General features: G+C 56.1%; 54 protein-coding genes and 1 other annotated feature (1 of these 55 cut by a window edge). Of the genes, 19 read left to right on the forward strand and 35 right to left on the reverse strand.

The window, feature by feature from the left end:
• Positions 1-115: 115 nt before the first annotated feature.
• The 3 genes from AAE045_RS19535 to rihC all read right to left on the reverse strand — a co-directional run bounded on the left by AAE045_RS19535 (position 116) and on the right by rihC (position 2,472).
• Positions 116-898, reverse strand: coding sequence for a glucose-6-phosphate isomerase family protein (locus AAE045_RS19535; protein ID WP_455549129.1), 783 nt, complete (start codon positions 896-898; stop codon positions 116-118).
• Positions 891-1,454, reverse strand: a complete 564-nt coding sequence (locus tag AAE045_RS19540) for a glucose-6-phosphate isomerase family protein (RefSeq protein ID WP_455549130.1) — start codon at positions 1,452-1,454, stop codon at positions 891-893. Before AAE045_RS19540 ends, AAE045_RS19535 begins: the two co-directional genes overlap by 8 nt.
• 100 nt (positions 1,455-1,554) lie before the next feature.
• Positions 1,555-2,472 carry a ribonucleoside hydrolase RihC gene (gene rihC / locus AAE045_RS19545; RefSeq protein WP_455549131.1) on the reverse strand — a complete coding sequence of 306 codons (918 nt, stop codon included), beginning with the start codon at positions 2,470-2,472 and terminating at the stop codon, positions 1,555-1,557.
• A gap of 95 nt (positions 2,473-2,567) precedes the next feature.
• Between rihC and AAE045_RS19550 the strand changes: the two genes are divergently transcribed.
• From AAE045_RS19550 to AAE045_RS19590, 9 genes are all read left to right on the forward strand, one after another.
• Positions 2,568-3,299, forward strand: a complete 732-nt coding sequence (locus tag AAE045_RS19550; protein ID WP_455549132.1) for a FadR/GntR family transcriptional regulator — start codon at positions 2,568-2,570, stop codon at positions 3,297-3,299.
• Between the two features lie 98 nt (positions 3,300-3,397).
• The gene (locus AAE045_RS19555) at positions 3,398-4,300 is read left to right on the forward strand and encodes a 2-dehydro-3-deoxygalactonokinase (protein ID WP_455549133.1); all 903 of its coding nucleotides are present in this window, start codon (positions 3,398-3,400) and stop codon (positions 4,298-4,300) included.
• Entirely contained in the window at positions 4,297-4,944 is a 648-nt protein-coding gene (locus tag AAE045_RS19560) for a 2-dehydro-3-deoxy-6-phosphogalactonate aldolase (protein ID WP_455549134.1), read from the forward strand. The genes AAE045_RS19555 and AAE045_RS19560 overlap by 4 nt, the downstream gene beginning before the upstream one ends.
• 4 nt (positions 4,945-4,948) lie before the next feature.
• Positions 4,949-5,818: an SMP-30/gluconolactonase/LRE family protein gene (locus AAE045_RS19565; protein ID WP_455549135.1), complete on the forward strand. Its 870-nt coding sequence runs from the start codon at positions 4,949-4,951 to the stop codon at positions 5,816-5,818.
• A 26-nt stretch (positions 5,819-5,844) separates the two neighbouring features.
• Positions 5,845-7,269: a sugar porter family MFS transporter gene (locus tag AAE045_RS19570; RefSeq protein WP_455549136.1), complete on the forward strand. Its 1,425-nt coding sequence runs from the start codon at positions 5,845-5,847 to the stop codon at positions 7,267-7,269.
• Between the two features lie 54 nt (positions 7,270-7,323).
• Entirely contained in the window at positions 7,324-8,724 is a 1,401-nt protein-coding gene (locus tag AAE045_RS19575; RefSeq protein ID WP_455549137.1) for an MFS transporter, read from the forward strand.
• 17 nt (positions 8,725-8,741) lie between these two features.
• Positions 8,742-10,448 (forward strand): dihydroxy-acid dehydratase, encoded by a 1,707-nt coding sequence (gene ilvD / locus AAE045_RS19580; protein WP_455549138.1) that lies wholly within the window; start codon positions 8,742-8,744, stop codon positions 10,446-10,448.
• Positions 10,448-11,353, forward strand: a complete 906-nt coding sequence (locus tag AAE045_RS19585) for a dihydrodipicolinate synthase family protein (RefSeq protein ID WP_455549139.1) — start codon at positions 10,448-10,450, stop codon at positions 11,351-11,353. Before ilvD ends, AAE045_RS19585 begins: the two co-directional genes overlap by 1 nt.
• A gap of 39 nt (positions 11,354-11,392) precedes the next feature.
• Positions 11,393-12,175 carry an SDR family NAD(P)-dependent oxidoreductase gene (locus AAE045_RS19590; protein WP_455549140.1) on the forward strand — a complete coding sequence of 261 codons (783 nt, stop codon included), beginning with the start codon at positions 11,393-11,395 and terminating at the stop codon, positions 12,173-12,175.
• Between the two features lie 76 nt (positions 12,176-12,251).
• Here the strand turns inward: AAE045_RS19590 and ispH are convergent, their stop codons facing one another.
• The 5 genes from ispH to ribF form a co-directional block, all read right to left on the reverse strand.
• On the reverse strand, positions 12,252-13,199 hold the full coding sequence (gene ispH / locus AAE045_RS19595; protein ID WP_455426864.1) for a 4-hydroxy-3-methylbut-2-enyl diphosphate reductase: 948 nt from the start codon (positions 13,197-13,199) through the stop codon (positions 12,252-12,254).
• Positions 13,180-13,650 (reverse strand): FKBP-type peptidyl-prolyl cis-trans isomerase, encoded by a 471-nt coding sequence (fkpB, locus tag AAE045_RS19600; protein WP_455549141.1) that lies wholly within the window; start codon positions 13,648-13,650, stop codon positions 13,180-13,182. Before fkpB ends, ispH begins: the two co-directional genes overlap by 20 nt.
• Before the next feature lie 74 nt (positions 13,651-13,724).
• Positions 13,725-14,225: a signal peptidase II gene (gene lspA, locus AAE045_RS19605; RefSeq protein ID WP_455426863.1), complete on the reverse strand. Its 501-nt coding sequence runs from the start codon at positions 14,223-14,225 to the stop codon at positions 13,725-13,727.
• Positions 14,225-17,041, reverse strand: a complete 2,817-nt coding sequence (ileS, locus tag AAE045_RS19610) for an isoleucine--tRNA ligase (RefSeq protein ID WP_455549142.1) — start codon at positions 17,039-17,041, stop codon at positions 14,225-14,227. The genes lspA and ileS overlap by 1 nt, the downstream gene beginning before the upstream one ends.
• Before the next feature lie 28 nt (positions 17,042-17,069).
• Positions 17,070-18,002 (reverse strand): bifunctional riboflavin kinase/FAD synthetase, encoded by a 933-nt coding sequence (ribF, locus tag AAE045_RS19615; RefSeq protein WP_455549143.1) that lies wholly within the window; start codon positions 18,000-18,002, stop codon positions 17,070-17,072.
• Positions 18,003-18,328: 326 nt separating this feature from the next.
• Between ribF and rpsT the strand changes: the two genes are divergently transcribed.
• Complete coding sequence (gene rpsT / locus AAE045_RS19620; RefSeq protein ID WP_202301296.1) at positions 18,329-18,592, forward strand: 30S ribosomal protein S20; 264 nt, start codon at positions 18,329-18,331, stop codon at positions 18,590-18,592.
• Positions 18,593-18,659: 67 nt separating this feature from the next.
• On the opposite strand, the gene nhaR is transcribed toward rpsT, so the two are convergent.
• From nhaR to AAE045_RS19635, 3 genes are all read right to left on the reverse strand, one after another.
• Positions 18,660-19,547 carry a transcriptional activator NhaR gene (gene nhaR / locus AAE045_RS19625; RefSeq protein WP_455549144.1) on the reverse strand — a complete coding sequence of 296 codons (888 nt, stop codon included), beginning with the start codon at positions 19,545-19,547 and terminating at the stop codon, positions 18,660-18,662.
• A 71-nt stretch (positions 19,548-19,618) separates the two neighbouring features.
• Positions 19,619-20,788, reverse strand: a complete 1,170-nt coding sequence (gene nhaA / locus AAE045_RS19630) for a Na+/H+ antiporter NhaA (RefSeq protein ID WP_455549145.1) — start codon at positions 20,786-20,788, stop codon at positions 19,619-19,621.
• A gap of 236 nt (positions 20,789-21,024) precedes the next feature.
• Complete coding sequence (locus AAE045_RS19635; RefSeq protein WP_455549146.1) at positions 21,025-23,097, reverse strand: glycosyl hydrolase family 18 protein; 2,073 nt, start codon at positions 23,095-23,097, stop codon at positions 21,025-21,027.
• A gap of 410 nt (positions 23,098-23,507) precedes the next feature.
• Between AAE045_RS19635 and AAE045_RS19640 the strand changes: the two genes are divergently transcribed.
• Both AAE045_RS19640 and AAE045_RS19645 read left to right on the forward strand, forming a co-directional pair.
• Complete coding sequence (locus AAE045_RS19640; protein ID WP_455549147.1) at positions 23,508-23,954, forward strand: winged helix-turn-helix domain-containing protein; 447 nt, start codon at positions 23,508-23,510, stop codon at positions 23,952-23,954.
• A gap of 21 nt (positions 23,955-23,975) precedes the next feature.
• Complete coding sequence (locus AAE045_RS19645; RefSeq protein WP_455549148.1) at positions 23,976-24,518, forward strand: glycoside hydrolase family 108 protein; 543 nt, start codon at positions 23,976-23,978, stop codon at positions 24,516-24,518.
• A 50-nt stretch (positions 24,519-24,568) separates the two neighbouring features.
• On the opposite strand, the gene AAE045_RS19650 is transcribed toward AAE045_RS19645, so the two are convergent.
• The 5 genes from AAE045_RS19650 to AAE045_RS19670 all read right to left on the reverse strand — a co-directional run bounded on the left by AAE045_RS19650 (position 24,569) and on the right by AAE045_RS19670 (position 29,596).
• Positions 24,569-24,892 carry a phage holin family protein gene (locus AAE045_RS19650; protein ID WP_455549149.1) on the reverse strand — a complete coding sequence of 108 codons (324 nt, stop codon included), beginning with the start codon at positions 24,890-24,892 and terminating at the stop codon, positions 24,569-24,571.
• Between the two features lie 153 nt (positions 24,893-25,045).
• Entirely contained in the window at positions 25,046-25,993 is a 948-nt protein-coding gene (locus AAE045_RS19655) for a LysR family transcriptional regulator (RefSeq protein ID WP_455549150.1), read from the reverse strand.
• 295 nt (positions 25,994-26,288) lie between these two features.
• The gene (gene dnaJ, locus AAE045_RS19660) at positions 26,289-27,422 is read right to left on the reverse strand and encodes a molecular chaperone DnaJ (protein ID WP_455549151.1); all 1,134 of its coding nucleotides are present in this window, start codon (positions 27,420-27,422) and stop codon (positions 26,289-26,291) included.
• 83 nt (positions 27,423-27,505) lie between these two features.
• Complete coding sequence (dnaK, locus tag AAE045_RS19665; RefSeq protein WP_455549152.1) at positions 27,506-29,422, reverse strand: molecular chaperone DnaK; 1,917 nt, start codon at positions 29,420-29,422, stop codon at positions 27,506-27,508.
• Complete coding sequence (locus AAE045_RS19670; protein ID WP_455549153.1) at positions 29,423-29,596, reverse strand: hypothetical protein; 174 nt, start codon at positions 29,594-29,596, stop codon at positions 29,423-29,425.
• Positions 29,597-29,722: 126 nt separating this feature from the next.
• Here AAE045_RS19670 and satP point away from each other — a divergent pair, with 126 nt between their 5' ends.
• Complete coding sequence (gene satP, locus AAE045_RS19675) at positions 29,723-30,289, forward strand: acetate uptake transporter (RefSeq protein ID WP_455549154.1); 567 nt, start codon at positions 29,723-29,725, stop codon at positions 30,287-30,289.
• Positions 30,290-30,340: 51 nt separating this feature from the next.
• Here the strand turns inward: satP and AAE045_RS19680 are convergent, their stop codons facing one another.
• The 3 genes from AAE045_RS19680 to tal all read right to left on the reverse strand — a co-directional run bounded on the left by AAE045_RS19680 (position 30,341) and on the right by tal (position 33,432).
• Positions 30,341-31,654, reverse strand: a complete 1,314-nt coding sequence (locus AAE045_RS19680) for an MFS transporter (protein ID WP_455549155.1) — start codon at positions 31,652-31,654, stop codon at positions 30,341-30,343.
• A gap of 126 nt (positions 31,655-31,780) precedes the next feature.
• Entirely contained in the window at positions 31,781-32,368 is a 588-nt protein-coding gene (mog, locus tag AAE045_RS19685; protein ID WP_455549156.1) for a molybdopterin adenylyltransferase, read from the reverse strand.
• Between the two features lie 110 nt (positions 32,369-32,478).
• Complete coding sequence (tal, locus tag AAE045_RS19690) at positions 32,479-33,432, reverse strand: transaldolase (protein WP_455549157.1); 954 nt, start codon at positions 33,430-33,432, stop codon at positions 32,479-32,481.
• Positions 33,433-33,648: 216 nt separating this feature from the next.
• On the opposite strand from tal, the gene AAE045_RS19695 reads away from it, so the two are divergent.
• Together AAE045_RS19695 and yaaA are read left to right on the forward strand one after the other, a co-directional pair.
• Complete coding sequence (locus tag AAE045_RS19695) at positions 33,649-35,094, forward strand: alanine/glycine:cation symporter family protein (protein WP_455549158.1); 1,446 nt, start codon at positions 33,649-33,651, stop codon at positions 35,092-35,094.
• Positions 35,095-35,163: 69 nt separating this feature from the next.
• Entirely contained in the window at positions 35,164-35,937 is a 774-nt protein-coding gene (gene yaaA / locus AAE045_RS19700; RefSeq protein ID WP_455549159.1) for a peroxide stress protein YaaA, read from the forward strand.
• 148 nt (positions 35,938-36,085) lie between these two features.
• Here the strand turns inward: yaaA and AAE045_RS19705 are convergent, their stop codons facing one another.
• The 7 genes from AAE045_RS19705 to yjjY all read right to left on the reverse strand — a co-directional run bounded on the left by AAE045_RS19705 (position 36,086) and on the right by yjjY (position 42,884).
• On the reverse strand, positions 36,086-36,388 hold the full coding sequence (locus AAE045_RS19705) for a DUF2502 domain-containing protein (RefSeq protein ID WP_455549160.1): 303 nt from the start codon (positions 36,386-36,388) through the stop codon (positions 36,086-36,088).
• A 239-nt stretch (positions 36,389-36,627) separates the two neighbouring features.
• Positions 36,628-37,914, reverse strand: coding sequence for a threonine synthase (gene thrC / locus AAE045_RS19710; RefSeq protein WP_455549161.1), 1,287 nt, complete (start codon positions 37,912-37,914; stop codon positions 36,628-36,630).
• A gap of 3 nt (positions 37,915-37,917) precedes the next feature.
• Entirely contained in the window at positions 37,918-38,847 is a 930-nt protein-coding gene (gene thrB, locus AAE045_RS19715; protein ID WP_455549162.1) for a homoserine kinase, read from the reverse strand.
• 1 nt (position 38,848) lies between these two features.
• Positions 38,849-41,311: a bifunctional aspartate kinase/homoserine dehydrogenase I gene (gene thrA, locus AAE045_RS19720; protein ID WP_455549163.1), complete on the reverse strand. Its 2,463-nt coding sequence runs from the start codon at positions 41,309-41,311 to the stop codon at positions 38,849-38,851.
• Between the two features lie 26 nt (positions 41,312-41,337).
• Positions 41,338-41,454, reverse strand: a sequence feature (Thr leader region).
• A complete protein-coding gene (gene thrL / locus AAE045_RS19725; RefSeq protein ID WP_072009468.1) occupies positions 41,393-41,461 on the reverse strand; it encodes a thr operon leader peptide in 69 nt (22 codons plus the stop codon). (Overlaps the previous feature by 62 nt.)
• Positions 41,462-41,640: 179 nt before the next feature.
• Positions 41,641-42,345 carry a tRNA/rRNA methyltransferase gene (locus AAE045_RS19730; protein ID WP_455549164.1) on the reverse strand — a complete coding sequence of 235 codons (705 nt, stop codon included), beginning with the start codon at positions 42,343-42,345 and terminating at the stop codon, positions 41,641-41,643.
• A gap of 398 nt (positions 42,346-42,743) precedes the next feature.
• Positions 42,744-42,884 carry a YjjY family protein gene (gene yjjY, locus AAE045_RS19735; RefSeq protein WP_085938930.1) on the reverse strand — a complete coding sequence of 47 codons (141 nt, stop codon included), beginning with the start codon at positions 42,882-42,884 and terminating at the stop codon, positions 42,744-42,746.
• A 91-nt stretch (positions 42,885-42,975) separates the two neighbouring features.
• Here yjjY and arcA point away from each other — a divergent pair, with 91 nt between their 5' ends.
• Positions 42,976-43,692, forward strand: a complete 717-nt coding sequence (gene arcA, locus AAE045_RS19740) for a two-component system response regulator ArcA (protein ID WP_034459438.1) — start codon at positions 42,976-42,978, stop codon at positions 43,690-43,692.
• Positions 43,693-43,763: 71 nt separating this feature from the next.
• On the opposite strand, the gene creD is transcribed toward arcA, so the two are convergent.
• The 4 genes from creD to creA form a co-directional block, all read right to left on the reverse strand.
• Entirely contained in the window at positions 43,764-45,122 is a 1,359-nt protein-coding gene (gene creD, locus AAE045_RS19745; RefSeq protein WP_455549165.1) for a cell envelope integrity protein CreD, read from the reverse strand.
• A gap of 88 nt (positions 45,123-45,210) precedes the next feature.
• The gene (gene creC / locus AAE045_RS19750) at positions 45,211-46,629 is read right to left on the reverse strand and encodes a two-component system sensor histidine kinase CreC (RefSeq protein ID WP_455549166.1); all 1,419 of its coding nucleotides are present in this window, start codon (positions 46,627-46,629) and stop codon (positions 45,211-45,213) included.
• Positions 46,629-47,324 (reverse strand): two-component system response regulator CreB, encoded by a 696-nt coding sequence (creB, locus tag AAE045_RS19755; protein ID WP_455549167.1) that lies wholly within the window; start codon positions 47,322-47,324, stop codon positions 46,629-46,631. Before creB ends, creC begins: the two co-directional genes overlap by 1 nt.
• Before the next feature lie 3 nt (positions 47,325-47,327).
• Positions 47,328-47,798, reverse strand: coding sequence for a protein CreA (gene creA, locus AAE045_RS19760; RefSeq protein ID WP_455549168.1), 471 nt, complete (start codon positions 47,796-47,798; stop codon positions 47,328-47,330).
• Positions 47,799-48,004: 206 nt separating this feature from the next.
• Between creA and robA the strand changes: the two genes are divergently transcribed.
• Positions 48,005-48,874 (forward strand): MDR efflux pump AcrAB transcriptional activator RobA, encoded by an 870-nt coding sequence (gene robA, locus AAE045_RS19765; protein WP_455549169.1) that lies wholly within the window; start codon positions 48,005-48,007, stop codon positions 48,872-48,874.
• On the opposite strand, the gene gpmB is transcribed toward robA, so the two are convergent.
• Positions 48,871-49,518, reverse strand: a complete 648-nt coding sequence (gene gpmB / locus AAE045_RS19770; protein WP_455549170.1) for a 2,3-diphosphoglycerate-dependent phosphoglycerate mutase GpmB — start codon at positions 49,516-49,518, stop codon at positions 48,871-48,873. The two genes, robA and gpmB, sit on opposite strands and share 4 nt — an antisense overlap.
• A 53-nt stretch (positions 49,519-49,571) precedes the next feature.
• Between gpmB and yjjX the strand changes: the two genes are divergently transcribed.
• The gene (yjjX, locus tag AAE045_RS19775) at positions 49,572-50,090 is read left to right on the forward strand and encodes an inosine/xanthosine triphosphatase (protein ID WP_455549230.1); all 519 of its coding nucleotides are present in this window, start codon (positions 49,572-49,574) and stop codon (positions 50,088-50,090) included.
• Here yjjX and trpR read toward each other — a convergent pair.
• Together trpR and sltY are read right to left on the reverse strand one after the other, a co-directional pair.
• Complete coding sequence (gene trpR, locus AAE045_RS19780) at positions 50,078-50,404, reverse strand: trp operon repressor (RefSeq protein WP_455426837.1); 327 nt, start codon at positions 50,402-50,404, stop codon at positions 50,078-50,080. The genes yjjX and trpR overlap by 13 nt on opposite strands.
• Positions 50,405-50,459: 55 nt before the next feature.
• Positions 50,460-52,394: a murein transglycosylase gene (gene sltY, locus AAE045_RS19785; protein ID WP_455549171.1), complete on the reverse strand. Its 1,935-nt coding sequence runs from the start codon at positions 52,392-52,394 to the stop codon at positions 50,460-50,462.
• Positions 52,395-52,624: 230 nt separating this feature from the next.
• Between sltY and ettA the strand changes: the two genes are divergently transcribed.
• Positions 52,625-54,292 (forward strand): energy-dependent translational throttle protein EttA, encoded by a 1,668-nt coding sequence (ettA, locus tag AAE045_RS19790; protein WP_455549172.1) that lies wholly within the window; start codon positions 52,625-52,627, stop codon positions 54,290-54,292.
• Positions 54,293-54,339: 47 nt separating this feature from the next.
• Here the strand turns inward: ettA and nadR are convergent, their stop codons facing one another.
• Positions 54,340-55,572: a multifunctional transcriptional regulator/nicotinamide-nucleotide adenylyltransferase/ribosylnicotinamide kinase NadR gene (gene nadR / locus AAE045_RS19795; RefSeq protein ID WP_455549173.1), complete on the reverse strand. Its 1,233-nt coding sequence runs from the start codon at positions 55,570-55,572 to the stop codon at positions 54,340-54,342.
• A 35-nt stretch (positions 55,573-55,607) separates the two neighbouring features.
• Positions 55,608-56,752: the 3' portion of a DNA repair protein RadA gene (gene radA / locus AAE045_RS19800; RefSeq protein ID WP_455549174.1), read on the reverse strand. 238 nt of this gene lie beyond the right edge of the window; the window shows 1,145 of its 1,383 coding nt (coding positions 239-1,383); its start codon lies beyond the right edge, outside the window; the stop codon is at positions 55,608-55,610.

Raw genomic sequence — 56,752 nt, forward strand, 5'->3', positions numbered from 1 at the left:
TATAACTGTTACCCATGTGGCCGGTCTAAAGTGTTACCCATGTGCCCGGTTTGTACCCTGGCGCTTATCCACCCTACCCTTTTAGATCGGGATAGCACAGCGTCATCCGACACAATCAAGGATGAAAATTCATCCACTTCTGCGCGGCCATTCCCGGCTTCGAGATAAACTGGAAGCGGGCCGGGTCCTCAATAAACTGCTGATAAAGCGGCTCGTCGGTGATGCCGAACTCGCTGTAAATCCTCGGTGACGTCACCTGTAGCCGCCCCGGCATATAGTTCCGGTTATGCTGCCAGGCGATGTGCTCATCCTGTAGCAACGGGTACCAGGCCAGCCCTTTATAGGCCCTCACCGCTTCGTATTCAAAGCCGTACTCCCTGTCGCACCAGGCGCCAAACGTCAGCGGTTCATCCGGCGACGCTGAGATGGTGGCGTGCGCCCAGCCCGGCGGAACCAGCACCTTCTCCCCCGGACCTGCGCAGACGGCGAAGCAGCGGCCCGGATCGTCCGCCACGAACTCCTGCATGTAGATAATCGCTTTGCCCTGCCAGATCTCATACAGCTCCGGCGGCGACCAGCCGCTGTGCCCGCTGATGCGGTGGATATGCCCCTGGCTGCGAATCGGCTCGTCCCCCAGCCGCCCGCTGGCGTAGGTCACGACGCCGAACAGCAGCATCCGCTTCTTTAATTCCTCGCGATCCTTCAGGCGGGCCACGTCCATCACAATCGCGTACACATCCTCGGGGCCGTCACATGTCGGATCCCGTAAAGAAGCGCGGATCTGATCCAGCGTGCGGATCTCCGGCACCGGGCCGATCACCTCTTCGCCGTAGCTGAAGCCCATCGGCGAGTGGTGGATCGCCATATCCAGACCAAAACTGCGCGCTGACTCAGCCATTTTGCACATCCTTCGCCTGGATTTTTCCTTCATGCCCGGTCACGCGCAGCGCGAAGCCACCGGCCAGCGAACGATAATCGTGCCCGGCGACCGTCGGCCAGACGGCAAGTGCGGAGAGAATTTCAGTACCGGTATTGATGAGACGGTGTGCGGTATTTCCGGGAATGATGTGTACGGATCCGGGAGAGACCTGCTCCAGCCTCGCCTCGCCCTGCTCGTTTTGCAGCAGAAGCAGGCCGCTGCCGCGAATGCCGAAATAGACCTCACCCTGTTCGCGCCGCTGATGGAAATGTCCGCGAGTCATATAGAACTCATCGCCTACCAGGCCAGGATGCAGGTGCGTCATACCGACGTACAGCTCACCTTCGCCCTGCGGCGAGTCCAGCATTTCAACTTCATAAACCGGCGTATCGGCGGGAATCGCCTGCCAGGCGGTAAGATCGTGGAAGACGCCGCTTAGATCGCCGCAGCGGGTAACTTTTTTAATAACGTTACCGCCCGAAAACTGGCCAGTAAGAAACGCCACGTCCGGCGGCATGCTGATAGATGTACTCATTTATTTTCTCCGGCCCAAGGAGAACTGCGTAGCCAGTATAGCCGGTTAATCGATTAACCGAAGCCCTTAAGCCGGAGAAAGTCGAGCCACCTCGCATTATTTAAGGTGCCAGCGCCAGCACCTCTGCCACCCAAGCCTGGAATCCCGCAACGTCCAGCCCTAACGCAACCCGGGCGTTGGGCTCACGTGCATACCGCCCCTCAAGATCCACAACCGTGGTGCCCGCCGTGTACTCGCCGTGCGTTTCAACCGCCACAAAGCAGTTCTGCACGCGGAACAATTCTGGTTTTACCAGGAACGCAATCGCGCAGAGATCGTGCATGCGCAGGCCGGTCGCCATGCTGCCGCTACGGTAGTGGCTAAACAGCGCGTGGAGCATCCTGCCGGTTTTATTCAGGCCGGGAAGCTGCTGCAAATATTCAGGGCTAAGCAGCGCCGTATTGGTTACGTCCAGCCCGCACATCACGATATCCAGCCCGCTTTCAAATACCCGCGCGGCGGCTTCGGGATCGATGGCGATATTAAATTCCGCGTTCGGCGTGAAGTTACCGCGCCCGGCGGATCCGCCCATCATCACCAGGCGTGAGATCTTGTCTTTGCAGTCCGGGTACTGCGTCAGCAGCAGAGCGATATTGGTCAGCGGCCCGATAGTGACCAGCGTGACGGGCTCATCGCTGGCCTGCAGGCGCTGATAAATAGCTTCAAAAGCAGGCTCAGCCAGCGGCCTGCGCGCGTGCTCCACGAAGGCGTATCCTTCCATACCCGATTCACCGTGAACGTAAGCGGCATCCCGTAGTTTACGCACCAGCGGCGTTGCCGCCCCTTTTGCCACCGGGGTGTCGCTCTGCCAGAACTCCATTAGCGCCAATGCGTTACGCGTGGTTTTCTCTACCGAAACGTTACCCGCAACGGTAGTCATCAGCTTTAAATCGAGCTGCGGGGCAAACAGCGCCGCGGCAATGGCAACGGCGTCGTCAATACCGGGGTCGGTATCCAGGATGATGGGCATTCTTTCCATAAGTCGCTCTCTCTTTTAAGCTTATTAGGCACATACGCCGCTCTTAGCTTACTATGTAGCTCGTTTCTGTATTTAGTCCTGGCCGGGAAATTACGATGAAAGTCACGCAGGCAAGTATTTCTGAATCCGTTACGCAGCACCTTGCGCGCCGCATCATGCATGGCGATCTCGCGCCGGGGCTTTCGCTGCCGGGCGAAAACGAGCTGGCTCAGGAATATGACGTTTCCCGGACGTCGGTGCGCAACGCCCTGCAGGTGCTGGCGGCAAAGGGCCTGATCTCCATTCAGGCGAAAAAGCGCAGCACGGTTAACGGCCGGGAACAGTGGAGCCTGCTGGATATAGACGTGCTGGGCTGGCTCTCCGAGGGCGAAGTCGATCTGCAGGTAGTCGAACAGCTGATGGTCACCCGTCTGATCTTCGAGCCTAACGTCGCCACGCTTGCGGCGCTCAACGCCAACGGCCACGACCTTGCCGCAATGGAAGATGCGCTGCATCTGATGCGCCAGGGCCAGCTTGAAGCGGAGCGCGAGCTGTTTGAAAAAGGCGATTTGGCTTTCCACCAGGCTTTACTGCGCGCCACGCATAATCCTTTCCTGCTCGCCCTCGGCAACGCCCTGTCTGCCGCAATGGAGCTCTCCTTCCGGCAAACGATAGAAAAAGACGTGCGCCAGACGAAAACCGCCATCGATGAACACGTCCGTCTGTTCGACGCCATCCGCCTCAGGCAGGCAGATCAGGCCCGCCAGCAGATGCGCAGCATCGTGCTTAACGCCGCGAAGAAGCGCATCTGGCACGATCGCCCGGAAATGTTCGACCACATCATCTGATCCCCTTCTGACGTAATTTCGATCGTCCTCACAGATCCTGGGTGTTTTTTGCTCTAGCATTCTTGTATTACAAGATTGCTAGGTTTGTATTACTTGATATGAGCAGATACTGGATCGCTATCGACTGGGGCACCACCAACTTTCGCGCATTTTTAATGCAGGACGAGGTTCAGGTTGCCCACATAAATCAGGCCTGCGGGCTGCTGTCCGTAAGGCTGGGGGAGTTTGCCGCCACGCTGCAAAATCTTATTCAACCGTGGCTTGAGGAGCATCCTGCCGTGCCGATCGTGCTGGCGGGGATGGTTGGCTCGCAGCAAGGCTGGTTTGAAATTGCCTACGCCCCGCTTCCCGCCACGGCGCGCAGCCTTATTGAGGGAACGCGAAGAATCGCCACCTCATGGGGCAGCCCGGCGTGGATAGTGCCCGGTGTCAGCGGCACCAGCCAGTTTGGCCAGCCAGACGTGATGCGCGGCGAAGAAGTGCAGCTTTTAGGCCTGAGCGTTTTGCACCCGGCGGAGCAGCACTTTGCGCTGTTGCCGGGTACGCACAGCAAGCACGCGCAGATGATCAACGGTGAGATAACCGCCTTCTCCACCTTTATGAGCGGCGAGCTGTTCGCCCTGCTCAGCAAGCATTCAATCCTCGGACGCGCCCTGCCGCAGCAGCAGGAAGATGAAAATGCCTTTTTGCTCGGCGTCTCGACAGCCCTGCACGGCGCGCCCTTCAGCCATTTAATTTTCTCTGCCCGCACCCGCCGCCTTGCCGGCGAGATAGCGGACGCGCACGTCCACAGCTACCTTTCCGGCCTGGTTATCGGCTACGAGCTGCTGGCTTTACCCGGCGCGCAGCGTGCCTGGCTGGTTGGCAGCCCTTCGCTCACCGCCCGCTATCAGCTGGCGGCAGACCAAATCGGGTTAGATTTTGTCCCCGTTAACGGGGATGACTGCTTTATTCGCGGCCTCTGCCACCTCTATTCCCTTCTTCAGGAAAACGCATCATGAACCCGACATCGTTTCTTCAGCGCTGGCAGCAGGAGCCTCTGCCGCTGGTGGCTATTTTGCGCGGCATCACGCCAGACATGGCCGCAGAGGCGGCGGAAACGCTGCTCGAGTGCGGCTTCCGCTATCTTGAAGTGCCGCTCAATAGCCCGTCCCCCTACGAATCAATCAGCCTGATGCGCGAAGCCGCAGGCGATCGTGGCTACGTGGGAGCGGGAACCGTGCTGAGCGTTGAGCAGGTGGATCGGGTTGCCGAATGCGGCGGGCAGCTGATCATCTCCCCGAATTGTGATCCCGACGTGATCGCCCATTCAGTGAGGCGCGCAATGGTCAGCCTGCCGGGCGTGATGACGCCGAGCGAGGCCTTCAGCGCAATCAGCGCCGGGGCCAGCGGGCTGAAGCTCTTCCCGGCGGAGCAGATCACCCCGGCAATCACTAAAGCCTTCCGCGCGGTGATCCCGGCAGAAGTCGCTCTCCTGCCGGTAGGCGGCATCCAGCCCGATGCGGCCCAGATGCGCAGCTACATTCAGGCCGGTGCCAACGGCTTTGGCCTTGGCGGCGGGCTGTACCAGGCGGGCATGAGCATCGACACGCTGCGGGGCCGGGCGCTGGCATACCAGCAGGCCTGGCGCGAGTGCGCGGAGTAATATGATGGCTGACTGGAACAGTGCTGATATTCAGCCAGTAAACGACTACCGCGCGCAGCTAGGTGAAACGCCCGTCTGGTGCGCACGCAGCCAGTCATTGCTGTGGGTCGATATTTTGCAGCAGCGCCTGCTGCGCTTCTGGCCCGAACAAAATGGCCGCACTGAAATCCACGCCATGCCGCCTTTTACCAGCGCGGTGCTGCTGACTAATAAAGAAGAGGTTTTTCTTTCCGTCAGCCAGAGCGGTATCGCGCTGTATGACTACGCCCACCAGCGCTTTGAGCCGCTGTGTGATTATCCGACGGATGCGGCAGACACCCGGCCAAACGAGGCGGCCATCGCCCCCGACGGCGCGCTCTGGTTCAGCACGATGGATCCTGCCGCTAGCCAGGCCATCGGGAGCTGGTATCGCTTTGCCTGGGGTGATATAGCCCCGCGTCGCCTGCTGGCTGGCCAGCTCGTTCCAAATACGCTTCAGTGGCACGACGGCCACGTCTGGTTTGCGGACTCCCTACGGCACAGTTTTTACTGCGCGCCTGCGGCCGATACTGCGCTTTCCTGCCTTACGGCTCACCCTGTTGACGGCATCCCGGACGGCTCCGCGCTGACGACTTCAGGCCAGCTAATCAACGCCCGCTGGGGCCAGTCCCGGCTGGTGCGCTGCCGGCTTTCAGGCCCGCATATGCGCGAGCTGGACGCTTTGCCCTTACCGGTTCGCCAGCCCAGCAGCTGCACCTTCGGCGGGCCGGATCTCTCCACCCTTTTTATCACTTCCGCACGCGACGGGCTTGTACAGCCCGGCGCAACGGACGGCGCTCTGCTTTGCACGGCGACCAGGCTTACCGGCCAGCCTGCCGGTCAATTCGTTTACTAAAATTATAAAACTATCAAGGTGTTATTATGAACACGGCTACCCACCCTACAAAAACGAACCGGCAGACGTACCTCGTCTGCTTCCTCGCGGCCCTGGCCGGACTGCTGTTCGGTCTGGATATGGGCGTCATCGCGGGCGCGCTGCCTTTTCTCGCCCATGAATTCAATCTCAGCAGCCACCATCAGGAGATCGTGGTCAGCATCATGATGTTCGGGGCCGCTCTTGGCGCATTATGCAGCGGCCCAATGTCCTCCTCGCTTGGCCGCAGGAAGAGCCTGCTGCTGGGGGCGGCGCTGTTTGTCATCGGCTCCGTCGGCTGCGCCCTTGCCCATAATATGGAAATTCTTTCGGTTTCCCGCTTTATCCTCGGCCTGGCGGTGGGCGTGGCCTCGTTTACCGCGCCGCTTTATCTGTCTGAAATCGCCCCGGAGCGCATTCGCGGCAGCATGATCTCCCTGTACCAGCTGATGATCACCATCGGTATTCTGGCGGCGTTCCTCTCCGACACGGCGCTGAGCTCCGGCGGCCACTGGCGCTGGATGCTCGGGGTGATCACCTTCCCGGCCATCATTCTGTTCGTCGGCGTGCTGACGCTGCCGGAAAGCCCGCGCTGGCTGGCAATGAAAGATCGCCATGAGCTTGCCGGTAAAGTGCTCAGGCTTCTGCGTAATTCAGATAGAGAGGCCCAGCAGGAGCTGGATCAGATCCGCGAAAGCGTGATGATGAAGCAGCGCGGCTGGCAGCTGTTCCGCAAAAATACCCACTTCCGCCGCTCAACTTACCTGGGCGTGCTGCTGCAGTTCATGCAGCAGTTCACCGGCATGACGGTGATCATGTACTACGCGCCGAAGATCTTCGAAATCGCGGGCTTCTCTACCACTAAAGAGCAGATGTGGGGAACGGTGATTGCCGGGCTGACCAACGTGCTGGCGACCTTTATCGCCATTGGCCTGGTGGATAAATGGGGGCGCAAGCCGATCCTTAAGCTTGGTTTCTCCGTCATGGCGGTTTGCATGGGGATCCTTGGCTACATGTTCTACAGCGGCATCACCAACCCGACGGAGCAGTACTCCGCCGTTATCGTGCTGCTGATCTTTATCGTCGGCTTCGCAATGAGCGCAGGCCCGCTGATCTGGGTGCTCTGCTCGGAGATCCAGCCGCTGGCCGGGCGCGACTTTGGCGTCACCTGCTCCACCATGGCGAACTGGATCGCCAACATGATCATCGGCGCGACCTTCCTGACGCTCATCGACACCATCGGCAGCCCGAATACTTTCTGGCTGTACGGCGTGCTGAACGTGGTCTGCATCGTGCTGACCATCCTCTTCGTCCCCGAAACCAAGAACATTTCACTGGAGCACATTGAACGCAACCTGATGCGCGGCGAGCCCCTGCGCCACATCGGGCGGCAGCTAAGCACCAATAGCCCGATCGCCGCCACGGCGAAATAACTAATAAGCCCGGGCCGCCGAGGCTCGGGCAATTTACACCTCTGGAGAAAGACTATGAACGAGACGCTGGACAGCAAATCATCGGCCAAAGCCGCTGAGTCGCGGGTTTACAGTAAGATCACGCGACGCCTGATTCCCTTTTTAATCCTCTGCTACTTCTTCGCCTACCTGGATCGCGTTAACGTCGGCTTCGCCAAGCTGCACATGCAGGATGCGCTGAGCTTCAGCGACACGGTCTACGGGCTGGGGGCCGGGATTTTCTTTATCGGCTACTTTCTGTTTGAGATGCCGAGCAACCTGCTGATGCAGCGCTTCGGCCCCCGCTTCTGGATAGCCAGAATTATGGCAACCTGGGCGGTGCTCTCCGCAGGCATGATGTTTGTCACCACGCCAACGCAGTTCTACGTCGTGCGCTTCCTGCTGGGCGTGGCGGAAGCGGGCTTCTTCCCCGGCATCGTGTTTTATCTCACGCTGTGGTTCCCGTCATGGCGTTCGGCCCGCACGCTCGGGCTGTTTATCCTCGTCACCCCGCTTTCCACCATCATCGGCAGCCCGCTTTCGGGCCTGATCCTCAAGCTGTTTGAGGACGTCGGCGGCCTGCATAACTGGCAGTGGCTGTTCCTGGTGGAAGCCGTTCCGTCGTTCCTGCTGGCCTTCGTGGTGCTGCGCTACCTGGATAACGACGTGAAATCCGCCAGATGGCTGAGCGACGCAGAAAAGCAGATTGTCTTTGACGACCTGCGCAAAGATGCCGTCAACCGCGAACGGGCCAACCGGGGCAAGGTGGACAGCAGCCTGAAGGGCATGCTCGCTAACGGCTACGTCTGGCTGCTGGCGCTGGTGTTCTTCAGCTTTAACATCGGCTACTACGGCATCAACTTCTGGCTGCCGTCGATTATCAAAAGCTCCGGCGTGAACGACGATTTCTACATCGGCCTGCTCGCCGCCCTGCCCTACATCTTTGGCGCGGCCTTTATGGTGTGGAACAGTCGCCACTCCGACCTGAAGCAGGAGCGCCGCTGGCATATCGCCATTCCGGCCCTGATTGGCTGCGTTGGCCTTGCATTAAGCGCTTATTGCAGCGGCTCCACCTTCTGGATGATGGCGTGGATCTGCGTGGCAATGTCCGGCACCCTGGCGCTGATCCCTACTTATATCAGCCTGCCCGGCGCCCTGCTTTCCGGCACGGCCGCCGCCGCCGGGATCGCCTTCGTCAATTCCGTGGGTAACCTGGCGGGCTTCTTTGGCCCAACTGTGCTGGGCTGGCTGAAAGATACCACCGGGCGCACCGACCTCGGCCTGTACATTCTGGCAGGCTTCCTGCTGCTCTGCGCCCCGCTGATTCTGGCCCTGCCGGCCCGTCTCGCTAACCCGAAAAAAGTTATCGCTGTCCCTGAACAGAACACCGCGCAGCCTGACGCTGCACACCCTGACAATGCGGCTCTTCGCCGCTAAGAAAAGAGACTGAAATTATGAGTGGATGTGGAGGATGTGCCAGCTGTGGCACGCATTTCAACCCAATCCTTGAAGGTGACGACGGCGCGCTGAAACGTGCGCTGTACAAATCAATGGGCCACAGCGACGAGCAGCTTCGCCGCCCGGTGATTGCCGTGGTGAACAGCTACACCAACGCGACGGCGGGACACGCCAATCTTAACGAGCTGACGGCCAAAGTGCTGGAGGGTATTGAAGAGGCGGGCGGCGTCGGCATGGTCTTTGGCACCATTGCCCCGTGCGATGGCATCGCCGAAGGCCACTTAGGTATGCGCTATATTCTCGCCGCTCGCGAGGTGATTACCGCCTCCATTGAAGTGATGATGCGCGCCCACCGTTTCGACGGCATGGTGCTGCTTGGCTCCTGCGACAAAATCGTTCCGGCGATGCTGATGGCCGCCGCGCGGCTGGATATCCCGGCGATTATGGTCAACGGTGGGCCAATGTATCCCGCTGAATACAAAGGTAAACACTGGGACGGCAATATCGTCACCGAGGCCATCGGCTGGAAAAAACGCGGCGAAATCACCGAAGAAGAGTTCGCGCACATCGAGAACATTGCCGAGCCGGGGCCGGGCTCCTGCACCATGTACGGCACCGCGAACACCATGTGCTGCATCGGTGAAGTGCTGGGCATGAGCCTGCCGGGCAGCAGCACCCTGCCCGCCGTCTCGCAGGAGCGTCGCGAATGCGCCGTGGAAACGGGCCGTCAGGCCGTCAGGCTGGTGCTGGACGGGGTTAACGCTCGCCAGATTATCACGCCGGAATCTATCCGCAACGCGATGGTTTATCTGCTGGCGACCGGCGGCTCCACGAACGCGATCCTACATTTGCAGGCCATTTACTATGAGGCCGAGCTGGGCCATTTGCCGCTCTCCGCGTTTGATGAGCTCAGCCATCATGTGCCGCTGGTTGCCTCACTTTATCCGGCCTCCGAGCACGATATGATCGACTTCTGGGAGGCGGGCGGCGTGCGGGCCGTGGAGTATGAAATCAGCAGGCTGATGAATCTGGATGCGCTGACGGTCGCGGGCAAAACCAAGCGCGAGCTGCTCGCCCAAACGCAGCGAAGCTGCCGCCCGGAAGTCATCCATACGCTTGCTATCCCGGTACGTAACGAAGCGGGCGTAGCCGTACTTCACGGCAATTTATCTCCGCTCGGCTGCGTGGTGAAACCTGCCGCCGTGCCGGAGAATCTAATGGTGTTCCGTGGCCCGGCCGTTGTCTTTAACAGCGAGCAGGAGTCCGTGGACGCGATAATGTCCGGTCAGATCCAGCCGGGCAGCGTGCTGGTGCTGCGCTACGAGGGGCCAAAAGGCGGGCCGGGAATGCCGGAGATGTATAAGCCGATGAAATCACTCGAGGGGATGGGCCTGTCCGATACCTGCGCGCTGATCACCGACGGGCGTTTCTCCGGCTCTAACCGCGGCCTGTTCGTCGGGCATATCTCGCCGGAAGCGGTGGACGGCGGCGAGCTGGGCCTCGTGGAAGACGGCGATGAAATATCCATAGATATCCCAACGCGTTTGCTGACCCTGCACGTCAGCGAAGCCGAGCTGGCGGCCCGGCGCGAAAACTGGAAGCCGGTAAACAAAGAGGTTCCGCGCGGCTTCCTGCGGTTATATCGCCGCTGGGCGCTACCTGCTGCGCAAGGTGCAGTACTGGCGGACAGGGAGGAAGACTGATGCAAAAGCACTATGCGGCGCAGGATATCATCGGCGTTAACCCGATAACCGCCATGCCGTTTACCGCCAGCGGTGAAATCGATGAGGCGAGCCTGATTCGCCTGCTGGAACATCTGGCGGACAGCGGCGCGCAGGGCACCACCCTGTTTGGCATCGCCAGCGAATTCCCCAAGCTGGACGACCACGAGCGCGATCGGCTGGCGCAGATTTTTGTCACTACGCTTGCGGGCAGCCCGCTTTACCGTGCGATGTCCGTCACCGATCACAGTACGGAGCTGGCGGTAAAGCGCGCTCGCCGGTATGCCAGCCTTGGGGCGGATGCTCTGATGCTGCTACCGCCTTTCTTCCTGCAACCTGGCCCGCAGGCAATTCAGGAGCATATTTTTGCGGTGCTCGAAGCGGTGGATATTCCGGTAATGGTGCAGTATGCACCGGGAGAAACCGGCCTGGCTATTACTCCGGAGCAGCTGGCAGCGGTCGCCGCCCGCTATCCCCATGCCGTTTTCAAAATCGAATGTAACCCGCCGGTAGACTACACCCGCGAGTTTCTGGCTAAGGCACCGCAGGCCAGCGTGCTTAACGGCTATGCCGGGCTGTATATGCTGCAAATGCTCGAAGCGGGCGGCAAGGGCGTGATGCCGGGCTGCTCGTTTACCGAGGTCTACGTGCGGATTTATCGCCACTGGCTTCAGGGGGAGCAGCAGCAGGCCGAAGTGCTTCACACCGCGCTGCTGCCGTACATCCAGCGCTGGATGAGCCACTGCGAATACATCATCCAGGCAGAGAAAACGATTCTGATGCGGCGCGGGATCATTGCCAGCGACTACTGCCGCAGGCCGGGCTGGGCGCTTACCGCCGAAGACAGCCTGTTTATCGATAAATTTATCGCCGACTTCCAACTATAATTTTAAGGCTGCGGCCTGCCCGCAGCCACCGAGGTTTCCATGACAAATCAAAACACAGCCCGAGTGGTTATCGTCACCGGCACCAGCCAGGGAATCGGCCACGCTATCGCACAAACCTATCTTAACAACGGCGATATCGTGATCGGCTGCGCCTTTTCACCCCTCAATAAAGCGCCGCTGGCCCAGAAAATGCTGGCCGAAAACCCGGAGCGCTACTTTTACTATTCGGTGGACGTCACCAGTACAGAAGCCATTAAGCAGTTCGTCAATGAGGTCGAGATCCTGTTTGGCCGCATAGACGTTGTTGTCTCCAACGCCGGGAAGAACGTCTTTAAGGGGATCGACTGCGAGGAGAGCGACTGGGCGCACAACTTTGATTTGAACCTGCGCTCCCACTGGTATCTGGCTAAATGCGCCCGCCCGGCGCTGCAAAAAAGCAAAGGCGTGATCGTTATCATCACGTCCAACCATGCGTTTTCCACCATGCCGGGCTGCGCGCCTTACAATATCAGCAAACGCGCGCTGCTCTCGCTGGTGCAAAGCCTGACTATTGAATGGGGTCCCGAGATCCGCACCGTGGGGATCGCCCCCGGCTTCATTGACACCGACGGCAACCAGACGTGGTTTGACTCCCACGCCGACGGCAAAGCCGCACGCGAGAAAACCATTAAAAAACACCCCGTAGGCCGGATTGGCCGCCCGGAAGAAGTCGGCGATCTTTGTTTGTTTTTAACCAGCGACAGGGCCGGGTTCATAGCGGGAACGACGATTGTGATGGACGGCGGGCGCAGCGCGATAATGCAGGACGAGGACGACGCTTAGCAAAATGGGGAGCCGAAGCTCCCCATTTAAAACTGGCAAAAAAGGTGGATGACGCTATCGCTTATCCCCCTTACGCCTACACTTCTTTGGCATCGATACGCAGCTCGCGCGGCACTTCAAACACGATGTTTTCTTCGCGTCCTGTCAGCTCGCGGGTTTCGCTGCCGCCCAGTTCACGCAGGCGGGCTAACACGTTCTGCACCAGCACATCCGGGGCGGACGCACCGGCGGTAACGCCAACGCATTTCGCGCCGGTCACCCACTCTTCCTGAATGTCCGTCGCGTCGTCAATCAGATACGCCGCTTTCCCCATGCGCTGGGCAAGCTCCGCCAGGCGGTTGGAGTTAGAAGAGTTCTTCGAGCCGACCACCAGCACCACGTCCGCCTCGTCCGCCAGCGCGCGCACGGCTTCCTGACGGTTAGTGGTGGCGTAGCAGATATCGTCTTTGCGCGGCCCGATGATCTGCGGGAAACGGTTACGCAGCGCGTCAATCACTTCCGAAGTGTCATCGACCGACAGCGTGGTCTGGGTCATAAACGACAGCTTGCCTTCGTTTTTGACGTTCAGCCTGCTGACGTCCTCCGGCGACTCCACCAGGTACATGCCCCCTTTCGGGTTGCTGTACTGGCCCATGGTGCCCTCCACTTCCGGGTGGCCGGCGTGGCCAATCAGAATGGACTCTTCACCACGGCGGCTGGCGCGCGCCACTTCCATGTGCACTTTGGTGACCAGCGGGCAGGTCGCATCGAATACCGTTAAATCACGGCCTTTGGCTTCGTTGCGCACCGCCTGGGAAACGCCGTGCGCCGAGAAGATCAGGATCGCGCCGTCCGGCACTTCGCTGATTTGCTCGATGAAAATCGCCCCGCGCTCGCGCAGGCTGTCCACCACGTAGCGGTTATGCACCACTTCATGACGAACGTAAATTGGCGCGCCGTAGATAGCCAGCGCGTTTTCCACAATGCTGATAGCGCGGTCGACCCCGGCACAGAAGCCGCGTGGGTTAGCCAACAGGATCTGCATTCAACGCCTCCAGTACCGGGTTAACTTCCAGCACTTCGATATCAAAATGAATGGTTTGCCCGGCGAGAGGATGGTTAAAGTCCACGGTGATGGAATCCCCGTTGACTTCGCGCACCACGCCCGGCATCTCGCTGCCATCCATTGCGGTAAAGAGCATAATCGCACCCGGCTCCGGCTCCCCCGCGTCGACGAATTCACGACGGGAGAAATACTGGATCATGTCCGGGCTTGGAATACCAAACGCGGATTCCGGGGCCAGCGAAAACGCCTTTTTGTCGCCAGCCTTCAGGCCGACAAGCTGGTCTTCCATACCCGGCGACAGGGTTTCATCGCCAAGGGTGAAGAGCGCCGGTTTGCCGTTGTTACGGGTGGACTCGGCGGTGGAACCATCTTCGAGTTTCAGCGTGAAATGCACCAAAACGCGGCTGTTAGCTTGTACAGATTCAGACATGCAGTAGAGCCTATTATTGTGGCGGGGGCGCTAACGCCTGCCCGCCCTACAAATCGAACGGCACGCGGGCCGGATTATGCCGCTTTCTTCTTCCCGTCAGAGACGAAGAACCCTTCCAGCACAATCAGCGCCGCGCCGATACAGATTGCCGTATCGGCCAGGTTGAAGGTGGCAAAGTGCCAGTCGCCGACGTAGAAGTCGATCATGTCGACCACGAAGCCGTGCCAGAGCCTGTCGAACAGGTTGCCGAGCGCGCCGCCGATGATCAAAGCATAGGCGATATTGTTCAGCTTCTGGGTGGCTTTCGCGCGGTACATCAGCACCGCCAGCACCACGGAGATACCCACCGCAATGCCCGCGAAGAACCAGCGCTGCCAGCCGCCTTTATCCGCCAGGAAACTAAACGCCGCGCCGTAGTTACGGGCGTAGTGCAGGTTCAGCGACGGGAACAGCGAGACGGTGTCCCCCAGCATGAAATGCTGGAGGATCAGGTACTTGCTGCCCAGATCGATGATTAACACCACGACCACCAGCCACAGCCAGCGCAGGCCGGTAGAAAGAATCGGTTTACTCATCAGGCGAACTTACGCTTTTCGCCGTCACCGGCTACGTTGCTGACACAGCGGCCGCAAATTTCTGCGTGTTCCGCTACCTGACCGACGTCGGTGGTGTAATGCCAGCAGCGCGGGCACTTCTCACCGTCGGCTTTACGCAAGGCGACTTTCAGGCCTTTAAGGATTTCGCTCGGCTGAGCGTCTTCCATTGCCTGCGCATAATCGGCAACTTGCGCACCGGAGGTCAACAGGACAAATCGCAATTCATCGCCCAGGGCGTTGAGCTTCGCTGCCAGATCGCTGTCCGCGTACAGGGTGACTGCCGCTTCCAGAGACCCACCAACGCGCTTGTCGGCGCGAGCCTGCTCAATGACCTTGTTCACTTCGCCACGTACGGTCAGCAGAGTATCCCAGTAGTCGTTGTTCATCTCTTCGGCGTTATCCAGGCCAAACAGACCTTCGTACCACTCGCCGGTGAAGACGTACTGCTCGCGTTTACCCGGCAGGAAGCCCCAGATTTCGTCGGCTGTGAAGGACATGATCGGCGCCATCCAGCGAACCAGCGCTTCTGCAATGTGATACAGAGCGGTCTGGCAGCTGCGGCGCGCCACGCTGTCCGGCTTCGCGGTGTACTGACGGTCTTTGATGATGTCGAGATAGAACGAGCCCATTTCAACGGAGCAGAAGCGCATCAGACGCTGCACCACTTCGTGGAAATCGTAGTTTTCGTAGGAGGCCAGGATATCCGCCTGTGCTTCCTGCGCGCAGCCTACCGCCCAGCGGTCCAGCTTCACCATCTCTTCTGGTTTCACCATGTCGGTTTCCGGATTGAAGCCGTTCAGGTTAGCCAGCAGGAAGCGTGCGGTGTTACGGATGCGACGATATGCATCAGCAGCACGCTTGAGGATTTCGTCGGAAACCGCCATTTCGCCGGTGTAGTCGGTAGACGCCACCCACAGGCGCAGGATATCCGCGCCCAGCTTGTTCATCACGTCCTGCGGAGAAACGGTGTTGCCGATGGATTTGGACATCTTGCGGCCCTGACCATCTACGGTGAAGCCGTGGGTCAGTACCTGGCGGTAAGGCGCTTTGCCTTTCATCGCCGTGGAGATCATCAGGGAAGACATGAACCAGCCGCGGTGCTGATCCGACCCTTCCAGATACATATCCGCCGCGTGGCCGTTGAACTCAGGGCGCACGTCCACAACGGATGAGTTCGTTGAGCCGGAGTCGAACCACACGTCCAGGGTGTCCGGCACTTTGCTGTAGTTGTCTGCGTCGTCACCCATGATGTCGCGCGGATCTAAATCCCACCACGCCTGGATGCCGTCTTGTTCTACGCGCTTCGCAACTTCTTCCATCAGTTCCAGCGTGCGCGGGTGGAGCTCTTCCGTCTCTTTATGCACGAACAGGGACATCGGCACGCCCCAGGTGCGCTGACGGGAGATGCACCAGTCAGGACGGTTAGCAACCATGGATTCAATGCGCGCCTGGCCCCAGTCCGGGATCCACTGCACGCCTTTAATCTCTTTCAGGGACTGCTCGCGCAGGCCTTTCTGATCCATGCTGATAAACCACTGCGGCGTGGCGCGGAAGATGATCGGGGTTTTATGACGCCAGCAGTGCGGGTAGCTGTGCAGCAGTTTTTCAACGTGCAGCAGAGCGCCTTTATCGCGCAGGATGTTGACGATCAGATCGTTGGCTTTAAAGACCTGCACGCCGTCCAGACCTTCATAGGTACCAGGCAGGTAGCAGCCGTCCGGGCCAACCGGGTTAGCGATTTCCAGACCGTATTTCTGGCTGATCACGTAGTCGTCAGGACCGTGGCCACCGGCGGTATGCACCGCACCGGTACCTGCATCCAGGGTAACGTGGTCGCCCAGAATCACCGGCACATCGAAAGCCAGGAACGGATGCTTAAAGCGCATCAGCTCAAGCTCTGCGCCTTTCGCTTCGCCCAGCACTGTCCAGTCGCTGATTGCCGCGCTTTTCATTACGCTTTCAAGCAGATCTTTAGCCACGATCAGCGCCTGGCCATCAACCTGCACCAGCACGTATTCGAATTCAGCGTTCAGGGACACCGCACGGTTAGACGGCAGCGTCCACGGGGTGGTTGTCCAGATAACCAGAGAAACCGGGCCGGTCACCGCAGCCGCACCAAACTTCGCTTTTACCGCGTCGCCATCGACGGCCTGGAAACTAACAAAGATGGAAGGAGACGTTTTGTCGTAGTACTCGACTTCCGCTTCAGCCAGCGCTGAACGGCAGTCGACGCACCAGTGCACCGGCTTAGCCCCTTTATGCAGATGGCCGTTACCGATGATTTTGCCGAGCGCACGGATGATGTTCGCTTCGGTGTTGAAATCCATGGTCAGGTACGGACGTGACCAGTCTCCCAGCACGCCTAAGCGGATGAAGTCTTCGCGCTGGCCGTCAACCTGCTCTGCCGCGTACTTACGGCACGCCGCACGGAATTCCGCCGCGGACACTTTTTCGCCCGGCTTGCCGATCAGCTGTTCTACTTTCAGCTCGATTGGCAGACCGTGGCAGTCCCAGCCCGGCACATACGGCGAGTCAAAACCGGAAAGCCCTTTGGACTTAACGATAATGTCTTTCAGAATCTTGTTTACGGAGTGACCAATATGAATGCTGCCGTTCGCGTAAGGAGGGCCATCGTGCAAAATAAAGGACTTCTTGCCTTTTTTTGCAGTACGGATGATGCCGTACAGGTCATCATCGTTCCAGCGCGCCAGCATGCCCGGTTCGCGTTTAGCGAGATCGCCACGCATCGGGAACCCTGTTTCCGGCAAGTTCAGGGTAGATTTAAAGTCACTCATTAGATTCTCGGTTCCGTAGTTAGCTTGCTCAGGTATTAGAGCCAAAAAATTCGCGGGCGGTTACTACATCGTTAGCGATCTGCGCTTTCAGTTCATCGAGCGAAGCGAAGCGCTGTTCATTGCGTATTTTTTTACGCAGCACCACATCTATATGGTGTCCATACAGGTCCATTGCAACATCCAGCAAATGGACTTCTAACTGCTGGCGCATCCCCGCCACCGTAGGGCGGGTGCCGATATTGGCAACGCCAGGAAGCAGCCTGTCGCCGAGGCCCGCCACTTCTACCGCATATACCCCTTTTACCGGGGAGACCTGACGACGCAGCGGTATATTCGCCGTCGGAAAACCTATGGTGCGGCCCAGCTCGTCGCCGTGGACAACGCGTCCGGAGATGATAAACGGATGCCCGAGCAGACTTTTTGCAAGCTCGAGGTTGTCATCCGCCAGCGCCTGGCGAACCGCCGTGCTGCTAATGCGCACGCCACCTTCGCAGAAAGTCTGCGTGCTGATGACGTTAAAGCCGTATTCCAGGCCAGCCTTCTGTAATAACAAGAAATCCCCTTGGCGACCAGCACCAAAGCGGAAATCATCCCCGACGGCGAGAAACTTCACCCCGAGGCGGTTAACCAGCAGATCGCTGACAAAGTTTTGCGCCGTGAGTGCGGCAAAGCGGCGGTCGAACCGCACGCAAAGCACGTAGTCCACGCCGCACTCCGCCAGGTAGCGCAATTTTTCACGCAGACGGGTTAAGCGTGCGGGCGCCTGGCCTGCGGCAAAAAGCTCCAGCGGCTGAGGCTCGAAAATCATCACCATGACCGGAAGGTTGCGCGCACGCCCCTCCTCACACAGCCCTTGTAGCAGAGACTTGTGGCCTCGATGCACGCCATCAAAATTACCAATGGTGAGGACACACCCGTGGTGATTCTGGCGTAAATTATGTATGCCGCGTATCAGCTTCATGGCTGGCTCAAAACAGTGGAAATCGGCGGATTATATCAACTACCGCGATGAACGTTAACCAGCGATTGTCCGTTTGACATAAAGCTTTAAGGTTTTCATTACGCTGGGGGACGCTTTTGCGTCGCTTAGCCGTTATTGATGGATTTTTGTTAGCTAAAGGCTGTATTCGCAGGCCCGATGCTGGTAGAATCCGCGCCATCACAACGTAAGAGGTGTCGTAAAGTTAACGGCGCTTATTTGCACAAATCCATTGACAAAAGAAGGCTAACCGGGCATATTCCTCGGCCTTTGAATTGTCCACATAGATCATATTTGGGAGTTGGACCTTGGCTAATATCAAATCAGCTAAGAAACGTGCTGTACAGTCTGAAAAGGCTCGTAAGCACAACGCAAGCCGTCGCTCTATGATGCGTACTTTCATCAAGAAAGTATACGCAGCGATTGAAACTGGCGACAAAGCTGCTGCACAGAAAGCATTTAACGAAATGCAACCACTCGTGGATCGTCAGGCTAGCAAAGGTCTGATCCACAAAAACAAAGCTGCGCGTCATAAGGCTAACCTTACTGCGCAAATCAACAAACTGGCTTAATCGCCTTTCTGTTGTCAGCTTAAAAAAAACCGGCTCACGCCGGTTTTTTTATGCCTGAAATCCGGCGCTATTTAAACAGCGCCGAGTAATCTCTTTTGCAGACTCGCTGCACCGCCGGGTGCTGGATCATGCGCTCTGCGAAAATCGCGTGGTACTCCTCCATCACGTTCTCAATGCGCCCAATCTCAACGATATTGTCGTCTTTATAGATATCCTGCCCGTACAGCGTCGGGGCAACGAATATCGCATTGTGCGCCGCGCCAAACGCCTTCATCAGCGCCGCATCGTCAAACTCGCCCAGTATCTCGACCTTCAGCCCCTGGGTGTTAATCCAGTTGAGGATTTTGCGCCCCAGCATCGAGCGACGGCCGGGGATTAACAGGCGTCTTGTTTCAAGGCAGGCCGGGAACGGCAGCTCCGGCAAGGGCTCCTGAGTCCAGAAGCTGATGCCGCACTCGCCAATTTTGACGGAGAACAGCCCTTCCTGCTGCGTGGAGTCAATCGGGCAGTCCGAGATAATCATATCCAGCTTATGCTGGCTGAGCTGTTCGAGCAGCATTTCGTGCGTGGATTCAAAACAGCGCAGATGAATCTGTTCGTCTTCAACGACGGCGGCATCCAGCACGCCGCTAACTAATCGTTTAGACAATGCATCGGCAATACCGACGTCGAAGAGCAGGCTGGATTCTTTGCGGTAGTTGACGATATCCAGCATCTCCTGGCTTAGCGTAAACATACGGTCCGCGTAGCGAAAGACCAGCTGGCCCAGCTCCGAGGGCTCAAGGCCCCGGCCTTTGCGTTTGAACAGCTTGCCGTCCAGACGCTCTTCCAGCGCTTTGATTTGCCCTGTGATAGTCTGCGGCGTCAGGTACAGCGCTTCCGCTGCCCCCACCACCGAGCCCTCTTTGCAGACGTGCCAGAAGTAGTAGAGATGGTTGTAATTGATGTGCGACACGGCGCTTTCACTCCCTGAGAGATTGTCCTTTCGCTGGCAGCAGGGGCCGCCAGCGGTGAAATTGAATCTGGTTACGCCGCCGGTGAAAACCGGCTTCTCAGCATAGTGTATCCGACCACGGCGGAAAGCAACGAGCCGATGAGGATGCCGAGCTTCGCCCAGGTGATGAGCTCCGGGTCGACGCTGCTGAAGGCCAGGGACGCAATAAAGATCGACATGGTAAAGCCGATGCCGCACAGCACGCCCACGGCAAGAATATCCTTGAAGGTCGTTCCCTCCGGCAGGCTGGCAAGCTTAAGCTTCAGGGCCAGCCAGCAGAACAGGCTAATCCCCAGCGGCTTACCGATAAACAGACCGGCAATAATCCCCATCGGCAGCAGCGACGTCAGCCCTTCCAGCGTCACCCCCTGTAAAGAGACGCCCGCGTTGGCAAAGGCAAACAGCGGCAGGATCAGGAACGCGACCCACGGATGCAGGATGTGCTCCAGCTCTCTTGCCGGGGAGTGCCCGTCCTTCTCTTTAAGCGGGATCAGGAAGCCGATAATCACTCCGGCAAGCGTTGCGTGTACGCCGGACTTGAGCACGGCGGTCCACAGCACCACGCCTACCAGGATATAAATCCCCGTGCGGCGCACGTTGAAAAGATTCAGCAAGGCCATAACCGCAATTGCCCCCGCCGCTACCGCCAGCGACAGCAACGAAAGATCGTTGGTATAAAACAGCGCAATGATGACGATGGCGCCCAGGTCATCAATAATAGCCAGTGCCATCAGGAACACTTTGAGCGCGACGGGCACCCGGTTGCCGAGCAGCGCAAGAATACCCAGCGCGAAGGCAATATCCGTTGCCGCCGGGATTGCCCAGCCTTCACGGGTCACCGGATCCTGAAAGTTGAAGATCAGATAGATGGCGGCTGGGATCACCATGCCGCCCAGCGCGGCGATCATTGGGAAAGCAGCCTGGCGGCGGCTGGCCAGAGACCCTTCCACCATTTCCCGCTTCACCTCCAGGCCAATCATCAGAAAGAAGATGGCCATCAGGGCATCGTTCACCCACAGCAGCATGTTTTTATTAATGTCCAGCGCGCCTACGCGCACCTCGACGGGCGTGGCAAGAAACGCCTGGTACAGGCTGCTGGTGGCATCCATGTTCGCCAGAAGCATCGCTAAAGAAGCGGCGATAATCAGCAGGATGCCGCCAGCGGCGTCATTCCCGAAAAAGTTTTGCAGTGATTTGGTCATGTTTCCCTCCCTTATTCCGGCAGCCAGTCAAATGAGCCACCAATGGGCGCGAGGATAACAGCTTAAACACATCGATAAAAGCAGGTTATTTAAGCTTTAAACATCGTAAATAACGAGCAATAAAAGGATGAAAAAGCCACAACATCCCCGGCCCGGCCTGCTTAACTATAGGCAACGAAACGTAAAAAGCCCCGGGGAATCGGGGCTGATATTTTGCTGCAGAAGCGGAGTGCTTGTTATGCCTTCGCGATGCTCCACGGTTTTTCTGACCCACCGCAGTTCAGGTCCGGCTGATCGCCCTGCGTCCAGTAGTTGGCGGTATAGTTGCGGCCTTTCCAGCTCACCGTTTCGAATACGCCCCAGGTCTGACCATAAATAGTCTCTGCATTCCACTGGGGATAGCCTGAGTCATCGGGTACCGGATCCGGCGTTGGATCGGGTTCTGGAGTTGGGTCTGGATCCGGCGTTGGGTCCGGCGTTGGGTCAACGTCGGGAGTCAACGCAGGCACAACGGTCAGCTCATAACGCTGCTGGGTCGAAGGTTCGCCCTGGCTGTCGCGAACAAAAAGCGTGAACTGGTAGACGGTTTCTTCAGTCACCACCGGTACGCTGAACTCGAGGATCGCAGCAGTTTTATCCGCGACGGTAATAGCCACAGGTACGCCCCAGCTGTAGGTCAGCGCGTCGTGATCTTCATCGCTTGAGCCTTTACCTGAAAGCTGAACGGTAGAGCCTCCAACAATGTTCATCGCGATTTTGGCGACTGGCGCATGGTTAACGACAGGTACCGGTACGTCGTCGTCATCGTCATCACCGCCGGTAATATTGATGCCTTCAAAATAGAACGGCTGCATATCAACAACTTCATCCACAATTTCACAGCCCAGGCCTTCGCGGGCCGCGTTGACCAGCACGCCGTTATCCTGATCGATAGTCCAGGTAAACAGGCCGCCGAGGTTACGGCTGGCAGCATAGGCCCCCTTCGCCTTCACGGAACGTGGCGTATCCAGTGACAGGTACAGTTTGGTTTGCGGATTGAACAGATAGTCGGCATCCGCCACTTCATCGGTGTAGACGTTGAAGCCGTTGCGACCGCGCTGATTTTCAAGATCCAGGTAGTTATAAATGGTGTCGTACCATTCGGTGCAGCCGGACTCAAAGGTACCGGTAGTGGTGCCGGTGCCTGCCGAATAGCTGCCTTTCAGCGGAGAGAAGCATTCGATTTCAGCGTTGCGGGCATTACGTGAATAGGCGGCATAACCGATATTAATACGGTCAGCAGGGAAGCCTTCGGCAATCAGATAATCCACGACGGAATCGATGCCCCAGCCATCCTTAACCAGCGCTTTCAGGTTAGTATGGTGAGTCAAAGTTTCGGCCCACGGCGTACCAAAGAAGTCATAGGTCATAACGTTGATGCCGTATAAACCAGCTTCAAGTAACGCCTTCACGTTTGAATAGCCGAGAATTTCCACGACCGCCGAACTGGCAATCGAAATTTTCACATCGCTACGGTTAATTGCCGCCAGCTCTTTCTTCAGCTCTTTAATCAGCAGCGCGTAGTTAGCGCCGTCTTCCGGGCCGAACGGGTTATTGTTGCCCGCATTATTTGGGTACTCCCAGTCGATATCCACTTCGCTGAACATTGGGAACTGTTTGAAGAGTTTAGCGACGCCCTTAACAAAGGTTGAACGGCTGGCGGCGCTGGCGGACATATTGTGGAAACCATTACTCATGGTCCAGCCGCCGATACTAATCGATAAGGCCAGGTCGTGGCCCTGATTCTTCGCGGCTTGCTGCAGGTTACGCAGGCCGCCGATCAGGCCTTTTGACTGGGCCTGGGTGACGGTTGCCGGATTAATGTCTACCCAGCCCGCGTCAACGTTACAGTTAGTGCTGGACTGGAAATCGCCCCACGGGTCGAGGAAAGTCGGCTCGTTGGTGACTTTATTTGTCTGAGAGGCGGCATTTGTAATCGTATATTGTTTTTCGCCTTTATCGCCTACGATGCCAAGGAAGCCGACAATGATTTTGTCATAGGCGGTCGGGGAAACATTGGCAAGATTAAAACCGCGACCGCGTCCGGCAGGAAGATCGTTATTTTGTAAACGGCCATCATACTGAGACCAGTCGGTAAAGTAGCCGAAAACCTTTGGCTTTCCTGCGGTATTATATTTGTTGTAAACGTAATTCTGTACGCGGGCAGAAGTATAGCTGTATTTTTCCACTTCCAGCGCCGGGTTGAATCCATCCGCAGCATTACTTATTTCAGTGTAGCAGTCGCCTTTAATCAGTTTGCTCGCTGTCATTATATTTATCCTTTATTTTTTTAGTGTGCAGCAGAGTGCCGCAAGATGCATGCTGGCCATAACCTGGCATTCAGACAAATCATCACTACTCACTTCCCCTCATTTATCTTGCTGATGACAAAGGAAATAAATTAAAAAAAGATAAATGCCTTTTTCACAACCATCATTACGACTTAAACACTCCCAGAGGTGTGATGCGACGAATACAAGACGGATCAAATTAAGCTTGCTTTAATTAGCAATTAAACAGCATTTTATTTGCTATGGTTTTTGCTAACTATATCACTAAAAAGAGATGCCCACCCGCCCTAACTAAAAGTAGGTATAGATTATTCTTACCCTCATTATTAATATCCTCGCACTCGACAAAAACAATATCCACCCGCTCTACTAATAGTTAGGTGTATCTAATGAAAAGATATCTAATCAATCATAATTGTATCTATAACGAAGATAAAAACGAGCTTAAAACGGCAGACAACTCATGTATCGTAAAAATGACGTCGATGCGCTGCCGCTGTCTTAGCTATATTATTTCACACGCTGAAAATGGGATTATAGAAAAAGAGGAGCTGGCTACAGAGCTTTGGGGAAACAGGGGGCAATTTGTCAGTGATGCTAATCTGACGCAAATTCTTTATTTAATTCGCCGCGATTTAAAATCGCTTGGCATCACCGATCTTTTCGTCACGGTTCCCCGCCAGGGTATTAAAGTCAACGATAACATCAGTATTGACCCTATCGCCGAAGATAAAAAACCCCTTCTGAATATAACGCGCTGGCAGGTGATGTTTGTTGTCATGCTGGCCATGACGCTGCTGTCACTGTGCAGCGTCATAGAAATCACCTTATTTTAATATGTTAATGGAGAATCAAAAATGAATAATCCTGTGATAGACGGCATCTTTATGAAAGAAGGCGGCTACGTAAACAATCCGGCAGATAAAGGCGGCGCCACAAACTGGGGTATTACCGAGGCCGTAGCGCGCGCCCACGGTTTCAAGGGTGATATGCAAGACCTCACCCGTGACGAAGCCTATAGCATTATGGAAGAGGACTACTGGATTAAGACTGGTTTAGATAAGCTGGCGCAGATCTCCATCCCCGTAGCATTTAAGCTTTGCGATACGGCGGTGAATATTGGCCCCGATTACCCTGGGCGCTGGCTGCAACAGTGGCTTAACTTATTTAATCAGCGGCAAAAACGCTACCCGGATATCACCGTTGATGGTGTGATGGGCGAGCAAACACGCTCCTCATTGCAGCAGTATTTATCCTGGCGAGGTACGGAAGGGGAAGAGGTATTGCTCAAGGCGCTCAACTGTAGCCAGGGAAGCTACTACTTCACCATCACCGAGAAACGTGAGGCAAATGAAGAATTTATTTATGGCTGGATAAAAGAAAGAATTGCTCTTGATTAATGTCAGGCTCATCATCTAATCGGGATACAGCGTATCCCGTAGATGTTTTATCACACCAGCTTCTCCAGTATTTTCTTAAGCCGCTCGCCCAGCACGTTGAGAATCGGGACCGCAAACACGCCGCCCAATCCGGCCACCATGATAATCATGTACATGCTCATATGGTTTTCGAAGCCAATGGCACTGAGTATGAAACCGGTAAAGCATGAAATAACAATATTCTTTAAACATTGCTCCAGGCTTCGTTTCGTATTCTGCGTTTTAATCAAAAAGCTGACGATGCCTCCCCAACCACCAATGATAATGACCGTTGACAGCACTTCCAGCTCAAGCAGCATGACCTTAGTGCCTTCCACATTAGAAGAAACGTTCATAATATTCCCCAATCAATTATGCGGACCTGTTCCGCTACGGATAAAATACGCGGCAGAAAATGATTGGGGTAATCAATAACAATCAAAGGTTTCTAATATATAAATCACTGAACAAAGCGCGTTCCCTCATGCTGTTGATATCGCTACGATCCCTTACTTACGGAAGGAGGAAAGCGTCTGGATCATACTGACGAATTCTTTAATGTAGCCTCTGCGGGTGCTTTGCCGATACCACGAAGCGTACACTGGCACCGTTTTAAAGGCTAATTCGGGAGGCAGATCAATCAAAGAAATACCGGCGTTATATTTTGATTGATAATACCTTGCAAGCTTCACCGGCAGGACGGCGATCATTGAAGTGTTCTCAACGGCGCTTACCACCGCCCGCATCGAATCTGAACGATAGCTAATCTTTCTGACCCCCGAAAACGGAAAATCAGAATGTATAAAATCAACTTCGTCGCTGAAATTAGAAGTAAAAACGTGGGTGTGATACACAGCGTGGGCGTTGGAGTAAAAATTGTACAGGCTCAGGCAGTTGAGTTCAGCCAGGGGATTTTTTTTGCTGCATATTGCGGTAAATTTCGAATATTTATCAATTTTGATGGTTTCGATATCAATATCATCCATTGAGGTATTGCTCATAGCCAAATCGATGTCCCCGAGGATAAGAAAATCTTTTATTTTTTCAACCGGGTAAGTTCTTCCCTGATAGTGGCTGATAATGAATCGTTCAAACGCCTCCATACCGTGCATCTGGGATATATAATATTCCTGGCTGACCTCCCCGCCCATCACCGTTATCTCGTGAGCGGATTTCTCCTGCACAGGAACGTCCATCGTTGACTGGATACTGGCAATAACGTGGGAAAATATTCGGTGAATCTCTTTCGCTTTGGCAGTAGGCGTCAGCCCCTGATAGGTCCTGATAAAAAGCTCTTCTTTGTAGATTGCCTGCAGTCGCTGCATGGCAAAGGTTACTGCGGCGGGGGTGATTTTCAGGCGCTGTGAAGCGCGTTTTGCATTCCCCGCAGAAATTACTGCATCAAAGATTTTGATCAAATTTAAATCAAATTCTTTTAAGTCGTTCCTGTTATTCACCGTCACTTCACCTCGATAATGAGAGTAAGTGATAAAAGTAGATATTTATGCCAACAAAAGACAATCATCTTTCAACAAATCAGAATGTTAATGATAAAAGATGAAATAATTTTGGCTATCTGGAAAGCCATTTATCTTTTATTTAATGACGTAAGATAAATCTTAAGCCGATAATATTATTAATGTTTTAAGAAGCCATGATGGGGCGTTGTACAATTTTAAATCGCAGACATAAAAAAACCTGAAGCACGTATTAAGCGTGCTTCAGGTTTTGAAACGCTGCCGATCCGAAGGATCAGCTCGTTAAATCATCAAAGAACTTTTTCACGCCGTCGAAAAAGGTTTTGGAACGCGGGCTGTTTTTCTCACCGCTCGGGCCACCAAAACTCTCGTCCAGATCGCGCAACAGCTGTTTCTGCTTTTCATTCAGGCTAACCGGTGTTTCGACAACCACACGGCACAGCAGGTCACCCTGCGCTCCACCGCGTACGGATTTCACACCTTTGCCACGCATTCTGAACAGCTTACCGGTCTGGGTTTCACCCGGCACTTTCAGCTTCACGCGGCCATCAAGGGTCGGCACTTCAATTTCGCCGCCCAGCGCTGCCATCGCAAAATTGATCGGCACTTCGCAGTAAAGGTTGTTGCCTTCACGCTCGAAGATTGGGTGCTGCTTAACCTGCACCTGAACGTACAGATCGCCTGCTGGCGCGCCGTGCTCACCTGCTTCACCTTCACCGGTCAGACGGATTCGATCTCCAGTATCCACGCCAGCCGGGATTTTCACCGACAGGGTTTTGGTTTTCTCTACGCGGCCATGGCCATGACAGGTGTTGCACGGATCTTTGATAATTGAACCGCGACCCTGACAGTGCGGACAGCTCTGCTGCACGGTAAAGAAGCCCTGGCGCATCTGCACCTGGCCCGCGCCGTGGCAGGTTGGACAGGTTTGCGGCTTCGAACCGGATTTTGCGCCGCTGCCGTGGCAAACGTCACACTCTTCCAGCGTCGGGATACGGATCTCTTTGGTTACGCCACGGACGGCTTCTTCCAGAGAAAGGTCCATGTTGTAGCGCAGATCGGCACCGCGTGAAGCACGCTGACGACGACCGCCGCCAAAGATATCGCCAAATACGTCACCAAAAATGTCGCTGAAGTCAGCGCCGCCGCCGCCAAAGCCACCGCCGCCACCCATACCGCCCTGCTCGAACGCGGCGTGACCGTACTGGTCATAAGCGGCACGTTTTTGCTCGTCGGTGAGGATTTCGTAGGCTTCTTTGATCTCTTTAAACTTACCTTCGGCCTCTTTGTCACCCTGGTTACGGTCCGGGTGGAATTTCATCGCCAGGCGCTTGTAAGCTTTTTTGATTTCACGCTCGTCTGCGGATTTCGCGACGCCTAAAACCTCGTAATAGTCTTTCTTCGCCATGTTTTATTCTGCCCCTAACATGCGGACACGGGCGTGGAGAAAACTCCTACGCCCGTGCCAGTTATAAACCGCTCAAAGGGCGATTATTTTTTGTCTTTAACTTCTTCGAACTCGGCGTCAACCACGTCGTCTTCTTTACCAGCGTTGGTTGCATCAGCCGCGTTCCCCGCCTGCTGCTCAGCGTGCTGCGCCTGAGCCAGCTCCATCAGCTTCTGGGAAACCTGAGCCAGCTCCTGCATCTTCGCTTCGATGTCTGCTTTGTCTTCGCCTTTCAGAGAACCTTCCAGCGCGCTCAGAGCAGCTTCGATCGCAGTTTTGTCGTCAGCCGGCAGCTTGTCGCCTGCTTCTTCAACCTGCTTGCGAGTGCTGTGCACCAGGTGATCTGCCTGGTTGCGGGTCTGAACCAGCTCTTCGAACTTACGGTCAGCGTCGGCGTTAGCTTCTGCTTCGCGAACCATTTTCTGGATCTCTTCTTCGTTCAGACCAGAAGAGGCCTTGATGGTGATCTTCTGCTCTTTACCGCTGTTTTTGTCCTTCGCGGAAACGTGCAGGATACCATCAGCATCGATATCGAAGGTGACTTCGATCTGCGGCATGCCGCGCGGTGCCGGGCTGATCCCATCCAGGTTAAACTGGCCCAGATCTTTGTTATCCGCAGCACGTTTACGTTCACCCTGCAGCACATGGATGGTTACCGCAGACTGGTTGTCTTCAGCGGTAGAGAACACCTGGCTGTGCTTGGTCGGGATAGTGGTGTTTTTGTTGATAAGCGCAGTCATCACGCCGCCCATGGTTTCGATACCCAGAGACAGTGGGGTAACGTCCAGCAGCAGTACGTCTTTCACTTCGCCTGTCAGAACACCGCCCTGAACGGCTGCGCCAACGGCAACGGCTTCGTCCGGGTTAACGTCTTTACGTGGCTCTTTACCAAAGAACTCAGCAACTTTTTTCTGCACCATTGGCATACGGGTCTGACCGCCAACCAGCAGCACGTCCTGGATGTCGGATACGGACAGGCCAGCATCCTGCAGCGCAACTTTCAGCGGCTCGATAGAACGGTTCACCAGGTCTTCGACCAGGGATTCCAGTTTTGCACGAGTCACTTTGATGTTCATGTGTTTAGGACCAGTCGCGTCTGCTGTGATGTACGGCAGGTTCACGTCGGTCTGCTGCGCAGAAGAGAGTTCGATCTTCGCTTTTTCAGCGGCTTCTTTCAGACGCTGCATCGCCAGCGGATCGTTACGCAGATCGATACCCTGATCTTTCTTGAACTCTTCTACCAGGTAGTTGATCAGACGGCTGTCGAAGTCTTCACCACCCAGGTGGGTGTCACCGTTGGTCGCCAGCACTTCAAAGGTCTTCTCACCATCAACTTCGTCGATTTCGATAATAGAGATATCGAAAGTACCACCACCCAGGTCGTAAACCGCGATAGTGCGGTTGCCAACTTCTTTATCCAGACCGTAGGCCAGCGCCGCTGCGGTTGGTTCGTTGATGATACGTTTGACTTCCAGACCTGCGATACGACCGGCGTCTTTGGTTGCCTGACGCTGAGCATCGTTGAAGTAAGCAGGTACGGTGATAACCGCTTCAGTTACCGGTTCACCCAGGTAATCTTCAGCCGTTTTCTTCATTTTCTTCAGCACTTCAGCAGAGATCTGCGGCGGTGCCATTTTCTGGCCTTTCACGTCAATCCATGCGTCGCCGTTGTCAGCGCCGATGATTTTGTACGGCATGATAGCTTCATCGCGCTGCACTTCTTCGTCCTGGAAACGACGGCCAATCAGGCGCTTGATCGCGAACAGGGTGTTCTGCGGGTTAGTCACTGCCTGACGCTTAGCCGGCTGACCAACCAGAGTTTCGCCATCCTGGGTATAAGCAATAATGGAAGGTGTGGTGCGGTCGCCCTCGGCGTTCTCCAGCACACGTGCAGTGGTACCATCCATAACTGCTACACAAGAGTTGGTTGTACCCAGGTCGATACCAATAATTTTACCCATCTAAACGTCTCCACTTAAAATTTGTTCGTCATGTGGTTGTGAACCTGTTATGCGGGCAAACAAGAGTGTTTCAACTGCCCAAACGTGTTTTTTTACAGGTCCGCCAACTGCGGTTGCATACAAGATGGGGTCGGCTGGCTCGCCATCAAGGGGCAACGCAAAAAAAATTTTCATCTTCACACCTGTTTAGATCATGGACTCCGCCCCTGCACCCCATTATGATGCCGCGCCCCGCTGCCCTTTCACGGCAATCGGGTCATTTATTAATAAACTTATTCAGACGAATTTTTCAGAGGAACTATGGGCAACACTAAGTTGGCTAATCCAGCTCCCCTGGGCTTAATGGGCTTCGGCATGACCACCATTTTGCTCAACTTGACCAACAGCGGGCTATTTGGTTTTGATATCACGATCCTGAGCATGGGGATCTTCTACGGTGGCATCGCGCAAATCTTTGCTGGCCTGCTTGAGTACAAAAAAGGCAATACCTTTGGCCTGACCGCATTCACCTCTTACGGTGCATTCTGGTTATCTCTGGTTGCTATCTTCCTGATGCCTAAAATGGGCCTTGGCGATGCGGCGAACGCGCATTTCCTGGGTGCTTATCTGGGCCTGTGGGGCGTATTCACACTGTTCATGTTCTTCGGCACGCTGAAGGGTTCACGCATGCAGCAGTTTATTTTCGGCAGCCTGACCGTGCTGTTTGCCCTGCTGTCTATCGGCCACTTTGCCGATAGCGAGAGCATCATCCACGCAGCGGGCTGGGTTGGCCTGGTTTGTGGCGCAAGCGCCATTTACACCGCGATGGGCGAAGTGATCAACGAGCAGTTTGGCCGCACCGTGCTGCCGCTGGGCGAAAAGCACTGATTCCAGCCACCTGAAAGAAACAAAAATGCGGAGCCTGGCTCCGCATTTTTTTTATGAATGTTGCAGCGGTCTTTCCACCACCCCATCCTCATGATTCAAATCTCTTCGCAGCCAGATACCTAACGCCAGCCCAACCAGCGCCAGCGCCAGCACGTACCAGGCCGGAGCCATCGGAGAGACGCCCATGAGCATGGTGACGAGGATTGGCGTCAGCCCGCCAAAAATCGCGTAGGAGACGTTGTAGGAAAATGAGATACCGGTAAAACGGACCTCCGCCGGGAATGCCCGCACCATCACAAACGGCACCGCGCCGACGACGCCCACGCTCAGGCCGACCAGCCCATATAAGAAGAACAAATATTCCGGATGGCTGGCCGTCAGGTGATAGAACATCCAGCTGCACACCGCCAGCAGCAGGCTGCCGAAGATAAAGGTTCTGCTGGCACCGATGCGGTCGACAACCAGCCCCGCCACAATGCAGCCTACGCACAGCATAATAGTGGCGATGCTGTTGGCCTGTAGCGTAAGCGCTGGAGCAATACCCAGCTGTTTTTGCAGCCAGGTCGGCGACATCAGGATCACCACGACAATACCCGCCGACAGCAGCCAGGTCAGCAGCATTGAAATGACGACGGCTTTTTTATGGTTCATTACCACCGATTTCAACGGCAGCTCTTCCGCAAGCGCCCTGCGTTTTTGCATCTCGATAAAAATCGGCGTTTCCTGCAGCCAGCGGCGCAGGTACATCGCCACCAGCCCGAAAATCCCCCCCAGCAGGAAAGGAATACGCCAGCCGCCGTTATGAATGGCCTCCTGCGTCATCGCCGTATTGATAATCGTGGCCACCACCGATCCCAGCAGGATACCAACCGTCAGCCCGGCGGTCAGCGTTCCGCAGGCAATGCCGATGCGTTTATAAGGCACATGCTCCGCGACGAAAACCCAGGCTCCCGGCACTTCGCCTCCGATGGCGGCACCCTGCAGCACGCGCATAAGAAGAAGCAGGATGGGGGCAGCAATGCCCAGCGTGGCGTAAGTCGGCAGCAGGCCAATGGCGAGCGTCGGCACCGCCATCAGCAGAATGCTGAGGGTGAACATCTTCTTGCGGCCAACCAGATCGCCAAAGTGCGCCATGACGATGCCGCCCAGCGGGCGGGCAAGGTAACCGGCGGCAAAAATGCCGAAGGTCTGCACCTGGCGCAGCCACTCGGGGATATCTGCGGGAAAGAACAGCGCGCCGACGACGGTGGCAAAAAAGACGAAAATAATAAAATCGTAGAATTCGAGGGCGCCGCCAAGGGCGGCAAGCGTCAGGGTTTTGTAGTCCTGACGGTTCAGAGGTCTTGTCTGCTGTTGTTTTGACATAAGAAACCGTGCGTATAAAGGAAGCGTAAGGGTGACTGACCGTTTTACTGTAAAGCAAAGCTTACTATAACGGTTAACCCACAACACTCCACAGGCACTGCATCTTATGTCACAAACGGCCTATCTTCAGGATTTTGTCTCGCGTCGCGCGCTCTTGGGGCGAAATGCTGCTACAACCTGGTCATCGGTTTCGATATAAGGACCATCCAGCAGCTGTACACAATACGGTACACTTGCGAAGATCCCCGCCACCACAACCTTACCGTTTTCGTCTTTCACCCCTTCCAGCGTCTCCTGGATCGACTTGGGTTGGCCCGGCAGGTTGAGGATCAGCGCCTGCTTGCGGATGACGCCAACCTGGCGGGAAAGAATCGCCGTTGGCACATAGTGCAGGCTTATCTGGCGCATCTGCTCGCCAAAGCCCGGCATCAGGCGATCGGCAACCGCAAGGGTCGCGTCCGGCGTCACGTCGCGGCGCGACGGCCCGGTACCGCCGGTGGTCAGCACCAGGTGGCAGGCCATTTCATCCACCAGCTCGCACAGCGTCTGTTCGATGATCGGCTGCTCGTCGGGAATAAGGCGGGTTTCAATCTGAAACGGGGTGGTAAGGGTGCGCTCCAGCCACTCAACGAGCGACGGAATGCCTTTGTCCTGATAAACACCGCTGGAGGCGCGGTCGGAGATGGAAACTAAGCCAATGCGTAAGGTATTCATATCGATTCCGGGAATTCAGCAAACTTGAGCGGAATGATACACGGCAGGGGGATTTGCAGACAGGGTATAACGTTAAAAAGCGTGACCGGGATGCCCGGCCACGCCAATGATTACAGCAGGTCGCCGATCATTTTTTCCAGCTTTTCCTGGTCTACAGCAAACTTACGGATACCGTCAGCCAGTTTATCAACGGCCATTGGATCCTGGTTGTGCTGCCACAGGAACTGGGATTCAGTGATGCGTTCCGGACGCGCTTTCACTTCGCCGGTGTAGCTCAGCTTGCGCTCAACCGCGCCTTCGCTTTCAGCCAGCTCTTTAAGCAGGGCTGGCGCGATGGTCAGACGGTCGCAGCCTGCCAGCTCAAGGATTTCGCCAACGTTACGGAAGCTTGCGCCCATCACTACGGTCTCGTAGCCATGCTGCTTGTAGTACTGATAAATCTCAGCCACGGACACCACGCCCGGATCTTCCTGCGGCGCATACTCTTTCTTGTCGGTGTTAGATTTGTACCAGTCGAGGATACGGCCAACGAACGGAGAGATCAGGAACACGCCTGCTTCGGCACAGGCACGGGCCTGGGCGAAGGAGAACAGCAGGGTCAGGTTACAGTTAATGCCTTCTTTTTCCAGCTGCTCGGCGGCACGGATGCCCTGCCAGGTAGAAGCCAGTTTGATCAGGATACGGTCGTTGCTGATGCCCGCGTCGTTGTACAGTTTGATCAGGCGTTTTGCTTTGGTGATGCTGGCTTCGGTGTCGTAAGACAGACGAGCATCAACTTCGGTAGAGATGCGACCTGGGATCAGCTTGAGGATTTCCAGACCAATGTTTACCGCCAGTTTATCCGTGGCGTCCACAACCTGCTGCGCGCGATCGCTGCTCTGCTCACGCGCCCACGTTACCGCATCGTCAATCAGTTTACGGTATTCAGGGATTTGCGCTGCGTTCAGAATCAGAGAAGGGTTAGTCGTAGCATCCTGCGGCTGGTACAGCTTCATTGCCGCGATATCCCCGGTGTCAGCAACCACTGTGGTCAGCTGACGCAGGGAGGTCAATTTATCCGTCATGATAGTGTTTCTCGTCAGGTGTAGCTTGTTAGGGAGATGTAACCGGTCTTACCTGATGATATCACGACGCAACTCAGGTGCAACCGTGGCAATCGTCCATCCGGAAGGTAAGATAAATATGATAAACTTCCTGTAATATTCGCCTGCGATGTAATGGACTACGGGTTGGGATCGCCTCCCGACCACTTTCGTGAAACATTGACAAGAGGGACGTTAATGATCGGTTTTTTGCATTTTATCAACGAGATACTTTGGGGCTCGTTGTTGATTTACCTGCTCATCGGCGCGGGTATCTGGTTTACCCTCCGCTGCGGTTTCGTGCAGTTCCGCTATTTCACCCAGTTTCGCGCCCTGCTCGCACCTGGAAAAAGCGCCGACAAAACCGGAATTTCGCCACTCCAGGCGCTGTTTACCAGCCTCGCCGCCCGCGTCGGCAGCGGAAATCTCTCCGGGGTAGCCCTGGCGCTGACTATTGGCGGCCCCGGTGCCATCTTCTGGATGTGGGTCATCGCCCTCGTTGGCATGGCAACCTCCTATGCCGAATGCTCTCTCGCCCAGCTCTATAAAACCCGCGACAGCGAAGGCCACTATCGCGGTGGTCCCGCCTGGTACATGGAGCGGGGGCTGGGCATGCGCTGGATGGGCGTCCTGTTCTCACTATTTTTAATGATCGCCTTTGGCCTGATTTTCAACGCGGTGCAGGCAAACGCTATCGCAAATGCGGTTCACTTTGCCTTTAACGTGCCGAGAGAGTGGATAGGCATTCTGCTAATCTTCCTGACCGGTGGCGTGATATGGGGAGGAATGCGCGGGGCGGCGAAGCTTTCCCAGTATCTGGTGCCCTTTATGGGGCTGATCTGGGTGCTGATGGCGCTCTACGTCATCGTGCTGCATATCGACCGTATCCCGGAGGTCATTATGCTGGTCATCAAAAGCGCTTTCGGCTGGCGCGAAGCGGCCTCCGGCACGGTGGCCTATACGTTAAGCCAGGCTATAACTACCGGCTTTCAGCGCGGTATGTTCTCTAACGAAGCGGGTATGGGCTCTACCCCGAATGCCGCCGCGGCAGCCTCAGCGTGGCCGCCTCACCCGGCCTCGCAGGGTCTGGTGCAAATGTTCGGCGTCTTTTTCGATACGATCGTTATCTGTACCGCCACCGCAGCCATCGTACTGGTTTCCGGCATGCTGGACCGCGCAGAAAGCGGCGTAGACGGTATCCAACTTGTCCAGATGGCGTTAAGCAGCATGGTAGGCAGCTGGGCCACGGCCTTTATTGCTTTTATTATCTTCCTGTTCGGCTTTACCTCCATCGTTGCCAACTATGCCTACGCGGAAAATAACCTGCTGTTTCTGCAGAAAAACAGTGCCGTTTCGCAGATTTCTTTCCGCTGTCTGGCGCTGATTATGGTGCTCTTCGGTACGCTTTCACCGCTGCCTCTGGTCTGGCAGCTCGCCGATGTGGCAATGGCGCTAATGGCGATAACCAACCTCAGCGCGATCCTGCTGCTCTCTCCGGTGGTGCGGGAATTAACTGCGGACTACCTGCGCCAGCAGCGGCTGGGCCTCACGCCCGTGTTTAACCCCGACCGTTTCCCGGAAATAAAAAGCCAGCTGGAACCGGGCGTCTGGGACGGGCAGAAGGAAAAGCAAAGCGGCGGTTAATCACAACCATTGGCGGATACTTTCAGGAAATTTGCTACAGTAGCCCGCAAAGACCTGTAAGGATCAAACATGCTAATCGTCATTTCCCCTGCTAAAACCCTTGATTATCAAAGCGATCTGCCAACGGATCGCTATACTCAGCCGGCGCTGCTGGAGCATTCCCAGCAGCTCATTGGTATTGCACGCAAGCTCAGCGCGCCGCAAATAGCCTCGCTGATGCATATCAGCGACAAGCTCGCATCCCTTAACGAAACCCGCTTCCACGAATGGCATCCGGATTTCACCCCGCGCAACGCACGTCAGGCGATTCTGGCTTTTAAAGGCGATGTCTATGCCGGACTACAGGCGGAAGAATTTAGCGATGCAGATTTTGATTTTGCCCAGCAGAATTTACGCATGCTGTCCGGCCTGTACGGCGTGCTGCGCCCGCTGGATCTGATGCAGCCGTATCGCCTGGAGATGGGCATTCGTCTGGAGAACCCGAAGGGCAAAGACCTGTATCAGTTCTGGGGCGAGACGATTACCGATACGCTGAACGAGACGCTGGCGGCACAGGGAGATAACATCCTGATAAACCTGGCGTCTGATGAGTATTTTAAATCGGTGAAGCCGAAGAAGCTTAATGCGGAGATTATCAAACCTGTCTTCCTCGACGAGAAAAACGGCAAGTTTAAAGTTATTAGCTTCTACGCCAAGAAAGCACGTGGGTTAATGAGCCGCTACATCATCCAAAACCGCCTCACGAAGCCTGAGCAACTGACCGCGTTTAATACTGATGGCTACATTTACGACGAAGCGGCCTCAACGAAAAACGAGCTGGTGTTTAAACGCCACGAGCAATGAAGCACCAAACAGGTTTAATGCTAAACGCCGTTCATTTTACTATGCGATACCCGGGGTGACCTCCGGGTTTGGCGTCCCTCCGGGAACCAAATCCCGGAGCTTCCCCTAATTCATCGGGCACCTGCGAAACGGCGTCAATTCACCGATATTAATGATGGTTTCCGTGGCCATAGTGATTGCCGTTGTCATGATGGTTGTCATGACGATCGTCGTGGTGATGGTCATCATGATGGTCCGGGCGACCGTGCGGACGCCAGTGATTGTCATGCCACTCGTAGTGATTACCCCACCAGCCGTGATCGCGCCACTGGCCGCCATCCCAGTAGTTCCCACGATTATCCTGGTCACCAATCTGCAGCTTCACCGCCGGAACCAGCGTGATTTCGGATGCCTGTACGGCCAGAGGAGTCACCACCAGAATCGATAACGCCAGAACGATAGATTTCAACATAAGTCACTCCTTACAACTGTTCCCGATATGGGCTGTTGGAATCAGCTTATGCCGATCGGCACAGGGTGATAATACTGTGCAATCCTAATATCTAAGTGCCCGCATTTTATGGGAATTCCTCCGTTTTCCCTCCACTTTCCATGCGCATTTTCTCCATATTTCAGATGTAAAAAAGCCACCCTCTCGGGTGGCCGAAATCGCAGGGTGGATAAGCGCCAGCGCCATTCACCAGTATGTCGTTAAGCCTTTGCCATCATCAGCTTACGCAGAGCAGCGAAGTCCGCAGGCAGGTTGTGCGACAACAGCGGCAGGTCGGCACGGGAGGCAAGCTCTTCAGGCAGCGCCAGCGGCTCACCAAGGATCTCTTCCACGCTCTCTTTGAACTTCGCCGGATGTGCTGTCCCCAGGAACAGGCCATATTCGCCAGGCTGAAGCTGATCGCGCAGCGCACGGTAGGCGATTGCTGCGTGGGGTTCAGAGACATAGCCCACGGCTTTCAGCTCGTGCATGGTCGTCTTAGTGGTTTCATCGGTGACCGCGGCATAGCCCAGATCCGTCAGACGCCAGATCTTGCGGCGGAACAGCTCTTCAACGCGTGGCCAGTTGTTCGGCTGGCTAACGTCCATCGCGTTAGAAAGCGTGGCAACGGTAGTTTTCGGCGTCCATTTCCCGTCGGCCAGGAAGCGCGGAACGGTATCATTGGCGTTGGTTGCGGCAATAAAGCGCTTGATCGGCAGACCAAGAGATTTTGCCAGCAGACCGGCTGTGAGATCGCCAAAGTTACCGCTAGGTACGGAGACCACCAGCTGGTTGCGGGCTTCCTGCGGCAGCTGCGCGACGGCTTCAAAGTAGTAGCAAATCTGCGCCAGCAGACGGCTGATGTTAATCGAGTTAGCGGAGTTTAGCCCCAGCGCCACCTTCAGCTCTTCATCGTCGAAGGCCTGTTTAACCAGCGCCTGACAGGCATCGAAATCGCCGTCGATCGCCACGGTCTCAACGTTGCCGCCCAGGGTACAGAAGAGTTTTTCCTGAAGCGGACTGATTTTACCGCGCGGATAAAGAATCACGACGCGAACATTTTTCAGGCCATAGAAAGCATGTGCTACAGCGGCACCGGTATCACCCGATGTTGCGGTCAGAATAGTAACCGGCTTGTCACCGCTGATGTGCGTCAGCATCTGCGCCATAAAGCGTCCGCCGAAATCCTTAAACGCAAGCGTAGGGCCGTGGAACAGTTCAAGACAGCCAATATCCGGCTCGACGCTTTTCACCGGCGCCGGGAAGGCAAATGCCGCGCGCACGCGCTCTTCCAGCAGCTCCTGCGGGATTTCATCGCCGATGAAAGCAGAGAGGATTTTGCTGCTGCGGGTGACGAAATCCATTTTCAGCATTTCGTCGATTTCGGTCAGCTCAAACTCCGGCAAATCGTGCGGGAAAAACAGCCCCTGCTGTTTGCCTAAACCCTGGGTAATCGCCTGGGCAAAGTTGACCTGCTCGTTATGATCTTTAAGGTTATACAGTTTCATGCGTTATCCCAAAACTCGTGCGCCAGCCGTATCCAGACGGCAGATATGTACAAAACCTTCCTGGTTCTGCAAATAGTGTTGGCCTAACCAGTCGGCCACGCGCTGTGCGGTATCGGTGTTATCACACAGCGCAAATAGGGTTGGGCCGGAGCCCGAGATGCCGCTTGCCAGCGCGCCGATATCGGCCACCGCCTGACGCGCTTCATTAAAGCGGGGCAGCAGTTTTGCGCGGTAAGGTTCGGCAATGACGTCACGCATCAGCTTTGCCGCCAGCAGCGGCTGACGGGTATGGCAGGCGTGAATGAAGCCCGCCAGATGACGACCGTGGCTGATACAGTCCTGACGACGATACTGCGCAGGAAGAATGGCGCGCGCTTCGGCAGTCGACACCTTGATGCCCGGATAGGCCAGCACCCAAAGCCATTCGTCAAAGCCCGGTACCGACTGGCTGATAATGCCATTTTCTTCGATCATCAGCTGCATGCCGCCAAGGTAGCACGGTGCCACATTGTCATAATGCACGCTGCCGGAAATGCGCCCTTCCAGCTCGCCCATCAGCGTGAGCGTCTTAGTTTCGTTCAGCGGCCTGCCGCAGAACTCGTTCATCGCCACTAAACCTGCCACCACGGAACAGGCGCTGGATCCCAGCCCCGAGCCAATCGGCATGCTTTTTTCCAGCGTCATCGCCACGGGAACGTTTTTACCAATCTCCTGGCAGAAGCGCTCCCAGCACTGATAGACGATGTTCTCACGCGGTTCGGCCGGCAGCTTGCTGGCAAACCGCCCGACGTTGTTCAGGCTGAACGAGTCTGCCGCTTCGACCGTAACGTAATCCCCTAACAGCGAGCCATCAACGGGCGTGACGGCGGCCCCGAGCACATCAAAGCCGACGCTCATGTTGGCGCTGGAAGCCGGTGCAAATACTTTAACCATCTTAAACTCCTAACTTCCATGACAGGGTGCGAAGCAGGTCCGCAAAGACACCGGCAGCAGTGACGTCGTTGCCCGCGCCGTAGCCGCGCAGCACAAGGGGCAGCGGCTGATAATAGTGGCTGTAGAAGGCCAGGGCGTTCTCGCCGTTTTTCACTTTATACAGTGGATCGTTACCGTCCACGGCGTCAATTTTAACTTTGCAGCTGCCGTCTTCTTCGATGGCACCGACCAGGCGCAGCACTTTACCCTCGTCACGCGCTTTCGCGACGCGGGCCGCAAATTCATCATCCAGCTGCGGCAGGCGGGCCATGAAAGATTCCACATCGCCCGTGGCATCAAAGGATTCCGGCAGCAGCGGCTCGATGATGATGTCCGAAAGCTCAAGATTACGGCCCGTTTCACGAGCCAGGATCAGCAGCTTGCGCGCCACGTCCATGCCGGAAAGATCGTCACGCGGATCGGGTTCGGTATAGCCCAGCTCGCGAGCAACCCGGGTGGCTTCAGACAGGCTCATACCTTCCTCCAGCTTGCCGAAGATAAACGACAGTGAGCCGGACAAAATACCGGAGAAACGCTGCAGTTCATCCCCCGCGTTGAGCAGGTTTTGCAGGTTTTCGATAACCGGCAGGCCCGCGCCCACGTTGGTGTCGTAAAGGAATTTACGACGGGATTTCGCCGCCGCGTTGCGCATCTGATGGTAGTAATTCATGGTGGAGGTGTTCGCCTTTTTGTTTGGCGTCACCACGTGGAAACCTTCGCCCAGGAAGTCAGCGTACTGATCGGCAACCGCCTGGCTGGAAGTACAGTCGACGATAACCGGGTTCAGCAGGTGGTACTCTTTCGCCAGGCGAATCAGGCGGCCCAGGTTAAAGGGCTCTTTGGCTTCCGCCAGCTCCGCCTGCCAGTTTTCCAGATCGAGGCCGTGAACGTTGGTCAGTAGCGCTTTAGAGTTCGCCACGCCGCATACGCGCAGGTCAATGTGCTTTTGCTTAAGCCAGGTCTGCTGACGCTTAACCTGCTCAAGCAGTGCCGCCCCCACGCCGCCGACGCCAATCAGGAACAGCTCGATAACCTGGTCGGTATTAAACAGCATCTGATGAGTGACGCGCACGCCGGTCACAGCATCGTCATTGCTGACCACAACGGAGATAGAGCGCTCGGACGAGCCCTGGGCAATGGCAACGATGTTGATATTGGCCCGAGCCAGCGCCGCGAAGAATTTGGCTGAAATGCCGCGCAGGGTGCGCATGCCGTCGCCGACTACGGAGATGATGGCCAGATGCTCCATGATGGCCAGCGGCTCCAGCAGGCCTTCTTTCAGCTCAAGGTAGAACTCTTCTTCCATCGCACGACGGGCGCGATGGCAGTCGCCCTGCGGCACGCAGAAGCTGATGCTGTATTCAGAAGAGGACTGGGTGATCAGCACAACGGAGATCCCCGCTCCGGACATGGCGGCAAACACGCGAGCCGCCATGCCTACCATCCCTTTCATGCCGGGGCCGGAGACGTTAAACATCGCCATATTGTTAAGGTTGGTGATGCCCTTCACCGGCAGGCCGTCTTCATCGCCTTCTGCACCAATCAGGGTGCCGGGCGCCTGCGGGTTACCGGTGTTTTTGATGAGGCAAGGGATCTGGAACTGGGCGATGGGGGTAATTGTGCGGGGATGAAGAACTTTAGCGCCGAAGTAGGAAAGCTCCATGGCCTCCTGATACGACATCGACCTGAGCAGCCTGGCGTCGGGCACCTGGCGAGGGTCGCAGGTATAGACGCCGTCGACGTCGGTCCAGATTTCACAACAGTCTGCCCGCAGGCAGGCGGCCAGCACCGCGGCAGAGTAATCGGAGCCGTTACGGCCCAGCACCACCAGTTCGCCTTTGTCGTTACCGGCGGTGAAGCCTGCCATCAACACCATATGGTCAGCGGGAATACGGCTGGCGGCAATGCGGCGGGTGGACTCAGTGATATCAACGGTGGATTCGAGGTAATGCCCAACGGCGAGGAGTTTTTCAACGGGATCGATCACGGTCACTTTATGGCCGCGAGCCTCCAGCAGCCCCGCCATGATGGCGATTGAGAGCTTTTCGCCCCGGCAGATGATCGCCGCGTTGATGCTGTCCGGGCATTGCCCCAGCAGGCTGATGCCGTGCAGAACATGCTTAAGCTGGGCAAACTCCTGGGCAACAAAGGCTTTCAGCTGCGCCAGCGGGAAGCCCGGCTGCGCGTCGGCGAGGCCATTGAGCAGCTCGCTGAAAATGCGCTCCGCATCGCTGATATTCGGCAGTGCGTCCTGGCCACCGATGGTCTTTTCAATCATCGCCACCAGGTGGTTAGTAATTTTTGCCGGGGCAGACAGCACCGTCGCCACCTGACCCTGTTTGGCATTACTTTCCAGAATATCGGCAACGCGAAGAAAACGCTCCGCATTTGCCACCGATGTACCGCCGAATTTCAACACTCGCATAAGATATTACCCTTTGATTTTTAGTCGAAAAAAAAGCCCGCACTGTTCAGGTGCGGGCTTTTTTCGTTATTCCTGTATGCGTCAGCCCGCACCGTTACCTGTGGTAATGGTGGTTGTAATAATTGTGGTCATCGGGCTGATGCGGATCATGGATGTTGTGTGCTCTTCATTTGATTTACCTATATTGGTTAAAGTATCCGCCTGGTGAAGTCAATTTATTTTTAACTTTGTCACCTAAAGTTACTATCCCGAGCCTCGCTAAGAAAGCGCTACGCAAGGTACTTTTACGCTAGCAGAAACGGGATATCGCCTGAACTTACACTGGCAGATCACTTATTGTCGGAATTATCCACTGGCAGATTTATTTCGATATCGTGCAGCAATCGGTGCAGCATTGCGGTGTCCCGCTGGGTTAAACGCCCCAGGCGCTGCTGCAGCCAGTCGGCCATTTTCTGGTCATCGTCCACGTGCAGGCGAGCGGTCAGGGCCGAGACGCGCTGGCGTAATGCGCTCAATTGTTGAGCATCTGCTTCTTTTATCTCCACCGCGGGCAGCTGCATCAGCGAAGAAAGCTGATAGCAATAAACCATCACCGCCTGGCCTAAGTTGAGCGAAGGATAATCCGCTACCATTGGCACACCGGTTAGCACGTCGGCCAGTACCAGCTCTTCGTTGGTCAGGCCGGAATCTTCGCGTCCAAAGACCAGCGCGGCCTTGCCTACCCACTCACGCTTCTCTTCCAGCATCGGCACCAGCTCCTGCGGCGTGGCGTAATAATGGAATTTTGCCCGGCTGCGGGCGGTGGTGGCAATGGTGAAATTCACATCGTGGAGCGCGTCGGCAAGCGTAGGGAAATGCTGTAAGTTATCAAGGATATCCCCTGCTCCATGAGCAACCCAGCGCGCTTCAGGCTTCAGATAAGCATCACTTGCAACGATACGAAGCTCAGAAAACCCCATAGTTTTCATCGCGCGGGCGGCAGCACCGATATTTTCGGCTCTCGCCGGGGAGACCAGAATGATGGGAAATTGCATAAATACTCTCTTAAAAAATCCGATTACGCTCATAACCGGTACAAAAAAATGATAATGCGCGTCACAAATTTACTTTAATGCAACATGCGTTATGGAAATATAAGTTATAAAAACATAAATGATTTGCATATGTATTCAGCGAGCCAACATTCGGGAAATCATTCACCATGGTTATATGTCACTGTTTATGCTCGCGAAATTCCGCATGAATATCATAAGTAAATTGGATGGGGCAAATTCACGACAGTTTTCACGTAACTACATTGATTATTAAAAAATTGTGACGCTCGATAACAATTCGCTACGATGATTTCATCAAACTGTTAACGTGCTACAATTGGAATTGATATATGTCAACGAAGCGTAGTTTTATCAGATGTCTAAAGCGGTCGTGCCTGTTATGTTGCTGTTAAAATGGTTAGGATAACAGCCGTTTTTGACACCGTCGGGTCCAGAGGGAATGCACCCACGACCAAGCTAATGATGTTGTTGACGTTGATGGAAAGTGCATCAAGAACGCAATTACGTACTTTAGTCATGTTTAGCCCGACATGTTAATTTATGGCATGTGGCAGGTCAGGGACTTTTGTACTTCCTGTTTCGATTTAGTTGGCAATTTAGGTAGCAAACATGCAGACCCCGCACATTCTTATCGTCGAAGACGAGTTAGTAACACGCAACACGTTAAAAAGCATTTTCGAAGCTGAAGGCTACGATGTCTTTGAAGCGACTGATGGCGCAGAGATGCATCAAATCCTGTCAGACAATGACATTAACCTGGTCATTATGGACATCAACCTGCCGGGCAAAAATGGCCTGCTGCTGGCCCGTGAGCTGCGCGAGCAGGCTAACGTGGCGCTGATGTTCCTGACTGGCCGCGACAACGAAGTGGACAAGATCCTCGGTCTTGAAATCGGCGCTGATGATTACATCACCAAGCCGTTCAACCCGCGTGAACTGACCATCCGTGCGCGCAACCTGCTGTCCCGCACCATGAACCTGGGTGCGATCAGCGAAGAACGCCGCTCCGTTGAAAGCTACAAGTTCAACGGCTGGGAGCTGGATATTAACAGCCGTTCTCTGGTCAGCCCGAACGGTGAGCAGTATAAGCTGCCGCGCAGTGAATTCCGCGCCATGCTGCACTTCTGCGAAAACCCGGGCAAGATTCAGTCACGCGCCGAGCTGCTGAAGAAAATGACCGGCCGCGAGCTGAAGCCGCACGATCGTACCGTTGACGTGACCATCCGCCGCATTCGTAAACATTTCGAATCCACGCCGGACACTCCAGAAATTATCGCTACCATCCACGGTGAAGGTTACCGTTTCTGCGGCGATCTGCAGGAATAACTTCCGGTTTACAGCGGTTTTTTCATGAGAAAGGGCGGATTATCCGCCCTTTTTCTTTTCTCTTTTTAGCTCTATTTCCACAGCCTGAAGCGGTCCGCATCCTCCGTCTCGGCCGTGGCCTTTTCAAAAGATTTCCTGCTAACGCTATACCAGTCGACGCCGCGGGTAAGCAGCATAATAGCCGACAGCGCCGCCAGCAGAATTCCCGTGCCCAGCAGCAAAGCGCTGTCTTCGGACTGTAACAGCTGCCAGAGAATCGCCTCCAGCGTCAGCAACCCCGCCGTAAACATCAGGCTAATCTTCCAGCCGTTCAGCACCGCCTTGAGATAGAAACCGTTGATTCCCGCGCAGACCAGGCTTGCCAGCAGCCATGCCGCATTGAAACCGATATGTTCGGAAAGCGCCAGTAGCACAAGATAGAACATGACCAGCGACAGCCCCACCAGCAGATACTGCATCGGGTGAACCCGCAGCCCGGTCAGCGTTTCCAGCAGGAAGAAGCTCATAAACGTCAGGCCAATCAGCAGGATGGCGTATTTTACGGCCCGGTCAGTGAGCTGATATTGATCGACGGGGTTAGCGACCGTCACGCTGAATGCGGGAAGCTGCTCCACCACGATCCGGCTTCCCTCTGCAAAGCTCAGGTTCAGGTTGTTGGCAAACCAGGTGCTCTGCCAGCCGGCGGTAAATCCTTTCGGCGTAAGCTCGCGCTCCTGCGGCAGGAAATCCCCCACGAAGTTCGGATGCGGCCAGCTGCTGGTTAGTCCAAACTGGCTATTGCGCCCAAGCGGCACGACCGCAAGCTGTTTCGTCCCCATCAGCCCGAGCGTAAAGCGCAGGTTAAGCTTGTCGCTATCAAGCAGCGTCGGGGGAACTTCGGCGTGCAGCCCTTGTTCAAGTCCCCGCAGGTTACCGCCTGGCTCAAGAGGGTACGATTTGCCATTAATTTCAAGTTCACCGACTTTACCAATGCCGCGGGAGTCGCCCACCGACAGCACAACGTAAGGCGTACCCGTATGCGTTTCCACGCCTTCATTGTTGCCCTCCAGCATCTCACGGTTAAACGTGGCGCTGAATGTCAGATCGGTCCGCCAGATCTGTCCTTCATAAATCCCAATGCGGCGCGGCTCAACGGCCTGCTTTCCCGACACGACGAGGTTTTCCGGCAGATAATAGCGGATGAAGCGGCGCTCTTTTTTGACCTCTTTGTTATCTTCCAGCACGGTTGTCAGCTCCGTCACCGGGATAGCGATCAGCGGCCCCACCAGCGTTTGTGGCCCGCTCGTGCTCTGGCGCAAAGACTGCTCGACGTCATCACGATAGCTGCTGCGTTCGGCAATCAGCGAGCTGAGCATGCTCAGCGGGATTAACAGCAGCAGCATACAGCCCACCAGCGTCATAACTTTCCAGAACAGCGTAGATTTCATCATAGTCCCCTCCATTTTTTGATATGGCGAGGTTAGCGGGCGTATGTGGGGGATAAATGAAGTTATGTGAAGGGACGGTGAAGTGGGTGAATTATTTTTCCGGCAGCGCCAGGCGGGCCTGCGCTCCGCCCTCAGGGCGATTAACGAGCGATATAGTTCCGCGATGCAGGCGAGCCACTTCCTGAACGAAGGCCAGCCCCAGCCCGCTGCTCTTCTGCCCGTTGCTGCGCGGCAGGGAATAGAAGCGTTCAAATACGCGATCCTGCGCATAATCCGGGATCCCGCTGCCATTATCCGCAACCGTAATCACCGTTTGTCCGGCAAGCTGTTTTGCTGAAAGCGTTATCTCTCCTCCGGCAGGCGTGAAATCCAGCGCGTTATCAAGGAGGTTACCGATTGCCTGCTCAAGCAGCGCCGCATCGCCCCACAGAAGGAGGTCACCCGGCTCTACGTGTAAAGCGACCTGCCTGCTGCTGGCGACCGCCTCACGCTGCTCGCAGAGCGTTCTAAACAGCAGAGCGCTATCAACGGCCTGCGGCACAATTTCGGCGCGGCTTTCAAGTTTGGCCTGTTGCAACAGATTATCTACCAGCCGCTGCATGCGGAGATTTTGCTGGAGGATACTGGCGGAGAATTTTTCTACGATGGCCGGTGGTGGCCCCTCGCGCAGAATTTCCGCCGCGCCCCGAATGGCCGCCAGCGGGCTTTTTAACTCGTGGGTAAGCGCGTGTACGTATTGTTCAATGTAGCTCTTTCCTTCGAGCTTTAGCCGCATGCTCTCCAGAGCGAGCGCCAGCCTGCGCAGCTCGCTGCTGCCGGGCTTTGGCAGCGGCAGAGGATGTTCATCGGTAACGGAATCCGCGTAGCGCACCAGCCCGCCGATTGAACGGTTGATCCACAGCACAACCCCGAAGCCAATCAGCAGGGCGATCCCCAGCAGCGCCACACCGGCCCACAGTATGCGGCGCTCGCTGCGGCGGATAACCGGCTCCATTGCGCTGTTTGGTTTGCCGACGCTGAGCACGCCAAGCAGCGCGCTGCCGTCGCGAACGGGGGCCGCGACGTACATGACGGTGCTCTCAGGGTTGCTGGCATCCTGCGGTGAGCTGCGCGCGCCGTATTTTCCCTGCAGCGTCAGCCAGACATCGTTCCAGCGCGAATAGTCCTGCCCGATAGCCGCCCCGCTGGAGTCGAATAAAACGATGCCTCGGGCATCCGTCAGATAGACCCGGTACTCGTTTCTGGTTTTGGTGATGCCGCTGATGCTGGCCTGAAAAGGCTGCTGGTTGAGGCGGGAAAAAGCCTGCGCCAGCTGCCCGTGCCGTGGGTTGCCGGCTTTGATATCGGCCTGAGCAAATTCGGCCAGCAGCGTGGCGGTGTCGATTAGCGTTCCTTCGGTGGCGCGCCGCACACCGGGCTTCACCTCCTGAACGAATATCGACACCACAAACCAGGCGGCAATCGCGACGATCAGAAAGTAGCCCAGCAGCAGACGCATGCCGATACGCATTATCCGGCTCCCAGACTGTAGCCCAGCCCCCGGAGCGTACTGATGGGGGAAAGATCGGGATTGATAGCCCGCAGCTTGGCGCGCAGGGTTTTAATATGGGTATCGACGGTTCTGTCGACGCTCTCTTCGGCGTTGCTCCACACCAGCTCCATCAGCTGCTGGCGCGAAAATACCCTGCCCGGCGACAGCAGAAGCGTTTTCAGCAGCAGATATTCATAGCGCGTCAGCTGCAAAGGCTGCTGGCACCAGCTGACCTGCGCCGCCATTTCGTTCAGTTCAAACTGGCCGACGCGCAGCACGCCACCGGTCTGGTTCTGCTGCTGTTTTTGCAGACGGCGCAGCACGGTGCGGACCCTGGCGCAAACCTCCCGAGGGGAGAAAGGCTTAGCGATGTAATCATCCGCACCGATTTCCAGGCCGATCAGCCTGTCCACCTCTTCGCTACGCGCCGTCAGAAACAGCAGCGGCAGCTGCGGATGCTCTGCAATCAGGCGTCTGCAAAGCTCAAAGCCGTTTATATCCGGCAGGCCAACATCAAGAATGGCGAGGTCCGGTCGCGCCAGACGTGCCGCTTCAAGGACCGGCAGGCCGCGGTCAAAACTGCGGACGCAAAAGCCCTCCTGCTCCAGGGTGTAGATGAGCGTATCGGCGATGCTGGCCTCATCCTCAACCAACCAGATAGTGGCCTGGCTCATGTGCTATTTCCAGGGGATGATCGGCACGGCGCTCAGCGCGTTCTTCGGTGAACCGTCGACCACTTTGTCTGAATAGGCCAGATACGCCAGGGTATTGCGTTTTTCATCGTAGAAGCGCACGACCTGGAGCTTTTTAAATACCAGTGAGGTGCGTTTCTGGAACACTACCTCACCGTCTTTTTTACCCTGTTTGATTTTGTCGCTCAGCTCAACCGGGCCAACCTGCTGGCACGAAATAGCCGCATCTGAAGTATCTTCAGCCAGCCCTAAGCCGCCTTTGATGCCGCCGGTCTTGGCCCGGCTGATATAGCAGGTGACGTTTTTGACATCCGGATCGTCAAAGGCTTCCACGACAATTTTATGGTCCGGGCCGAACACTTTAAACACGGTGTCCACGGAGCCGATTTGCTCGGCCATAACGCCCTGGGAAAGCATCAACAAAGCAGCTACTGCGGCTAAAACTTTATATTTCATATTGTTACCATTAATGAAGATTACTCTGATTGACTATTCAGCCCTGAGGGAAAAAATCGTTTAATATCACATTATTAACAAATTTCCATCGTGACGGCGTTCATTTTGGCACAACTTGTCAAAAAAAACTCTGAATGTCTCAGGAGCAAAAAGTGCTATTATCCGACCATAATTACAGCACTTGCTGGTCAGGATGAGGAAATTATATGGATCAGGCTGGGATCATTCGCGATCTGCTTACCTGGCTGGAAAGCCATTTGGATCAGCCCCTTGCTTTAGACAATGTTGCGGCAAAGGCGGGCTATTCCAAGTGGCATCTACAAAGGATGTTCAAAGAAGTCACCGGACACGCCATCGGCGCCTATATTCGCGCTCGTCGTTTGTCGAAATCTGCCGTGGCTCTGCGTCTTACCGCACGCCCTATTCTTGATATCGCGCTGCAGTACCGTTTTGACTCGCAGCAGACATTTACACGCGCTTTTAAGAAACAGTTTTCCCAGACGCCAGCGCTGTATCGCCGTGCGCCAGACTGGAGCGCGTTCGGCATGCGCCCACCGCTGCGCTTAGGCGAATTTACGCCGCCGCTGGCGACCTTTGTCACCCTGCCGGAAACGCATCTGGTTGGCGTCACGCAGAGCTACAGCTGCACCCTGGAGCAAATTTCTGATTTCCGTAACGAAATGCGCATTCAGTTCTGGACGCACTTCCTCGGCAACGCGCCTACGCTGCCGCGCGTGCTTTACGGCCTGCATGAGCCACGTCCGAGCATTGAGAAAGATGATGAGCAGGAGGTGTTCTACACCACCGCGCTGACGCCTGAAATGGCTAACGGCTTCCTGCCTGATTCGCATCCGGTGACGCTGGAAGGCGGCGACTACGTGCAGTTTGACTACGAAGGGCCGGGCACCGGGCTGCAGGACTTTATCCTGACTATCTACGGCACCTGTATGCCATCGCTCAACCTGACCCGTCGTAAGGGCCAGGATATTGAACGTTTCTTCCCGCAGGATGAAGCCAGGACGCAGGACAGGCCGATGCAAATCCGCTGCGAGTACCTGATCCCGGTTCGTCGTTAACGCTGCAGTTCGTCTAACGCAGGGGCGTCTAAATGCGAGATGTCCCCTGCCGTTTCAACCACCCAGCCGGGCGCAAGCCACGGGCTCTCCTGATGATCGACCCGCGAGATAGAACAGTTGCGCAGCCGCAGGCGGCGTTCCGCCCACGCCGGTAAGCCCAGAATCGTACTCACCAGACAGCCCAGCGCCATTCCGTGGCTCACCAGCAGCGGACGGCTGCCCGCAGGCAGTTCGCGACAGGCGTTAAGCGCCGCATGCATGCGTTCGCTCATCTCCAGCATCGACTCACCTTCAGGAATACGCCCGTCCGGCGTGCCGTTGACCAGCAGGCGACGCCAGCCCTCTTCTTCCTCGCTCAGCGTGTCCAGATGACGGCGTTCAAGCACGCCCATATCCAGCTCACGCAGGCGCGCGTCAAGCGTGACTTCGCATCCGCAGGCATCAGCAATGATCTCAGCGGTACGACGCGTACGGCCCAGATCGCTGGCAATGACGTGAGTGATGCCGAGGGCTTTTACACGTTCAGCCACCTGCCAGGCCTGACGCTCCCCCTTTTCAGTCAGCGCGCTGTCTGACTGGCCCTGAATGCGGCGCTCCGCATTCCACTGCGTTTCACCATGGCGAACAAGGTATACCTGTAACATGCGTTTTATCCGTTATACTGCGGCAACAAAAAAGCTAATGAGTTTCAGTGATTATGTACCATGTCGTGTGCGCTACAACCAATCCTTCCAAAATTCAGGCGATTCTGCAGGCTTTCCACGAGATCTTTGGGGAGGGATCCTGCCATATAGAGTCCGTCGTCGTCGATAGCGGCGTGCCGGAACAACCGTTCGGAAACATTGAAACGCGAACTGGCGCACGTCAGCGCATTATGAACTCCCGCCAGGTTCGCCAGGAGGCGGATTTCTGGGTCGCCATCGAGGCCGGGATCGACGAAGGCAGCACCTTCAGCTGGGTGGTCATCGAAAATCAGAATCAGCGCGGGGAAGCCCGTTCGGCAACGCTGCCGCTGCCGGAAGTCATTCTGGAGAAGGTTAAAGCGGGAGAGGCTCTGGGGCCGGTAATGTCTGAATACACGGGCATTGAGCAGATAGGACGTAAAGAGGGGGCGATTGGCATATTTACCGCCGGTAAGCTCACGCGCAGCAGCGTTTATTACCAGGCGGTGGTTCTGGCGTTAAGCCCGTTTCACAATGCGATTTATCGCGCCTGAAGCAGCACCTGCTCAAGCCATTTGGTCAGCTCCGGCGGGGCAGATTTCAGGCTGTTTGAGCCGCGGGTAATGGTCGCGATACCCGCGCCCAGCTCGTTTTTCAGCTCGCGCTGGCTCATCTCGCCCCGCAGAAGCTCTTCAATAATTCTTACGCGGGTGCCCAGCGCGGTACGTTCGTCCGGCGTCAGAAACAGCGCCAGCAGCGGCAGATGAAGCTGCTTATCGAACGAACTTTGCAGCAGCTCCACGAAGCGGAGCCACTCCTGATTACTTTGTTCGGCCTGTTCCGCCGAGTACTGAGAAAGCTGGGTCATGTCAGGCCACCATACTATTTAACTAGTACAGCAGCATAACATAATCTCCTGCAAATCAATAACGGCGCTGCCATTCGGCATCCGTCAGCAACGGCGCCGATTTCCCCATGAAATACTTATAGTACGCATCATATGCCAGCACGTTCTTCACATATCCCCGCGTTTCCGAGAACGGAATGCTTTCCACGAAGGCCACCGCGTCTATGCGTCCGGCGCTGTTGCCAAGCCAGGTTCTGACACGTCCAGGCCCGGCGTTGTAGGCCGCAGAGGCGAAGATACGGTTGTTCTCAAACTGCTGGGAAACGTACTGCAGGTAGCTGGTGCCGATATTAATATTGGTTTCCGGATCGAGCAGCTGGCTGCTGCTGGTGTAGCCTGGAATACTGAACATCTTCACGGTATGGGTAGCCGTACCCGGCATGATTTGCATCAGGCCGCTGGCCCCTACGGGCGAGCGCACTTTCGGGTTCCAGGCGCTCTCCTGGCGGGCTATTGCCATGGCGTAGCTCTGGGAGATGTCTTTGCCGCTCACGTAGCGGGCGAAGGTCTCTTTGTAGGCCAGCGGGAAACGCTCTTCCAGGTGATTCCACAGCTTGCCGGCGATGGTTGCCTGCACGCTCAAGTCCCACCAGTCCTGATCGAACGCGTAGCGCGCCAGGCCTTCCTGTTCTGACTTGCTGCGGCTGCTGACCAGGTTCGCCCACTCGCTGCGCGCCGTGTTATCCAGATTCCAGTACATAAGCTCCCGCACGCGCGCCATTTCCGGCCCCTGCACCAGCGCCTGATTGACCGCCACGGCTTTGTCTACGCGCAGGGGGTACTCTTCGCCCAGACGCTGAGCCGCGATCATCGGATAGAACCCGCGCTGCTGCATCAGCGAGTGGAGGATCTCTTTAGCTTCCGCTTCACGGCCACGCTCCAGCAACAGGTCTGCCTGCCAGTAGCGCCACTCGTCTTTCTCTTTCGCATCCATCGGCAGGCGCGCAAGCCAGGTATTTAATCCTGCACGGTCCCCTGCCCCCAGCGCGATACGCACGCGCCGTTCCACAAGCGTGGTGGACTGGGAACGCATGATCACATCGTCGCGCCAGCTGGCCTGCTCTGAAGTAATGTCGTTGCCCATCAGGCGCCAGGCAACCGTCTCTTTCAGCGCCTGCGCCTGCTCGTCGTTAAGCTGCTGGGCCTGTACCAATGACGGGATCATCAGGCGGGCATTTTCCACGTCCTGACGGGCGATACGCGTAAAGGCAACGGCCGCAGCCTGACGCGTGAAGTCCGTCGCCCCGACGGTGCGGGCGAACGTCAGCACCGTATTGGGATCGTTTTGCAGGCTAATGAGCGAACTGGCGATTGTCTGATAGTCCGCAGGCATCTGGTTCGCCAGGCTGGTGACCAGCGAGGTATTCCCCTCTTTCATCGCCAGGCGAATACGCTCCAGATACGCCAGCGGATCCTGGGTGCCGGATGAGCGCCAGGCGGAGAACAGACGGTCGCAGCTGGAAGGTAAATTCTTCCCGCTTAACCACAGCTCTTTCGCCCCGCCCCACGCGGCGTCCGCCTGGCCGGTATTCCATTTCGCGTAGTAGTAGTTACATTTTGATTCTGTGGTGCCCGGCGGCTCCGGGCTGAACGCCAGCAGGCCTCGCCAGTCTTCCCGACGCGCTAGCTCGTTAACAAAGCGGGATTTCAGCGAGCGCGCTGGCGGTAGGGTTGGGTTTGCCTGGATGAACTGGCTGACGGCCACCGTCGGCTCATTCATTAAATCATCGGTAAGCTGACGGTATTCAAGGTAGGGATAGAGCGGATAGTCGCGCAGGGTGGGCATCAGCTGCTGCACCACATCCATTTGCTTTTGGTCCCACGCCTGTTTGATTTGTGCATAGCGGCTACGCTGTTCGTCGAGCGAATCCGCCCGGGCAACGCCCGCTAATGTTGCCAGGCAGACGCCTGCTGCAAGCATGCGCCATACGACTTGTCTGGTCTTCCCCACAAGTACTCCTCGTCAGTTTGCTGGCAGCATCGTGCCGCCGCGATATGTTTATGCTAACCAGGGGGCGCTGGATGCGCCACGCCGAAAGCTCATATTTTACGATTAACTACATTTTGCCCGTCAGGCTTAACACAACCCGCGCGCCCTGCTGGGATTAGCAGCTGAAAACGGCTACACTTCGCCTCTGAAACGCATCATCTTACATCACGAAAAAGAGGCGAAGTCGCACTGTGGCTCAATTCGTTTATACCATGCATCGTGTCGGCAAAGTTGTTCCGCCGAAACGCCATATTCTTAAAAATATCTCGCTCAGCTTCTTCCCCGGCGCCAAAATCGGCGTACTGGGTCTGAACGGTGCGGGTAAATCTACGCTGCTGCGCATCATGGCCGGCATTGACACCGACATTGAAGGTGAAGCCCGCCCGCAGCCAGGCCTGAAAATTGGCTATCTGCCTCAGGAACCGCAGCTCAACCTGGAGCACACGGTCCGCGAGTCCGTTGAAGAAGCCGTTGCCGAAGTGGTTAACGCGCTGAAAGGTCTGGATGAGGTCTACGCGAAGTATGCCGAACCGGATGCCGACTTCGATAAGCTGGCCGCCCAGCAGGGCAAATTTGAAGAGATTATCCAGGCGCACGACGGCCATAACCTGAACGTGCAGCTTGAGCGCGCCGCCGACGCCCTGCGTCTGCCAGACTGGGATGCGAAGATCGCCAACCTGTCCGGTGGTGAACGCCGCCGCGTGGCGCTGTGCCGCCTGCTGCTCGAAAAACCAGATATGCTGCTGCTCGACGAACCAACGAACCACCTGGATGCGGAATCCGTAGCGTGGCTGGAACGCTTCCTGCACGACTTCGAAGGCACCGTTGTGGCGATCACCCACGACCGTTACTTCCTGGACAACGTAGCGGGCTGGATCCTGGAGCTGGACCGCGGCGAAGGTATCCCGTGGGAAGGCAACTACTCCTCCTGGCTTGAGCAGAAAGACCAGCGTCTGGCTCAGGAAGCCTCTCAGGAAGCGGCCCGCCGCAAATCCATTGAGAAAGAGCTTGAGTGGGTACGTCAGGGCGCTAAGGGCCGTCAGTCGAAAGGCAAGGCGCGTCTGGCTCGCTTTGAAGAACTTAACAGCACCGAATACCAGAAACGTAACGAAACCAACGAACTGTTTATTCCACCGGGCGCACGTCTGGGCGATAAGGTCGTTGAGGTTACCAACCTGCGTAAATCCTACGGTGACCGTCTGCTGATCGAAGACCTGTCCTTCTCCGTGCCGAAAGGGGCGATTGTCGGCATCATCGGTCCTAACGGCGCGGGTAAATCTACCCTGTTCCGCATGATGTCCAGTCAGGAACAGCCTGACAGCGGCACCATCGAGCTGGGCGAAACCGTCAAGCTGGCGTCCGTGGATCAGTTCCGTGACTCCATGGACAACAGCAAAACCGTGTGGGAAGAAGTCTCCGGTGGCCAGGATATCATGCGTATCGGCAACACCGAGATGCCAAGCCGCGCCTACGTGGGCCGCTTTAACTTTAAAGGCGTTGACCAGGGCAAGCGCGTGGGCGAACTGTCCGGCGGCGAGCGCGGTCGTCTGCACCTGGCGAAGCTGCTACAGGTTGGCGGCAACATGCTGCTGCTTGATGAACCAACCAACGACCTGGATATCGAAACCCTGCGCGCGTTAGAAAACGCCCTGCTGGAATTCCCGGGCTGCGCAATGGTCATTTCCCATGACCGCTGGTTCCTTGACCGTATCGCCACCCACATTCTGGATTACCAGGATGAAGGCAAAGTTGAATTCTTCGAAGGCAACTTTACCGAATACGAAGAGTACAAAAAACGCACCCTGGGTGCGGATGCGCTGGAGCCTAAGCGTATTAAGTACAAGCGTATTACAAAGTAATGAAAACGGGGCGCACATGGCGCCCCGTTTTATTATCCAATTCTGAGCTACCCCTGCCCGCCCAGCATCTCCTTCACCAGCTCAACGCAGCGTAAGAAACGCGAATCATAGTCTGACTCTTCTACGTGGACGTAGCTGATGTTGTTCTCTTCCAGCATGGAAACCAGCAGGTTCTGGAACGATTTTCTGTCCGTGTCGCTGCCCAGGCTGCGCAGCCCGTCCGCCACCCACGGCGTATTGTTTTCCAGCAGGATCACCAGGTCGAAACGGTACTCGTCGATCAGCGCCTGGACGAACGGATGTTCACGCCCTTCATACTTCTTGCAGAATGCCTGCGTGGTAACAAAGTCCGTATCGATAAAGGCGACCTTGTTGGCGTACTTAATTGCAAAATCAATGTACTGCGCGTGGCCGAGGGCGATTTTGTCGTAGTCTGAATACTGTAACGCCATCTCATCGCCGCCAAGATGGGAGAAGACGTAATCACGCCCGTACTCCCACGCGCTGGTGGTATTGAAGATGTTGGCGAGCTTGTTCACCATCCACGACTTGCCGCTAGACTCGCCGCCCAGCACCGCCACCGTACGCACAAAGAACGGCTTAACTTCTGTGGGGATGTACTCCCAGTAGCGGAACGGGTTTTCGCGGATCTGTCCGCCGCTGATGTTCATGAAGGTACGCTGCGGATCGATAAGCACCGACTCAATGCCGAGGTGTTCGGTGAAGCGCGGCGCATCGCTCTCTTCGGAGGTATAGATGCGGTCGGCGTTGATGCCGTTGCTTTCCATAAAGGCTTTTATGCCGCGGCTCCAGACGTCCCAGCCGTGCGGGTACGGCTCCATCCCCTCTTCGTTAAACGAATGAATGCGGATGTTTTTCTGGTATTTAAACGTCTGCAGCAGCCAGCGCAGGCGGTCGCCCGTGGTCGGCTGCTGGGACATGGCGCTGTCTTCAAACAGGGCGCGGTCGCGGGTTTCGTCGTAGCCCATAATGATATGCAGCTCGTCGACCTGGCTTGCCGCGCGCTGGATAAGGTAGATATGCCCGGTGTGCAGCGGATAAAATTTGCCGAACACCACGCCGACCGTTTTCTCCCGGCGCGGGAACTCCAGCCCCAGGAAACGGTGCAACGCTTCCAGCTTCTGGGCGCTCGGGCTTTTGATTTTGGCGTTCAGCAGCTGGCTGAGGTAGCCCTTGGTCATGTCACAGGCTTCCGCCACCTGCTGCAACGTAACGCTTTGCTGACGAATAGCGGTCTTCAGGTATTCGAAAGACGACATGCTCCCTGCTCCTGCAAAATAGGATTAATAATCAATTATAAGTCGTCGAACACCGACAGCGCATCCGAAAGCTTTTTCACGCCGAAGACCTGCATCCCTTCCGGCAGTTTTTTCGGCACGTTGGCCTGCGGGACAATCGCGCGCTTGAAGCCGTGCTTCGCCGCTTCGGAGATACGCTCCTGCCCGCTTGGCACCGGGCGAATCTCACCGGCCAGGCCAACTTCGCCGAAGACGACTAAATCCTGCGGCAGCGCTCTGTTACGCAGGCTGGAGACCATCGCCAGCAGCAGGGCTAAATCCGCGCTGGTTTCGGTGACCTTCACGCCGCCTACGACGTTAACGAATACGTCCTGATCCGCCATCTGCAACCCGCCGTGGCGGTGCAGCACGGCAAGCAGGATCGCCAGACGGTTTTGTTCCAGCCCCACCGCCACGCGGCGGGGGTTAGACATCATGGACTGATCCACCAGCGCCTGAATCTCTACCAGCAGCGGGCGCGTGCCCTCCCAGACCACCATCACCGAGCTACCCGGCGTGATTTCATCGCCCCGGCTCAGGAAGATAGCGGACGGGTTGCTGACTTCGCGTAGCCCTTGTTCCGTCATCGCAAACACGCCCAGCTCGTTCACCGCACCGAAGCGGTTTTTATGGCTGCGCAGGGTGCGGAAGCGGGAATCCGCGTCGCCGTCCAGCATGACCGAACAGTCGATACAGTGCTCAAGCACCTTTGGCCCGGCCAGGGAGCCGTCTTTAGTGACGTGGCCGACCATGATAATCGCCACGCCGCGCGTCTTGGCAAAGCGGGTCAGATAGGCAGCGGATTCACGCACCTGCGCCACGCTGCCAGGTGAGGACTGCACGTCTGCCATATGCATAACCTGGATGGAGTCGATGACCATCAGCTTCGGCGCTTCTTCTTCGGCAATCATGCAGATCTGCTCGATGCCGGTTTCCGAGAGCATGTTCAGGTTGGCGGTGGGCAGGCCCAGACGATGGGCGCGCATGGCGACCTGCTGCAGGGACTCTTCACCGGTTACATACAGCGTTTTCATCTGTTCGCTGAGTTTGCACAGGGTTTGCAGCAGCAGGGTAGATTTACCGGCGCCAGGGTTACCGCCGATCAGAATGGCGCTGCCCGGCACCACGCCGCCGCCCAGCACGCGGTCGAACTCTTTAAAAC

Origin of the sequence: Dryocola clanedunensis (assembly GCF_038405435.1) — a bacterium.
GTDB classification, from domain to species: Bacteria; Pseudomonadota; Gammaproteobacteria; order Enterobacterales; family Enterobacteriaceae; genus Dryocola; species Dryocola clanedunensis_A.

What these genes read in the sequence shown, in the direction of transcription:
- yjjY (WP_085938930.1), bottom strand. Translation starts at nt 42,884, where the DNA reads ATGACTAAAGTACGTAATTGCGTTCTTGATGCACTTTCCATCAACGTC.
- creD (WP_455549165.1), bottom strand. Translation starts at nt 45,122, where the DNA reads ATGATGAAATCTACGCTGTTCTGGAAAGTTATGACGCTGGTGGGCTGT.
- ispH (WP_455426864.1), bottom strand. Translation starts at nt 13,199, where the DNA reads ATGCAGATCCTGTTGGCTAACCCACGCGGCTTCTGTGCCGGGGTCGAC.
- AAE045_RS19705 (WP_455549160.1), bottom strand. Translation starts at nt 36,388, where the DNA reads ATGTTGAAATCTATCGTTCTGGCGTTATCGATTCTGGTGGTGACTCCT.
- ribF (WP_455549143.1), bottom strand. Translation starts at nt 18,002, where the DNA reads ATGAAGCTGATACGCGGCATACATAATTTACGCCAGAATCACCACGGG.
- thrB (WP_455549162.1), bottom strand. Translation starts at nt 38,847, where the DNA reads ATGGTTAAAGTATTTGCACCGGCTTCCAGCGCCAACATGAGCGTCGGC.
- dnaJ (WP_455549151.1), bottom strand. Translation starts at nt 27,422, where the DNA reads ATGGCGAAGAAAGACTATTACGAGGTTTTAGGCGTCGCGAAATCCGCA.
- lspA (WP_455426863.1), bottom strand. Translation starts at nt 14,225, where the DNA reads ATGAGTAAACCGATTCTTTCTACCGGCCTGCGCTGGCTGTGGCTGGTG.
- ileS (WP_455549142.1), bottom strand. Translation starts at nt 17,041, where the DNA reads ATGAGTGACTTTAAATCTACCCTGAACTTGCCGGAAACAGGGTTCCCG.
- AAE045_RS19560 (WP_455549134.1), top strand. Translation starts at nt 4,297, where the DNA reads ATGAACCCGACATCGTTTCTTCAGCGCTGGCAGCAGGAGCCTCTGCCG.
- dnaK (WP_455549152.1), bottom strand. Translation starts at nt 29,422, where the DNA reads ATGGGTAAAATTATTGGTATCGACCTGGGTACAACCAACTCTTGTGTA.
- creB (WP_455549167.1), bottom strand. Translation starts at nt 47,324, where the DNA reads ATGAGCCAGGCCACTATCTGGTTGGTTGAGGATGAGGCCAGCATCGCC.
- AAE045_RS19570 (WP_455549136.1), top strand. Translation starts at nt 5,845, where the DNA reads ATGAACACGGCTACCCACCCTACAAAAACGAACCGGCAGACGTACCTC.
- yaaA (WP_455549159.1), top strand. Translation starts at nt 35,164, where the DNA reads ATGCTAATCGTCATTTCCCCTGCTAAAACCCTTGATTATCAAAGCGAT.
- thrA (WP_455549163.1), bottom strand. Translation starts at nt 41,311, where the DNA reads ATGCGAGTGTTGAAATTCGGCGGTACATCGGTGGCAAATGCGGAGCGT.
- arcA (WP_034459438.1), top strand. Translation starts at nt 42,976, where the DNA reads ATGCAGACCCCGCACATTCTTATCGTCGAAGACGAGTTAGTAACACGC.
- tal (WP_455549157.1), bottom strand. Translation starts at nt 33,432, where the DNA reads ATGACGGATAAATTGACCTCCCTGCGTCAGCTGACCACAGTGGTTGCT.
- thrC (WP_455549161.1), bottom strand. Translation starts at nt 37,914, where the DNA reads ATGAAACTGTATAACCTTAAAGATCATAACGAGCAGGTCAACTTTGCC.
- AAE045_RS19640 (WP_455549147.1), top strand. Translation starts at nt 23,508, where the DNA reads ATGAAAAGATATCTAATCAATCATAATTGTATCTATAACGAAGATAAA.
- trpR (WP_455426837.1), bottom strand. Translation starts at nt 50,404, where the DNA reads ATGACCCAGCTTTCTCAGTACTCGGCGGAACAGGCCGAACAAAGTAAT.
- AAE045_RS19535 (WP_455549129.1), bottom strand. Translation starts at nt 898, where the DNA reads ATGGCTGAGTCAGCGCGCAGTTTTGGTCTGGATATGGCGATCCACCAC.
- AAE045_RS19645 (WP_455549148.1), top strand. Translation starts at nt 23,976, where the DNA reads ATGAATAATCCTGTGATAGACGGCATCTTTATGAAAGAAGGCGGCTAC.
- nhaA (WP_455549145.1), bottom strand. Translation starts at nt 20,788, where the DNA reads ATGACCAAATCACTGCAAAACTTTTTCGGGAATGACGCCGCTGGCGGC.
- fkpB (WP_455549141.1), bottom strand. Translation starts at nt 13,650, where the DNA reads ATGTCTGAATCTGTACAAGCTAACAGCCGCGTTTTGGTGCATTTCACG.
- yjjX (WP_455549230.1), top strand. Translation starts at nt 49,572, where the DNA reads ATGTACCATGTCGTGTGCGCTACAACCAATCCTTCCAAAATTCAGGCG.
- AAE045_RS19585 (WP_455549139.1), top strand. Translation starts at nt 10,448, where the DNA reads ATGCAAAAGCACTATGCGGCGCAGGATATCATCGGCGTTAACCCGATA.
- AAE045_RS19565 (WP_455549135.1), top strand. Translation starts at nt 4,949, where the DNA reads ATGGCTGACTGGAACAGTGCTGATATTCAGCCAGTAAACGACTACCGC.
- mog (WP_455549156.1), bottom strand. Translation starts at nt 32,368, where the DNA reads ATGAATACCTTACGCATTGGCTTAGTTTCCATCTCCGACCGCGCCTCC.
- AAE045_RS19670 (WP_455549153.1), bottom strand. Translation starts at nt 29,596, where the DNA reads ATGAAAATTTTTTTTGCGTTGCCCCTTGATGGCGAGCCAGCCGACCCC.
- AAE045_RS19635 (WP_455549146.1), bottom strand. Translation starts at nt 23,097, where the DNA reads ATGACAGCGAGCAAACTGATTAAAGGCGACTGCTACACTGAAATAAGT.
- gpmB (WP_455549170.1), bottom strand. Translation starts at nt 49,518, where the DNA reads ATGTTACAGGTATACCTTGTTCGCCATGGTGAAACGCAGTGGAATGCG.
- AAE045_RS19550 (WP_455549132.1), top strand. Translation starts at nt 2,568, where the DNA reads ATGAAAGTCACGCAGGCAAGTATTTCTGAATCCGTTACGCAGCACCTT.
- AAE045_RS19540 (WP_455549130.1), bottom strand. Translation starts at nt 1,454, where the DNA reads ATGAGTACATCTATCAGCATGCCGCCGGACGTGGCGTTTCTTACTGGC.
- AAE045_RS19730 (WP_455549164.1), bottom strand. Translation starts at nt 42,345, where the DNA reads ATGCAATTTCCCATCATTCTGGTCTCCCCGGCGAGAGCCGAAAATATC.
- AAE045_RS19555 (WP_455549133.1), top strand. Translation starts at nt 3,398, where the DNA reads ATGAGCAGATACTGGATCGCTATCGACTGGGGCACCACCAACTTTCGC.
- robA (WP_455549169.1), top strand. Translation starts at nt 48,005, where the DNA reads ATGGATCAGGCTGGGATCATTCGCGATCTGCTTACCTGGCTGGAAAGC.
- satP (WP_455549154.1), top strand. Translation starts at nt 29,723, where the DNA reads ATGGGCAACACTAAGTTGGCTAATCCAGCTCCCCTGGGCTTAATGGGC.
- AAE045_RS19695 (WP_455549158.1), top strand. Translation starts at nt 33,649, where the DNA reads ATGATCGGTTTTTTGCATTTTATCAACGAGATACTTTGGGGCTCGTTG.
- rihC (WP_455549131.1), bottom strand. Translation starts at nt 2,472, where the DNA reads ATGGAAAGAATGCCCATCATCCTGGATACCGACCCCGGTATTGACGAC.
- nadR (WP_455549173.1), bottom strand. Translation starts at nt 55,572, where the DNA reads ATGTCGTCTTTCGAATACCTGAAGACCGCTATTCGTCAGCAAAGCGTT.
- AAE045_RS19680 (WP_455549155.1), bottom strand. Translation starts at nt 31,654, where the DNA reads ATGTCAAAACAACAGCAGACAAGACCTCTGAACCGTCAGGACTACAAA.
- ilvD (WP_455549138.1), top strand. Translation starts at nt 8,742, where the DNA reads ATGAGTGGATGTGGAGGATGTGCCAGCTGTGGCACGCATTTCAACCCA.
- creC (WP_455549166.1), bottom strand. Translation starts at nt 46,629, where the DNA reads ATGCGTATCGGCATGCGTCTGCTGCTGGGCTACTTTCTGATCGTCGCG.
- AAE045_RS19650 (WP_455549149.1), bottom strand. Translation starts at nt 24,892, where the DNA reads ATGAACGTTTCTTCTAATGTGGAAGGCACTAAGGTCATGCTGCTTGAG.
- AAE045_RS19590 (WP_455549140.1), top strand. Translation starts at nt 11,393, where the DNA reads ATGACAAATCAAAACACAGCCCGAGTGGTTATCGTCACCGGCACCAGC.
- AAE045_RS19575 (WP_455549137.1), top strand. Translation starts at nt 7,324, where the DNA reads ATGAACGAGACGCTGGACAGCAAATCATCGGCCAAAGCCGCTGAGTCG.
- creA (WP_455549168.1), bottom strand. Translation starts at nt 47,798, where the DNA reads ATGAAATATAAAGTTTTAGCCGCAGTAGCTGCTTTGTTGATGCTTTCC.